Here is a 57,671-nt window from a genome sequence, read left to right on the forward strand (position 1 = left end):
ACGTCAGCGAACAGTTGCACGTCGAGGTCAAGTGGACAGTCCGCAAGAACGTGCGTTCCAAGTGGGCGTGCCGGCACTGCGAGCGGCACGCCGAACATACCCCGGTCGTGCTTGCGCCGATGCCGGTTCAGCCGATCCCGGGCAGCCATGCAGACGCATCGGTGATCGCGACGGTCGCGACCGCGAAGTACGTCGACGGCATGCCGCTGTACCGGATGCAGGAGGCACTCGCGCGCTGGCAGATCCCGGTGAGTCGCGGCACGCTCGCCCACTGGATCATTCGCCCCAGCGAACTGCACTACAGCCGCCTGTACGATGCACTGCATAAAACGTTGCTGTTGCAGCCGCTGATCCACGGCGATGAAACGACGGTTCAGGTACTCAAGGAACCCGGCAGATCCGCGCAGAGCAAGAGTTACATGTGGTGCTACCGCAGCGCCCAGGACTGCGCCGAGCCCGTGGTGCTGTTCGAGTACCAGCCGGGGCGTGGCCAGGAGCATCCGAAGAAGTTCCTCGGCGACTACAGCGGCATGCTGATGAGCGACGGCTACAGCGCCTGGCGCACCTTGAAAAAGGCAAAGCACTTCGGCTGCATGGCTCACGCCCGCAGGCTGTTCGTCAAGGCGGACAAGGCCGCCGCGAAAAAGACGGACTCCGGCAAGCAGAAGATCCCGAACGCTCGCGTGGCGAAGGCGCTTGAGTACTTCCAGGCCCTGTACCGTGTCGAGGCGCTGGCCAAAGGCGATCTGCCTGCTGGCCTGACGCGAGCCGACTACACGTACGACCTGCGGCAAAAGCACAGTGTGCCGCTGCTTGAGTCCTTCAAGGCATGGCTCGATGAACTGGCGCCGAAGGTCGCGCCCCAGAGCCTGCTCGGCAAGGCGATTGCCTACACGCGCAACCAATGGGAATATCTCAGCCGCTACGTCACTGACGGTTGCGCCGCAATCGATAACAACGTGATCGAGCGCGATATCAGGCCGTTTGCCACTTCGAGAAAATCGTGGCTGTTCAGCGACACGGTTGATGGCGCAAAGGCCAGCGCCACGATCTACAGCCTGGTCCTCACATGCCGGGCCTGCGACGTCGAGCCGTACGACTATCTGCTGCATGTACTCACGGAGCTGCCGCAGCGTGCGCCGGATGCCGACGTGACCGACCTGCTGCCGTTCAACTATGCGCGGCAACAACAGGCCAAGGCACAGACCGGCTGACGCACCGAACGCGCGCCGGTCATCATGACTGCGCGCGCTCCCATCACCCCGATGCAGACATCGCCGGTTGATCTTAACCGCCGCGGTGCGGCTACGCTCGGCCGTCACTTGCAAATGATTCTCGATTCGGCGTGCTAAATTCACCGCTTACGGTCATTCAGCAGATCAGTCTGGGCTTTGGAATCAGCCTTGCGGGGTTCACGCTATATCTGTCTGCGGGTGAAACGGGTCGGTTGACGGTGAGCGATTTTACGTTGTCATTCGTCGCGCTGGGTATCGTGACCTTGTTGTCGATACCCGTTTACCTGGCGCTGGATCGGAACGCGGGCGCAAATATGAGAGATCGCGGTGGCTCGTTAGCGAGGTGAGCTACTTGCAACTACTCGCAGTGGATTCGCCCGGTGCGGCCGTACTTGCCGGTTGATGCGATATATGAATTTTGATAGGCACCAGCTGGATGCTACGGGAGGGCTGTGGAGATAAACCAGGCGGAGTAAAACAGGATTTGCAGACTCGCTTTCTCCGAAGGAGCACGCAAAATGAATGCGCCTGACACAGCCCTCTCATAGCATCTGGAAACATTTCTCGTAGTCGTCGAAACACGACATTTCGGCCGAGCGGCTCATGCCTTGAACGTCACTGACATGCTCAGCCGAGCCGTAAAAGACATCTCGATTATTTGACACCGTTCCGGACCTAGGTACGTTAAAGTCAGTCGAACATGGTTCCCAAAGCCGGCGGTAGCCAATCCTGCCATCGGCGCGCCGCTTCGCTATCATGAGCGGCATGGATGCGACGACTTCTCCCAATTGCCGCCGGCTGCCCAGACCTACATCCGCGCGCTCGAAGCGCGGGCCGCCGACGCCGCCCAGCGTATCGCCGTATCGCCGAGCTCAGCGAGCGAATCAAGCTGCTCGAGGGGTTGACCAACGTCGGTGCAGTTAAAGGTGAGCGATGGGATCCGGAAGGACGCACGTTTAGCTGAGGCCAGGCGGGCGCGGCGGCCGCACCGCGGCGTAACAGTGGCGTCGGTAATGTGTGTAAGCTTGCTACGGGAACGTGCTGGACCAGTAGGAAACACTCCGGCAGGCGTGGGGCGAGGGCGATTTTTTCAGTGCATCTGTGGTGACGGTATACCTGACGGTATCCGGTCTACCACCATCAAGAAAAGCCTTTAAATTCAATGATATTCCGATGCAAAAGATAATAGAGTGGGAGTAGGCGTGCTAAAAATCATATTTAAAATCAATGACATACGTTTCGTATCAGATTATTCGCGGAAGCTCTAAATTCGCGAGAATAGGGCGCTAACTGATTGAAAAATATGAGGGTTTTTGTCATTTCAATCTGTACCCTTCCGGTTGCAGCGGGCCCAGTTTGACGGTATTTCTGACGGTATACGCGGGCAGCCTGTGCAGAGGTCTGCTTGATACCGTCAGAGGCGTTGACGGTATACGTGACGGTATCTGGAATCGTGTGACAGGGGGCCTGATTGCTGTGACGCCGATATGTCAGTAGTTCGATTTCACGGGTGTTCCGGCTCCTGATCACACTCCTGATTGTCGTTGGATAACAAATTAGGATGACATAGTTTATTGAGAGTTGACTTGCTCGCGCCTCGATCTTCGCGAGCCGGACCCCATGTCAGATCGAGCGTCCGTCAATAGACATCGGGAGGGGAGCGGCCACGAGGCGCGTACCATCGGTTTGACGTTCAGACGTCGGGTCAGCATCTGCAAGCGGCCATTGGACCGCAAAAGACGAACGTTACTTGATCGGCCTGAGCCGACATTCAGGTAACGACGCCCGTAATGCGGCTACCAGTCGCTTTCCTGACGTTCACCCGCTGTCAGCCGTGAATGTCAGGTCTCACTGTCTGCGGATGAGTGCTCTCGACCCGTTATAGATAGTCCGTCCCGCTTTCATCGATACTGGTGGGACTGGCAGCGAGCTGCCAGTCGAGGCGGGACATGCACCCGTGGACTACGAATATCTCGACCCAAACGCCTGGACGATTGCCGCTTTAGCTTCGAGTCCACGGGTGCGCCTGCGTCCGATAACGAATACTCAGGGTTCGCCGTGGCACCGGCTCACTATATTGCCTTCGCTGGACGCAAGCATGCATGTCCCTACCGGGTAATCTATCACTTGCGGAGGTTCACATGGCACCTCTATCGAACCAGCAATTCAAGGCTTTCGTCGGCCTCGACTGGGCCGATACCAAACATGACATCTGCCTGCAGCAGGCTGGTGACGACAGGCGCGAGTTCGACTGCATCCTTCACCAGGTTACACGCATTGATGAATGGGCAAAGGCTTTACATCAGCGCTTTGGTGGCCCGATCGCGGTCGCGCTTGAGCTGGCCACAGGGCCGATCGTCTCTGTTTTGCAGAAACATGTGTTCGTCACTCTATTCCCGATCAACCCTGCAATGCTCGCGAAGTACCGTGAGGCATTCAAGCCGAGCCGGGCCAAGGACGATCCCACCGATGCCGAACTGGCACTCGACCTGCTGCTGCGCCATCCTGAGCGGTTCAGCCAGCTCAGGCCGCAGAGCGCCGGCATGCGTTCCTTGCTGAGCCTGATCGAACAGCGTCGTGAACTGGTCGGCGACAAGACCCGGTTCACCAATCGGCTAACCAACGCACTCAAGCAGTATTATCCTCAAGCCCTGGAATGGTTCGACGACATCGACACGGTGCTGTTTTGTGATTTCCTGACCCGCTGGCCAACTCTGCCAGCAGTCAGGCGCGCGGCCAGGAAGACCCTTGAAACGTTCTTCCATGCGCACAATTGTCGCCGGGCCCAACTGATTGAGGGACGTCTGGAGTCGATCCGCTGCGCTGTGTCGCTCACTGATGATCCCGGGATCGTTGCACCTCACCGGTTGCTCGCGCTAATGCTGGTGGCGCAACTGCGCACAGCGCTGGCTGCGATCGACGTGTTCGACAAGGAAATCGCGTCAGTCGCACGCACGCTGCCCGACTTCGACCTGTTTGACAGCCTGCCCGGAGCAGGTCCGCATCTGACGCCGCGCCTGCTGGCTGCATTCGGCGAGCAACGTGAGCGCTTCAAGGGCGCTGATGAACTGCAGAAGTACTCCGGCATCGCGCCGGTCACCGAGCGCAGCGGCAAGAAGTGCTGGGTGCACTGGCGCTGGCAATGCCCGAAATTCCTGCGCCAGACCTTCGTCGAATGGGCGGGCCAGACCATCAACAAATCGTTCTGGGCGGGCGCCTACTACCGGCAACAGCGGGCGAAGGGCAGCTCGTATCAGGCCGCCGTGCGGGCATTGGCGTTCAAGTGGATACGGATCCTCTACCGCTGCTGGCAGACAGGCACGCGGTACGACGAGAGCATCTACCTCAACGCCCTGAGGAAGCGTGGTTCCCCACTCCTCAGGAACCTCGAATTTCCGGGGTAGCCCGTTCCGGTCGGCGGTTACGCAGCTGCTTCCGGGTCCGTGGGTTGCCTCCGCTTGACGTCATGTCGCGAGTTGTCCACGGCCGGCCGGCGGGTCGCCCGTTATGACCATGACGCTGGCCGGCGGTGGGCAACTCGCCAGACGAGCGCACGACGTTTCTTCCACACCCGCCGTTTCATGAATGAGCGACGCCCGAAGCTACAAGGTCAGGGATGTGGGCTGTGCATGCCCTCGGAAAAACCTTGACTGACCGCCTCAGGGCGTGATGCGGACATCCAGTTTCGGCAATGGTGCGGCGGCTGTGGGTTACTTTGCGGACATTCACACCGCGACGGCCACGAGACGATGTAGGACACCATGTTGGCGACGCAGCCCCGGCTGCCTCGCGCGCATGCCGAGCCCCGAACGCCCGATCGGGAAAACTGCGAATGCTCAGCGCCCGGCGTCCTTGCGCTTCGCCCACGCCGCCGTGGTCCGCTTTCCCCCCGGCTTCGCACGCGGACCCGGCCCTGACGCTTTGAACTGACTCGGACTACATCCGAAACGCGATCTGAACCACCGCGTGAACGTGCTCGGCTCCGAGAATCCGAGCAAGCCCGAGATTTCCGAAAATGGCCGCTCGCGCCGCTCCAGGTAGCGCAGCGCCAGTTCGCCGCGCACCGCATCCAGTATCAACGAGAAAGTCGTGTCCTCTTCGGCGAGATGCCGGTGCATTGTGCGACGGCTCATACCCATCTGCCGCGAAACCGTGTCAATCGAACTTCGACCTGAAGGCAGAAGCAGAAAAACCAGCTTGCGCACTTCGTCGGCGAGCGGGACATCGGCCACTTCATCGACGCTGCCCAGATAGCGGTGCACATATCGGCCCATGACGGGATCCGCCGAAGGCAGCGGCAGCTTGAGGTCGTTGACGTCGCAAACGATGCCCGTGAACGTATGGCCGAACTCGACGTTGGGCCCGAATACCCGCGAATGGACCGTGCGATCTGCGGGCGGCCCGTGCGTGAAGCAGACCGCTTTCGGACGCCATTCGTCGCCGAGGAAAAAACGCAGCAAGCGGAACATGACCGCGAGCGCAAGCTCGGCGCCCTGGCGCACCGGCACGCCCTGGGCCGCCAGCAGCTCCTCGCGAATGATCGCCACATTCGCCTCTTCCTCGACGCTGATGAACAGCGCCTCATTCTGCAAGTGGCTGTAACGCGCTGCGGCGTTCAGCGCGTGGCGCAGCGTCGGCTCGTCACGCACCGCCAGCGCAAGCGGACCGAGATTCGACGCCCGGCGCGTCTCGGCCATGCGCAATCCGAATGTCTCGACTCCGCTCCTCTGCGCCGACAGTTCGAGCAGCAGCGCAACCCTTTCGGCCGGAATCCTGAGGTCGGCCTCGCTCAGGCTGTCGGCCGGCAGCCCGATTTCCGCAAGCATGCGATAGGGGTCGAGCCCCGACGCGCGCGCAATGTCGGCGTAATGGGTCAGGCTCGCGCTGCGAACGAGTTTCGGCATCAGGGTCTTCCCGCGTTGTCCCCATATGTTAAAAAATTGGCCCGTAAAGTCAAGCGTCAACGAAGGCCCATACCTAGAATCGATCCATCCCCTGCTCGAATGCCGCACAAAGCGCGTTGCAGGTCTCCCCATTGAACGCGAAGGAAGTCTTCTAATGAACACGAACGGCGCCACGGCCACCCCGATCTGCGATCAACTGCGCGCCACCGGAAACTGGAATCCCGCCTGGGACGCCCTTGCCGAACTCGATCCGGTCTGGGCGGAGAAATTCATGGCGATGGGCATGCACACCGTGATGTCGGGCGTGCTGGAGCCGAAGGTCATGGAATTTCTGGCGATCGCGGTCGATGCGTCCTGCACGCACATGTATGCGCCGGGCACACGCCGGCACATTCGCAAGGCGCTCGAGTTGGGCGCCACCAGGGAAGAAATTGCGGCGGTCCTGCAGGCGGTGAGCGTTCTAGGTATCCATTCCAGCAGCCTCGGCGCGCCGATCCTGCTGGAAGAACTGGCGGCCATCGAGCAGGCAAAAATCCCCGCCGCCCACGCTGTCGATTGACTGGTCCAACCCGGCACTACCTACCCACCACAACGGAAGACAAACATGCATTTCCTCGACGATTCCCTGCTGCCTGAAAATCAGGAAAAACTCGTAATTCAGGTCGCGCCCTATGGTCCGCAATGGATCCCCGGCGATTCGCCCGATATCCCGGTCACGATTGACGAACAGGTCCAGAAAGCGGTCGACTGCTACAACGCAGGCGCGACCGTCCTGCACGTGCATGTCCGCGAAGCAGACGGCAAGGGCAGCAAGCGTCTGTCGAAGTTCAACGAGATGCTGGGCCGTCTGCGTGAAGCCGCGCCGAAGATGATCCTACAGGTCGGCGGTTCGATCTCGTTCGCGCCAGAGGATGACGGTCAGGCCGCCAGGTGGCTCAACGACGACACGCGCCATATGCTCGCCGAACTGGATCCGCGTCCGGACCAGGTGACCGTCGCGATCAACACCAGCCAGATGAACGTGATGGAGGTGATGACCGAGGCTGACATCGCCGGGACCTCGCTGATGAATCCAGCGCTACAGGCCGCCTACCGCGACATGATCGTGCCGTCCAATCCGTCCTGGCACGTCGAGCACATCCGGCGCCTCGTCGCGAACGGCATCCAGCCGCAGTTCATGTTGGGACATGTGGGGCAACTGGAAACGGTCGAGCGCCTGATTCGCCGCGGCGACTACACGGGCCCGCTGAACCTGAACTACGTGGCGCTGGGTGGCGGCGGTGTCTGGGCGCACCCGGCCGACATGCTCGAGTTCGTCCGCCGCACCCCTGACGGCGCCGTGCTCACACTCGAAACGATGAACCGCAACGTGGTGCCGATGACCACGATGGCCATCGCGCTGGGCCTGCATGTGCGTGTCGGCATCGAGGACACGCTGTTCGGCCCGGACGGCGAACGCGCAACCTCGGTGCAGCAGATCGAGAAGATGGTTCGCATTGCGCGCGAGCTCAACCGCGACATCGCCAGCGGCGAGGATGCACACCGCATTTATCAGATCGGCACCCAATGGGGTTCCGTCGACGAGACGCTGAAGCACCTTGGCATGGTGCCTAACCGGACGCCGGTGCAGGGGGGCGGATCCGCACGCAAGGCTGCCTGACCGAGAGTCACGAGGCGCGATGCGGCAGCGTACTGCATTGCGCCCCGTTGGCAAACCAGGCCCCTCAGGCATGGAGACAGACGATGTTCTGGAAAAAAAGCCCCCCTGCCGTTTTGGCATCCCTGCTGGTGATCCACCTGCTGGCACATATTGACCGCAACATGCTGCTCGGTTTCTCGCCGCAGATCATCAAGGATCTGGCGCTCAGCAACGCGCAATATGGCTTTCTGGTCGGCGCAGTGTGGGTACTGAGCTTCGGCGTGATGGCCGTGTTCATGGGAACCCTGGCGGACCGCTTCAGCCGTACCCGCGTCATCGCCGCCGGCGTGCTGATCTGGAGTCTGTGCACCTGGGCCTCCGGTCACGCGCAGAGCTTCGAGCAGATGGTCGTCGCGCGCTTTTTCGTTGCCAGCGGCGAGGCGGCCATGGTACCTGCTGCGGTGGCCCTGCTGGCTGAACTCTTCTCCGAAAAGAGGCGAGGCGCAGCAATGGGGCTGTTCTTCATGGGAATCCCCCTGGGAATCGGCTGCAGCTTCCTGCTCGCCGGCAGCTTTGGCGCCACGCACGGATGGCGGACTACGTTCTATGTACTGGGCATTGTCGGTGTCGCCGTCGCCTTGCTGCTTGCGCTGCTCAAGGAAGACCGCAGCCAGCTCGCACCGCAGGAACGCGGCGCCTCCTTCCTGCCGCAGGTGCTGGCGGTCTTGCGCGTCGTCCGGGGCAACCGTGCGCTCAGCTTCACGATCGTGGGCTTCGTGCTGGTCCATCTGGTGTTTGCCAGCTTCTCGTTCACGCAGTTGTGGCTCGTCAACGAGCGCGGCATGAACGCGGCCGGCATTGCCACCAGGATAGGCGCGCTGCAACTGGTGTTCGGTACGCTTGGCGCGGTAGCGGGCGGTGCAATGAGCGATCGCGTCGCGAGAAAGTTGCGGGGTGGACACGCGAGCTTCATGGCACTCCTCGTCGTGATCTGCGCGCCCTTGATGCTGGCCTACCGTTTCGCACCGGCCGGGTCACCACTGTTCTACATCGGCATGTGTGCTGGATTCTTCCTGCCCCTGGCGGTGTACGGCCCGGGCATGACGGCCCTTGCGAACATGACGCCACAGAACATGCGCTCAACGGTCACAGGCTTCACGATGCTGTCGATCAATGTATTTGCTCTGGCCGTCGGCACCGTGGCCGTCGGTATGGCCGCCGACCACTTCATCAAGGCTGGCGTGACCGCTCCGTTGACGGGCGTTCTGATCGCCACCGACGTGCTGGCGATCAGCTCAGCGCTGTTTTTCGCACTCGCGGCGTGCGCCTCACGCAGGCAGCGCGCGGTCGCGATAGAAAACGTACTACCTGTGAGGTCATGAAAATGCAAAAGCAACGTCAGAATCTGGAAGGGCGTGTTGCTCTCGTCACCGGTGCCGGTCGCGGCATGGGCGGTGCGATCGCCCTCGACCTCGCCAGAGCCGGCGCACGTGTCGCGATTTGCGATATCGACATGCCGGCGCTGGAAGATACGCGTGAGGCCGTGGAAGCGGCCGGCGCACCGTGTCTCGCGCTGCGCTGCGACGTCTCGTCCAGCAGCGAAGTCGCCAATCTGTTTTCCACCATCGTGGAGCGCTTCGGCACGCTGCACATCCTTGTCAACAATGCCGCCCTCGTGCCAGGCAGGCCGGAGGATACGGAGCGCCGTAACAGGCACTACGCCTATCTCACCACGGCGTTGCCGCGGCAGTCGCTGGGTTTCACCAGCAACATGAGCGACGAGGAGTGGCATCGCTACTGGGATGTCAACGTGCACGGGTTGTTCTATTGCACACGTGAAGCACTCAGGCTGATGGAGCCGCAGCGCGACGGCAGGATCATCAACATCGCGTCGATCGCCGGCATCTCGGCGATGAGCGCGCATAGCCCGCACTACAGCGCGACCAAAGGTGCGGTGGTTGCCTTCACCAGGTCGGTCGCGGCCGAAGTGGCGGGCGCCAACATCTTTGTCAACGCGATGGCGCCAGGCGGCGTGCTGACACCCGACTTCGAGCAGTATCTCCATGCAGCAGGCGAAGAAAAGCGCAACCAGTTCTGGCAGGTCATCCCGGCCGGACGTCTGGGCACGATGGAGGAATACGCATCGACGGTGACCTATCTGGCCGGCGACCACTACCTGGTCGGCCAGATCATCAGCCCGAATGGTGGCGCGGTGATATGACGGGAGCAGTGCGATGAACCCAGGCGAACCCGTCGGCAATCCCTGTATCAATATTTGCAGAATGGATCAGAACGTTAAGTTCTGCCAGGGGTGCTGGAGAACGCTCGCGGAGATAGGTCGCTGGGGACCAGATGACTGACCTGGAAAAGGCAGACCTCGCCGCATTGCTCGAACGCCGCCGCCGCGAAAGGTGTGACTTCCGGCAGCGACCCGTGACCCCGTAACAGAGAATGGATGACCGTATGAACGGCTTGATGCTACAGAAACAGTTGCTGATTTCCTCGCTTATCGTGCATGCGGATCGCCATCATGGCGATACGGAAATTGTGTCACGCCGGGTAGAGAATGATGTCCATCGTTACACCTTCCGCGATTGTCACCGTCGTGCACGTCAGATGGCCAATGCGCTCGTCAGCCTGGGCGTCAGGGCGTCCGATCGTATCGGCACGCTGGCGTGGAACGGCTATCGCCACATGGAGCTGTACTACGGCATTTCCGGCATTGGCGCGGTGATGCATACGATCAATCCGCGCCTGCACGTTGATCAGATCGCCTACATTACCGACCATGCGCAGGACCAGTACCTGTTCTTCGACCTGACCTTCCTGCCGTTGGTGAAGGCCATTGCCAGGCGCTGCAGGTCGATCAAGGCGTTTATCGTAATGAGCGACCGCGCGCACGTGCCACCCGATTCAGGCATTGCCAACCTGCTGTGCTACGAAGACCTGATCGAAGGGCATTCCGCCGACTTCGCGTGGCCGGATTTCGACGAGGATACCGCCTCCACGCTGTGCTACACGTCGGGTACGACCGGCAACCCGAAGGGCGTGCTGTACTCCCATCGCTCGTCGCTGCTGCATACCTTTGCGGCCGCGCTTCCAGACGCGCTGAACTGCTCGGCACGCGATGTGATCCTGCCGGTGGTGCCGATGTTCCATGTCAATGCGTGGGGTCTCCCGTACGTCGCGTGCATGGTCGGGGCCAAGCTGGTTTTCCCCGGTCCCGCGCTGGACGGCAAATCGCTGTACGAGCTCTTCGAAGCTGAACAGGTCACATTCTCGGCAGGTGTGCCGGCCGTATGGCAGGCCCTGCTGACCTGGCTCGAACAAGGCAGTCTGAAATTCTCGAGCATGAAGCGCACCGTCATTGGCGGTGCGGCCTGTTCGCCCGCGATGCTGCGCAAGTTCCAGGACGAGTACGGCGTGGAAGTATTGCACGCATGGGGCATGACCGAACTGAGTCCGCTTGGGACTGTCGGCGCGTTGAAGGCCAGACACCTGGCCATGCGTCCGGAAGACCGCTACGCCGTGCAGGCCAGGCAGGGCCGCGCAGTGTTTGGCGTCGATATGAAGATCGTCGGCGCGGACGGTCAGGACCTGGCCTGGGACGGGGTGACGTCAGGGGAACTGCTCGTACGCGGACCCTGGGTGGTGCGCAAGTACTTCCGCAACGAAGGGGGAAACCCCTTGCGGATCGATGCCGATGCACATGGCTGGTTTCCGACCGGCGATGTTGCGACCATCGACGCCGACGGCTTCATGCAGATCACCGATCGCAGCAAGGACGTGATCAAGTCCGGCGGCGAGTGGATCAGCTCGATCGAAATCGAGCACATCGCAAGCTCGCATCCCGCCATAGCGACTGCGGCCTGCATTGCGGCAAAGCATCCGAAGTGGGATGAGCGCCCGCTGCTCCTTGCCGTGAAGCAGCCCGATGCGCATGTGACCGCTGAGGAATTGCTGGCCTTCTTCGAAGGAAAAATCGCGAAGTGGTGGACCCCCGACGCCGTGGTGTTCGTCGATGCGGTGCCGCTCGGCGCTACCGGCAAGGTGCTGAAGAACCAGCTGCGCAAAAAGTTTCAGGACTACCTGTTGGCGTGATAAGCCAGCTCGCGATCTTTTGGGTTGTACAGCGACGTATGTCGTTACGGGTTGTTTAAAGCACAAAAACTGGAGACGCAATGAAATTGAAATACATCGCGGCGGCCGCATTGGTTGCTACGGGAAGCGCGGCACACGCGCAATCGTCGGTGACGCTGTACGGCGTCATCGATTCGGGGTTCCTCTATCAGAGCGCGAACGCCGCGAACTTCCAGTCCAAAGTCAATCTCGGGCATGTCTACGAGCTCAAGGACGGCGGCATCTATTCGAGCATCTGGGGCCTGAAGGGTACCGAAGACATCGGCGGCGGCTACAAGGTCAACTTCAAGCTGCAGGGGGCGTTCAACAGCAGCAACGGGAAGACTGGCCTGGCCGACACGCCGGGCGCTACCGCGATGTTCAACCAGCAGACGACCGTTGGCGTGTCGGGGCCGTTCGGCACCTTCGATGCGGGCCGGCAGATTGTGCCGATGATCTATGCGATGGCCGACACCGACGTCCGTAACGCCCAGTACTTCGGCTCGATCCTGACCGGGTGGCTCGGCCTGAACCAGGCCGCGGGCTGGCAGGGCACCAGCACGAACGGCCCGATCGGCGCGCTGTATGACGACAACGCGATCGTCTACCGGTCTCCGAAATTCTATGGCGCATCGCTTGCGCTCGAGTATGCGCCGGGCGGCGTCGCGGGCCAGTTCCAGGGGGGCACGCGCGAGTCGGCCGTGCTGCAGTACTCGAACTACGGCCTGAACCTCGCGGCCGTGTACTACAACGGACATGACACCAACCCGTTCACGACGACGTCCACCGGCACCATCGTCACCGCACCGTCGACCGGCCTGAACAACAACCAGTTCTACTATGTGGGCGCGCAGTACACGTTCCACGGCTTCTCCGTATCGTCGTCATACAGCCGCGCCAGGAATCCCGCGAATCCCAGCGGGCCTAAAGGGTTCACCCTCGAGATGTTTTCCGGCGGGCTCGGCTACAAGTTCAGCCCGGTCTTCAAGGTCACGTCGGGCTTCTATTACCTGCACGACCGGAACGTCGGGGCCAATCACTCGGCTGAATACGCGCTGGGCGCCGAATACAACCTGTCCAGGGCCACCCAGGCCTACGCGCAGGTCGGGTACGTCGACAACCACGGCAACATGAGCCAGACGATCACCTACGGCGCGCCCGTTCCCGAAGGCAGGTCGGCCACCGCGGCGATGATCGGCATCCGCCACAGCTTCTGATTCCACCCACACAACAACTCGAGCATTCCATGACGACAAAGAGGACCCTCAGGATCGCCGGCGCCGTACTGTTCGCGCTCGCATCCGTTCATGCCTGGGCGCAGCCGGGCGCAAGCGAAGTGAGCGCCGCTTCGAACGCAACCGCCGTCGCCGCCTCGGGCGGCAAGACAGCCAAAGACACCCGCGCGGCCAATCGTGCGCTGCGCAGGAAGGTCTACGCCGCAATCGTCAGGCACAAGGAGATCGCCGCAGGCGACATCAGTGTCGTTGCCAAGGGCGGCGCGGTGACGCTCAACGGCACGGTCGTGGACGCGTCGCAGATCGACAAGGTCGCCGAGATCGCCCAAGGCGTTCCCGGCGTGACCTCCGTGACCAACAGGCTGACCGTCAAGAAACCGTTCGGTGGCCAGTAAGCGAGGGCTCGGGCAACCGGTGCGGCAGCATCCTCCGGATTCCGGATGCGGCCGCCGCGCTGCATAGACTCAACTCCCAAGCTTCAACCGCTCAAGGTCTGCAGTGCAATCAACAGCGGCCGTTTACAGATGGTGTGCGACAGACCGCTGCTGGCCGACTGTACGCGTTGAGCCCCTTCGCCGTCAGCCGCCGGTCGAAAACATTCGCCTTGGGCAGCGGCAGCTTTTTGCGTCATATCTCAGCGCGTACAACCGGCCATCTCCAGCCGTTCGCCCACGCTCTTTCACGGACGTTCAAGGGTCGGCTCAGCACCAGACAGCGGACGGTCGCACGCCGACGGTCACGGGCAGGTCGTCGGCCGTTATAGAAGGTAGTCCGCGGCACCCCGCTGACGGTCAGTCGTGAAAGGTTTTTTTCTGCCACGACTTTCGCTTGCGTGTCCGCGGGCGCCCGCAATCTGCCTCCGTGCAAGTGGGCACGGCCCGATCCGGTTACCCGGTCCGCTAGCAGCCCCCCTGCGTCGGGCTTTACCGGCGACGCTCACCCCCTTCGATGCACCCGAAGGCTCGCGAGCCCGCGGTAGACCGGATTCCCGGTCCACCGTGGCTCCGCATCGACGAGTTCCAGCTCCGGCCAGCGTGCGAGCAGTGCGCGGAAGGCAATCTCAGCCTCCAGCAAGGTCAGCGCGGCACCGATGCACACATGCGGTCCGTGCCCGAACGACAGATGCGATCCCTCTCGCCGGGTGATATCCAGGCGGTCCGGGTCCCGATAGCGGGCCGGATCCCGATTGGCGGCCCCAATCAGGGGGACCACCAGTTCTCCACGCCTGAGCCTGCATCCATGCAGGACCAGATCCTTTGTGACGCGTCGCCCCGTGTACTGCACCGGGCTCTCGTATCGAAGCAACTCGCGCAAAGCGTTCGGCAGCAGATCCGGGGTCTGCCGCAACTGGCGCCACTGCTCCGGGTGGCTCAACAGGGCCTGCAGGCCATTGCCAAGCAGGTTGCGCGTGGTTTCGTGGCCCGCGAACAGCAACATGGCACACTGCGCCAGCATTTCTGCTCCCGATTCGACCTTGCCGCTGGCCTCGGCGTGAAGCAGGTGCGCGATCAGGTCGTCCCCCGCAGAATCTGGCAGATCCGCAGCTTGCGCGCGGCGCCGCGCCAGCAACTCCTCGAACGCGGCACACATCTTGAGCAAGCTGCTCTGGGCTCGCCGTTTCAGCCCTGAATCGGGGTCCGGTGCGCCGATGAAGGCAGCCAGATCCTCGGACCAGGCGAGAAAATCCTGCTGCTCAACGCCGTCCATGGCGAGCAGCCTTTCAATCACCCTCGCTGGCAGGGGCCTCGCCAACTCCTCCATGAAATCGAACTCTGCCACCCCGTCAAGCTTGTCCATCAAACCGGCCACCATCCGCTCGATGGCTGCGGTCGAGGCTCGCAGGGTTGCCGGGCGGAAGCCCGCGTTGAGCACCTGCCGCAGTCGCGTGTGGTCTGGCGCATCGAGAAACAGCATCGCCCGGCTGAACAGGCGCTGGAAGGGACAGAGCTCCTGACGCGCCACTTCGCTGCCCCGCATGACCCAACCTCCCGTGCGACGCGCGGAGTAGAGGGGATCGCGCAGCACGCTCTCTACATCCTCGTGCCTCGTGAGCAACCAGGCGCCGCCGAAAAATTCCTCGCTCCAGTGAATCGGGCCAGCTTCCCGCAGTTCACGATATGCGGGGTAGGGATCGCTCAGGAAAGCGGCGTCGACAATGGGGCGGCAGGCAGCCGGCAGATCGGTCCGGGTGGCAACTACCGCGGCGCTCATGCGGCCTGTCCCGAGATGCGCATCCCCAACCTGGCGAACAGGGCCTGGTCCCGTTGTGACTGCGGATTGGCCGTGGTCAGCAGCTTGTCCCCATAGAAGACGGAGTTTGCGCCCGCGAGGAAGCACAGCGCCTGCATGGATTCGTCCATTGCCTCCCTGCCTGCGGATAGCCGCACCATGGTCTGCGGCATCGTGATACGGGCGACGGCGATGGTCCGCACAAACTCGAACGGGTCGATGGGCGCGGTGCCGGCCAGCGGTGTGCCGTCCACCTGAACCAGGTTGTTGATCGGTACCGATTCGGGATAGGGATCGAGATTGGCGAGTTGCGCGATCAGCCCGGCGCGCTGCTCGCGCGATTCGCCCAGCCCAACGATGCCGCCACAACACACATGAATACCGGCGTCGCGCACGTGCGTCAAAGTGTCGAGGCGGTCCTGGTAAGTGCGCGTGCTGATGATGCGCTCATAGAACTCCGGCGCGGTATCGAGATTGTGGTTGTAGTAGTCCAGCCCTGCGTCTTTCAACCCATTCGCCTGGTCCGCGTTGAGCATGCCGAGCGTCACGCAGGTCTCCATGCCCAACGCCTTCACCTCGCGGATCATGGCGGAAACGCGCTCCATGTCACGCTCCCTGGGACTGCGCCAGGCCGCCCCCATGCAGAAGCGCGTTGCACCCTGGGCCTTGGCCGCGTGGGCGGTGGCAACGACCTCTTCAAGCGGCATCAGCTTGCTGGCCTCTACGCCCGTTTCGAAATGAGCCGATTGAGGGCAATAGCCGCAGTCTTCCGCACACCCCCCGGTCTTGATCGAAAGTAGCGTCGACAACTGCACCTCATTGGAGTCGAAATGCTGCCGATGCACCTCCTGGGCACGAAACATCAGGTCCATGAAGGGCAGGCCGTAGAGCGCCAGGATGGCCTCCACGCTCCACCGCGCAACGGTACCTGACTCGCGTGCTTGCGCGGCGGCAGTGGCGGCGGTTACTGCGGCGGCCTCGGCGCGTAGCGAGGCAAGGGGAACGATGGCAATGGGTTTCATAATTCTTCCGTTCTACGTAGCTTTTTCAGGCGCTCGGCGCCTGACCGGCGATGGTGACGCGCTGCCCATAGCGATTGAGCGGGTAGTAGTCCCAGACCGCGTGGTGTTGTGTGCATCGGTTGTCCCAGAGCACCATCGAGTTCTGCGTCCAGGGGATCCGGCAGACGAGTGACGGGGTTATCTCGATCATTCGGTAGAGCATCGCGAGCACGCACCTGCTCTCGTAGCCGGTGAGTTGAACGATATGCGAAGTAAAGCCCGGGTTGACGAACAGCAGCTTGCGGCCGGTTTCGGGATGCCGCACCACGATCGGGTGTTCGGCGGTCGGGAAACCGCCTTCGGGCACTTTGTGTCGATAGCGGCCAGCGTAAGGAATGGCGCCGTCGTGAATGGCGGTCATGTCCTCGAGCAAACTCTTGAGTCGATCCGACAGCATGTCGTAGGCGAGGTACATGTTGGCGAACATGGTGTCGCCGCCGATGCCTCCCTCTGGCATCTGCGTGACGTAAAGCATTGAGCCCATTGGCGGTTCGGCATCGCACGACACATCCGTGTGCCAGCCTTCGCCCGCCACTGACTTCGTGTGCTTGTCAGCCTTGACCTCGAAGATCTCCGGGTCCTTGCCGGGTTTTACGGCGTTGAGCGGATGCACGTGCAACGCGCCGAAGCGACGGCCGAGGCGCTTGTGCTGCTCGGGCGTCATCTGCTGGTCGCGGAAGATGACGACCAGATTCTCCAGCCACGCATGACGGATCTCGTCGAACTGTTGATCCGACAGATCGGTGGACAGATCCACGCCGCTGATTTCCGCGCCGATCGTGTGCGTCAGCGGCTTGACGCTGATGGTTTCGTAGTGCCGCCGAGGACGGCTGTTCCACGCCTCGATGGCGCTCAATCCATAGTCATTCATTGTTTGCTTCCTTTCGTGATCCCAGGTAGGTGTCTCGTAGGGTGTTCTTCGTGACCTTGCCCGCGCCGTTGCGCGGCAGCGCGTCGACAAACTCCACCAGGCGCGGCTTCTTATAGCTGGCGATGCGCGCTGCGCAGTGGCGCTGCAGCTCTTCGGCCGTGGTCGTCGTGCCGGTTCGCGTGACGACGAAGGCCGCGACTGTCTCACCCCACTCGGAGTCGGGCAGCCCCAGCACCGCGGCTTCCGACACGGCGCCATGGCTGACGAGCGCATCTTCGACTTCGCGCGCGTAGACGTTGAAACCGCCGGAGATGATCATGTCCTTGTTGCGGCCGACGATGTACAGGAAGCCGGCCTTGTCGAAGTAGCCAAGATCGCCCGTGTAGTACCAGCCGTCACGGACCGATTCGGCAAGCAGTTCGGGCCGGCGCCAGAATTGCACCTCACCGATGCCGCGATATTCGATCGTGATTTCACCGATCTCGTCCGGCGGCAGCGCGGCGCCGCCGGTGTCGCGGATCACGATGTGTACGTTGGCCGTCGGCCGTCCGCAAGACAGCAAGCGGTGCTCCTGCACCCCGTCACCGGCCACATGATCGTCTGGGTACAGCACGGTCAGCGGTTGCGCCGCCTCTGTCATGCCGTACTGCTGGCGCAGGATCGGCCCGAACGCGGCGATCGCACGCTTGATGAGCGCGGGCGGCGTCGGTGCCGTACCGTAGTGGATGCGCCGCAACGATGACAGGTCCGCCTTTGCGCCGCCTTCCACCGCGTCGACCAGGCGGGTCAGCATCGTGGGCACGAGCATGATCTGGCTGATCCGGTACTGCTCGATCAGTGCGAGCACCGCCTCCACGTCGAACCTGTCTTCGATCACGTTGCGCGCCCCGCACAGGTAGCAGGGCAGCAAATGGACTCCGGCTGCGTGCGTCAACGGGCCGACGTGCAACATCGCGTCGTCCGGACCGAGCCGATACTCCATCGCGTCGAAATGATTGGTGAGGCGGGCCTGCCAGCGCGCCAGCGAGTAGGCCACCCCCTTGGGCTTGCCGGTCGTGCCCGAGGTATAGGCGAGGCGTAGCAGATGGTCGGGGCCTACCTCGATTGCCGGCGCTGTCTCGCTCGCGGTGCGGACAAGTGTCTCGTAGTCGATCGTTCCCGGTGCCGACCATCCGAGCGCGACGACGTGCCTGAGCGACGGCACCCGGGCTGACGGCAAGCGGGCTAAGCGGGCTGCGAGCCGCGCGCCGACGTCGCGGAACTCCGGGCCGACGATCACGATGGCAGCTTCGCAGTCGTTGAGGATATCCACCTGCTCATGCAGTGTGTGGCGGGCATTCAGCGGCACGTAGGTCAGCGCGGCCTTCTCCGCCCCGAAGAAGCTGTCTACGGTCTCTTCCGAATTGGCAAGCAGTGCCGCGAGGCGCTCGCCGGGCTTCAGCCCGAGCGAAATCAGGGCGTTGGCCAGCCGGTTGCTGCGTCGTTCGACCTCATCGAACGTGATGTTGCGGCCCTGAAAGACGAGGGCGGTTCGGCTCGCGTGCTGGGCCGATGCCCAGGAGATCATGCGGCCCGCAATCTGAGTGCTCATATAATATTGTCCAATTGTCTACAATAGTGAGCGGCAAAGCACCGGAAAACCGGTGCGCTATGTCAGCCTTGTTGAAGATGCTTCACGGCTGCGACGCGCGACGCCTCGACGAGGCCCTCGAGAGCCGCTGCGGCGAGGTCGGCGTTGCCGGCCTCAAGGGCGATCACGAAGCTGCGCCAACTGGCGGCCGACTGTGTGCGGCGCTGCGGTTCGCGCAATCCGAGCCGTGTATACCGCGCCGTCTGGTTGACGAGCGACTCCAGCATCTCCACCAGCCGATGGTTGTCGCAAGCGGCGAGTAGCAGCCGACTGAGCAGCATGCTGATTTTCGCGTGTTCTTCTGTCGCGCTCTCCTGACCGCCGAGCGCTTCCAAAGTACGAACTTGCTGATCCACCGCCTTGATCAGCGCCGGCGGCGCAGGGCATATCTTGCGAGCAAGCAGGCCGATGAGGGAGCGCCGAACCTCGAAGAGGTCGTTGACTTCCTTCGCGCTGAGCTGCGTGATGTGCGCGCCGCGTTGTGGCAGGATGCGCACGACGCCGCTCTTTTCGAGGATCCGCAGCGCTTCCCGGATCGGGCCGCGGCTGACCTGGAACTGCGACGCCAGCTCCTGCTCGCGCACGCGATCGCCTGGCTGGTAGTCGCCTCGTAGCACCGCGTCGGTGATGCTCTCAGCGATCTGTTCCGGCATGGTCAGGGGCCGCAGGCTGCCGCGTCCGCCGCGCGGACCATTGCGGACCGCAACATCGGCAATGTTGTCGTCAGTGGTCGACATGATTCCGTTTGGCCTATGTAGGGTTGTAGTACTGCAGCAGCAGTCTATCATAACGTATTTGTGTTGACAATAATACAACATGCTGTGGAAGTCAAGCCGACCACTGCCCGAGGTGCTGGCGTCAATCAGGGCGCGAACCCGAGACTCGTGACCACGAAAATCATGGAAGCGCGGCCTCGCCGGCACCCTGGGGCGCCGGGGCCTTGCTGCACAGGCGCATTGCCGCCATCAGGAAGAACAGCGCCGACGCGATGGCCACGATATCCGCCCCCAGCAGCACCTTCGTGAGCGGCGCGCTCACCCCGGCGCGCGCCAGCGCGTCGCTCACCGAGCCAATGGCAAAGCTGCCGATGGCGAAGGCGACGACGTTGATCAGCAGCATGCTGCAACCGGTAATGGTCGAACGCATCTGCGGCGGGGTCAGGCTCTGGATCACCGTGATGGCCGGCCCATACAGCGCCAGCGGCAGGAAGAAACCGGCGCACATCCCGGCATAGAACATCGGGGAGCCGGCTGGCGCAAGGCGGTAAGCGATCATCAGCGGCGCTGCCAGCAGCACCAGTATCAGCATGAACGTAGCGAGCCCGCCGGGGAGGCGGCGCGCATAGCGGTCGCCCAGCGCACCGCCGGCGACGGAACCCAGCGTGCCGAACACGATCATCAGCACGCCGATCGTCCTGGCGATGCCGGCGCCATCGAAGCCGCGCTCGCGCACCAACCATAGTTGCGCGAATGAAAACCCGGCCGCGACCATGTGGACCAGCACGAAACCAATGATCGTCAGCACGATAGTCTGGTTTCCTCGCAGCAGGGCAACGACGGCGCCCACCTGCGCGACGAAAGGCTCGCCGCGGGCGTCTTGCGGCTGCCCGCCGCGGTGCTCGCGCAGCATCGATAGCGGCACCGCGATGGCCATCCCGATCGCGCCCAGCGCAAAAAAAGTCGTGCGCCAGCCATGTTCGGCACCGAACGTGCCGGCGAGCAGGAAGCTACAGCCGATGCCGAGCGGAATGCCCATGAAGAAGAGGCCGATCGCCGCGCTTCGCCGCTGGGGGGCGAAGACTTCATACAGCAGCGCCACCGCGGCCGGGATCAATGCGGCCTCGCCGCTGGCGACGAGAAAGCGTGCTGCGACCATCTGCCCGAACGTGTGTGCCGTGCCGGAGGCCACGGTGCATACGCTCCAGATGAGGAGGCCGACGGCGATCAGGCGGGGGCGGCTGAAGCGGTCGGCGAGCGTTCCCATGAGCACTGACATCACGCCGTAGCTCAACACCCACACCGCACCGCCCAGCAAGCCGTACTGCGCATTGCTGAGCGCCAGGTCCCGCGTGATCTGCGGCGAGAAGCCAAGCAGCATGTTGCGGTCGATCTGCCCCAGAAGTTGAATCGTCAACAGCGTGGCGAGCACGGCGCCCGGCCTGTTCTTCCAGTTCATGCGTGTCTCCTTTTCGGCTACATGGGCCGAATGTGTAGGAATGTCGACATATCGGGCCCCAAAATGCTTTAGCGGAGCCCGTGCGTCCTCAGTCGTGTTCGATCACCGCGAGGTCCTGGCCCTCACGCACCGCTTCGCCTTCCTTGACGAGTACGGAGATCAGGCGGCAGGTCTCGGGCGCTATCACTGGAATTTCCATCTTCATCGATTCCAGTGTCAGAACAACCTGATCTTCATCCATGTTGTCGCCGGGTTGCGCGTCGATCTTCCAGACCGTGCCGGTGATTTCCGATTTGAGTGCTCGTTGGGTCATATTCGTTCTCGGTAAAAGTCAGAAGTAGGTCGGCCACGCGCGCATTTCATGCAGTCCCACACCGGCGCTTCTCGAGCGGCGATGAGTGCGGAAGGCCTCAATCAGGAACGAGCGTGTCTGCTCGGGGTTGATGACGGTCTGCACGCCGAACGCGCCGGCCAGCGCATAGGCCGAAGTGTCTCGCACCAGTTCAGCCTTCAAGGCCTCGAACCGCTGCGCGTCTTCGTTGCGACTGACACCATGCAGCACACCGACTGCGACCTCGGGATCCATGAAGCTCACATCGGCGCCAGGCCACGCGGCCACCTCGTCGCTGTTGCGACCGCCGCCCATGTTGATGTAGGCCTGCCCGAAACTCTTTCGCAGGATGACCGAAACCTTGGGTACGGAACACAGTTGAACCGCGTGAATCATGTTCATGATGTGCGCCGGTGCGGCCTTACGCTCGCCCTCCAGGCCGACCAGGAACCCCGGCGTGTCGACGAGGAACAGCACCGGAATATTGAATGAATCGCAGAGCACCAGAAACGAGGTGACCTTGCGGCACGCGTCGGGGTCCATCGCGCCGGCCTTGAACATCGGGTTCGAGGCCACGATGCCGACGCTCTCACCGTTCAGGCGCGCGAGGCCGGTGACCGCGGCGCGCCCGAACCGGTCCTTCAGCGGGAAGAAGCTGTCGCGGTCGACGATGGCGGGGATAACCTTGCGCATGCCGTAGGTTTTTGCGCGCGCGGCAGGCACCAGTTCGGTGAGCGGCACGCTCAGGGGCTCGACGTCGGCGCCAGCGGTGTGGCTGGGTGCGGCCTCGCCCGCATGCGAAGGCAGGTACGACAGGAAGCGGCGGATTGCGTCCAGCGCCTCCTCATCGGTTGCCACCACCATGTCCACCAGACCGGTTTGTTCCGCATGCAGCCGCCAGCCGCCGAGTTCTTCCGGATCGATCGCTTCGCCGATGGCCGCGGACGTCACGCGCGCGCTCGACACGGCGAGAAACGCGCCCTTGCGCATCACGACGAAGTCTGACAAGCAGGTGTACCACGTCGACGACCCGAGGCACGGGCCGAGCACGGCGCTGACCCAGGGGATCTCGCGGCGGCGGCAATATTGCTGAGGGTCGAGGCCGGCCTGCGCCATCGCTTGCGCGCCGAGCGAATCCGGCACACGCGATCCCGACGACTCGCCGAGGAAGATCAGCGGTACGCCATTGCGCGTCGCAGTCTCCTTGATCCACGCGATCTTGCGCGTGTTGGTGCTCGACGAGGACGCCCCCTTCACGGTCATGTCATTCGAGACCACGGCGACGCGACGCTGCTCGATCCGGCCGAGGCCGGTGATCTTGCCGTCAGCCGGCGTCGACTCGCGATCCGCGGCGACTGCCGACGTGGCAAGCATGCCGATTTCCTTGAACGAACCTTCGTCGAGCAAACGTTCGACGCGTTCCCGGGCGTTCAGCGCGCCGGTCGCGCGCCGCTGCTCGAGCTTGGCGCTGCCCCCCATCGCCAGGGCATGGCGCAGACGAGCTTCGAATTGTTCAGACTGTTCTGAATAGGTAGCAGTGGTCACAGGGGAGGCTCCGAAAGAGGTGTCGCGATGATGGCTACAATAACAGCAAGTCTTATTGTTGACAATGACACAAGTTGTAAATATCATTGAGTCAAAGGGGCAGCCACGGACACGACACTGAAATGAATATTGAGACGAACACCGAAATGAAACGCGTTCTGGTCACGGGTGCGGCCGGCTTCATCGGTCATGCGCTGGTGCAACGCTTGCTCGGCGAGGGACTCGGCGGGCGTGCGGTCGATGAGGTGATCGCGGTGGATCTGAAGTTCGAGGGGCCGAGTGCGGACCCGCGCGTGGTGCAGATTGAGGGCAGCATTTCGGACGCCGCTGTGCGAAAGCGGGCTCTCGCCGCACCGCCAGATACGGTGTTTCACCTGGCCGCCCTGATGGGCAGTGCGGCCGAGCGCGACTACGAACTCGGGCGCCGCGTCAATCTCGATGCCACCCTCGGCCTGATCGAAGATCTGCGCGGCAGCGCCGTGCCGCCCCGCTTCGTATTCGCGAGCAGCGTCGGGGTGTACGGACGTTTGCCGAAACACGCTGACGAGAATGTCTTGCCGGCTCCGGCAGTCACCTACGGCGCGCACAAGCTTGTCGGCGAGATCCTTCTTGCGGATGCGTCGCGCCGGGGTTGGGTTCAGGGCTGTGCGCTGCGTCTGCCAGGCGTCGTGGCCCGTCCATCTGAAGGCCCAGGCATGTTTACCGCGTTCATGAGCCATCTTTTCTGGCGCCTGGCTGCCGGGCAGCCCATCACGTTGCCCGTGAGTCCGTCCGGCAAGGTCTGGTGGATTTCCGTCGGCGCCTGTGTGGACAACCTGCTGCACGCCGCATGCGTCGAACCCGGGCGCCTGAACGGAAGGCGCGCGTACCAGATGCCCGCGTTGTGGCTCTCCATGTCAGAAGTCATCGACGCACTGGCTGACCGATACGGGTCTTCGACGCGAAACATGGTGACCTACGCGCCGGACCCGGCGATCGCCCCTCTGTTTGGCGACAGTGATTCCAGCTTTACGACCACCGAGTCCGAGGCGCTTGGCTTCGTTCACGACGGGACCCCTGCGCGACTGGTTGTTCGCGCGATGGAGAATTGAGAGATGTCACTGACACATTCAGACGTTACCCGGATCCTCGAACTGCTCGATCGAGCCGCCGAACTGGATTCGCTGGAGGTAAGGCTGGGCGACTTCGTCGTTCAGGCAAGTAAGTCTGGCGCGGTCGCCCAGGACAGCGCGGCGGTGTTTCGGCCCGCTGCGCCGGCAGCCATGCAGGCTACGCCGAATGCTGCGCCCGCCGCAGCGTCGCCCGCAGAAGCCGCCGTGCAGATCCCGGAAGGCATGGTCGCGATCCGTGCCCCGATGGTGGGTACCTTCTATAGCAGCCCGCGCCCGGGCGAGCCACTGTTCGTCGAAGAGGGCGGGGTGGTCGAGGCTGACACGACCGTTTGCCTGGTCGAGGTCATGAAAATGTTCAATTCGGTGGAGAGCACCACGCGCGGCATCGTTCACAAGATCCTGGTCCGCAACGGCGAACTGGTGCAGCACAACCAGGTGCTCATGCTGATTGCGCCGCTTCCCGCCTGACCGAAACGAGGAGAGTCACTCATGGTTCCAGTCGTCAAGCACGACATCCGGCGCGTCTTCGTCGCCAATCGCGGCGAGATCGCCGTGCGTATCATTCGCGCCTGCCGCAGCCTCGGCATCGAGACGGTAGCTGGCCTCTCAGAGGCGGACGTCGAAAGCCAGGCCGCGCGCCTCGCCGACCAGCACGTCGTACTCGGCCCGCCCCCGGCTTCGGAGAGCTATCTCAAGATCGCCAATCTGGTACGCGCTGCGAAAGAATCGGGCTGCGATGCGGTGCACCCCGGTTACGGCTTCCTTTCCGAACGCCCGGCGTTTGCTCGCGCCTGCGCTGAAGCGGGGCTCATCTTCATCGGCCCGTCGCCCGAAGCGATCGACGCGATGGGCGACAAGATTACCGCCGTGGGCCTCGCCGCCAAGGCCGGCGTGCCGCGCGTGCCGGGCTCCGGCGCGTTGGCCGACCCTGAAGCCGCGCGCCGGATCGCCGCGGACATCGGTTATCCGGTGCTGATGAAGGCGACCGCGGGCGGCGGCGGACGCGGCATGCGCGTCGTGCGCTCCGACGACGAGGTCGAAGCCGCGTTCAAGTCGGCATCGTCGGAAGCACAATCGGCCTTTGGCGATGCGACGCTCTACGTTGAGAAGTTCATCGAGAAGGCGCGGCACATCGAGATCCAGGTGATGGGCGACCAGCACGGCAACGTCGTGCATCTCGGCGAGCGCGAATGCTCGACCCAGCGCAGGCACCAGAAGCTTATTGAAGAGGCACCGTCGCCGTTCCTGTCGAATGACATGCGCATGCAGATGGGCGAGGCAGCGGTGGGCCTCGCGCGTAACGTCGGGTACTTCGGGGCCGGCACCATCGAGTTCGTGGTCGACGACAGGGACGGCAAGTTCTATTTCCTTGAGATGAACACCCGCATCCAGGTCGAGCACCCGGTCACCGAAGAGGTGACGGGGCGCGACCTGGTGGCCGAGCAGATTCGCGTCGCCTGTGGGCTGCCGCTGTCGTTCAGTCAGCAGGACATCGTGCTCGACGGTCACGCGATCGAATGCCGCATCAATGCCGAGGACCCGGATAAAAATTTCCTGCCGCGGCCTGGACGTATTGATCGGTGGCAGCCACCGTCGGGCGAGGGCGTGCGGCTCGACACGCATTGCCACGAGGGCTACGCGGTGCCGCCGTACTACGACTCGCTGATCGCCAAGCTGATCGTCCATGCGCCGACGCGCGCCGAGGCGATCGCACGAATGAGCCGGGCGCTGGCCGACTTCCACATCGAAGGCCCGGCTACGACGATCGCGTTCCATGAAGCAGTCCTCGAGCACGACGATTTTGCGAAGGGCCAGGTCACGACCCGCTGGGTCGAAGACACTTTTATTCCGGCCCGCAAGGCGGCGCTGAAGGCGGCCAAGGCCGTGGAGGTGCAATCATGATCGCGCGCGTTCAGTTCTCCGATGTGAGTTTGACCGACGGACAGACCGTCACCTGGTCGGGCGCGCTGACCACGGCGATGGCGCAGCTTCCGCTTGCGCGAATGGCGGGAACCGGCCTCGCTGAGGTCGAGGTCATCAGCACCACTACATTTCGTGAGTGCCTTGCCCGCGACGAGGATCCCTGGCAACGCGTCACGGCACTGCGGGGAAGCGCCGGGCCGCTGGTACTGCGCGCACGCCTCGACCTCCTGACCGAACACGGAGGCCGCGGTGCCGACGTGCTGTCGCCCGATGTCGGCGCGGCCTGGATCGCCGAGCTCGCCGCGCGTGGCATCGCACAGGTGGTCATCGTCGATCCACTTTTGCAGCGCGACCGGTTGCGCCCGATGTTCCTCGCGGCGCGCCGGGCCGGTGTCAGCGCCATCGGTGTGCTGCCGTACGACGCCGCCGAGCGGCGCACGGACGCGTGGTACTGCACGCAGGCCGCGCATCTTGTGGCCGACGGCGCCGAGCGCGTGATGTTGCGCGACGAGGCTGGCGTGCTGACGGTGGACCGCATCGCGACCTTGATCCCCTTGCTGCTTGAGACGCTGCGGGCAACGCCGTTGCAATTGCATACGCGTTGCCAGACGGCGCTCGCACCGCAGGTCGTCATCGAAGCGGTGCGCCTAGGCGTGGCGGGCATCGACACGGCACTGCCGTACGTGGCCAACGGCGCATCGGTGCCGTCGATGACGAGACTGGTGCGCTCGCTCGCACTGCTCGGCGTCGACGCCGAGGTTCCGGACATGGCCGGTGTTGCCGAAGCCGACGCGGAGCTGGCGCGGATTGCCGACGCTGAGGGCTTGCCGGCGGGTGCACCCTGGGTGTTCGACGTGGGGCCCTATGTCCACCAGTTGCCGGGAGAAATCGCGGCGCAGGCGATGGACGCGTTGGCCCAGTCCGGTCAACTTGCCGGGCTGCACGCGTTCGCCGAGGAATGCGCTCGCGTGCGCGCCGAGGTCGGGAACCCGCCGATGGTCGCGCCGTTCGCCGGGCCCATCGCGGCCCAGGCGTGGCAGCACTTCAGCGGCATGGCGCGCTATGCCGAGCTTCAGCCCGGCCTGCGCCGCATCCTGCTCGGCGCCTACGGGCCGCTCGATGACGCAGTCGATCGCGGACTGCAGCAACGCGTCGGAGCGCTGGAGAAGATTGAATGCAAGAGCCTCGAGGACATCCGCCGCTCGATGCCTCTGCTTGATGATGCCTTGCGCCTGCTGGCGCATGCTTTCGCGGCAAACCCGTCGTCACTGCCCCGTGCGTCGAGCGCCGCCGAACTGACTTATCGGCCGGCCTCACCCTGGGACCGCCTGGCGCTTGGGCTGGTCCAGCGCTCGCAGCGTTACGCATTCCTGAGCGTGACGGGCCCGGGCGTCGATATCCGCCTTCACCAGTGCAAGGAGTAGCCTCAATGTTCGAACACCTGAAGAGTCTCGTCGCGGCTCAGACCGCGCGCACTGGCAAGCGCCGCACCATCCACCTGACAGACGACACGTTGCGCGATGCCCAGCAATGCCTGTGGGCCACCCGCATGCGCACTGAGCACATGCTGCCTATCGCCGAACGCATGGACCAGGCCGGCTTCGTCTCGATGCAGACGATCGCGCTGGTCCAGTTCGATGCGAGCGTGCTGTTCCTGAACCAGGACCCGTTCGAGCGCATCCGCCTGCTGCGTGAGCGGATCACTTGCACGCCGATGCGTGGCGCCGTTCGTAGCAACCTGATGCGCGGTTTCTTTCCGGTGGCCGACGACATCACCGACCTCTTTGTCGAACGGCAGATCGCCAACGGCATCCGCGAAATTGCAGTATTCGATGCCTTGCTGTGTTCGGACAATCTCGCCTCGAGTATCGGCACGGCGCATCGGCTCGGCGCCAATGTGACGCTCGGCCTCGGCTACAACATCGCGCCCGGCTATGATGACGCGCTGTATGCGAGGAAAGCGCGCGAAGGCGTCGAGCGTTTCGGCGTACAGGTTGTCGCGCTCGGCGATGCGGCCGGCATTCTCACGATCGACCGGGTCCGCACGCTCGTGCCGGCGTTGAAGCAGGCGATCGGCGACAAACGGCTGGAATTCAACACCCACTGCCTGACCGGGCTCGGGCCATGGCTCGCGATCGAGGCCGCCGTGCACGGCGCGGACAGCATCCTGACGGCAGTCGATCCGCTGGCTAACGGCAACTCGCTGCCGGCCAGCCAGATGATTGCGCGCAATCTGCGCGAGATTGGCTTTGATGTCGTGGTCAACGACGGCTTGCTCGACGAGGTCGGGGACTACCTCGGCGCAGTGGCGCAACGGGAGCAGCAACCGGTCGGGGTGCCTGCCGAGTACGAACCCAGTCACTACGTCACCCAGTACGCGGGCGGCGCGATGAGCAATCTGGAATCGCAACTCAGGCAAGCCGGGATCGCCGACAAGCTGCCTGCGGTGCTCGAAGAGATTGGCCGCGTGCGCGTCGAACTCGGCTCGCCGATCATGGTCACGCCCTATCCGGCGATCGTGGCCGCCCAGGCGGTGATGAACGTCCTCAACAACGAGCGCTATAAGGTGGTGCCTGACGAAGTGAAGAAGTATGTCTGCGGCTATTTCGGCGAGTTGCCCTTGCCCGTGGATCCCGACGTCAAGGACCGCATCCTCCAGAACGGCTCCCGCGATGTCGCGCTCACACCGCCGCCGCTCGAGCCGGTGGTGCCGGGCCTTCGCAAGCGCTACCCGAAGCTGGACGACGACGGCATGCTGCTGCGCTATATGTACGGCGACGAGAAGATCGACGGCCTGGCACCCACGGGTAACGGCGACGAGTTCAGCGTGCGCAATCCGCTCGCCGATCTGGTCGCAGGCCTCGCACGGATTCGACGACGCGTCCAGGTCACTGGCGCGACCTTTGGAGCCCGCACATGAGCCGGCCGCTGCCCCAACCGACCACGGAGACCGCGCCGTTCTGGGATGCAGCCAGGGCGGGCAGGCTCGCGATACAGCGCTGCACCGCCTGTGCACGGCATCAGTTCTACCCCCGACCGTTCTGCACCGCCTGCCTGTGCGACGACATGGAATGGATTGACGCCTGTGGCCGGGGACGAATCTACACCTACACGATCTGCCGCATTGCCGCGAACCCGGCGATGGCCGACAAGGTGCCTTACGCGATCGCGATGATCGACCTGGAAGAGGGGGTTCGCATGCTCACTCAGATCGTCGATTCCGACCTGGATCAGCTCGGCGTCGGCGCGCCGGTCGAAGTGGTGTTCGAGTCGGTCAGCGACGACATCACGCTTCCTCAATTCAAACTTTCGGTGGCTTCATGATTACAGACTCGTTCGATGCCGGCGCGGTGAAGTTTCCCGACCGCGTCTGCCTCCAGGATTCGAACACCCGGCTCACCTACCGGGAGGTGGAGAGCGATTCGCATGCGGTCGCCTTCGCTCTCGGCGAACTCGGCCTCGGCGACGCCCATGTCGGTATCCTGACGCCGAATAATCTGATCGGCTTCGTCGCGATGCTCGGTATCCTTCGCTCCGGCGCCACTTATGTGCCGCTGAACGGGCGCGACGCCATCGACGACCTGATCTGGTTCATGCATTTCACCGAGGTGAGGGCGCTCGTGTGCCACGCGCAGTTCGCACCGCACCTGGCGCGCATTCGCGAAGGCGTACCGACGCTGAAGGTCGTGATCGGCCTCGACGAGCCAGTTGAGGAAGGCGGGCCGTGCATCGCCGGCTGGAACCGCGCCCACGCGGGCCGCCGCGTCGCGGTGCGCAAGCCGCTCGACGCTGTCGCGCAGATCAAGTCGTCCGGCGGCACCACCGGACGGCCCAAGGCCATCATGCAGACCCATCGCTCGCTGCTGACGGCATACCGCATCCAGAACCAGTTTTCCGTGCCCGGGAAGGACCCCGTGCATCTTGTGGTGGCGCCGCTTACGCACGCCGCGGGCGCGACGACGATGGCGATGGCGATCTTCGGCGCACGCAACGTGCTCACGCCGACGCCTGACGCCGGCGGCATCCTCGAGGCGATTGAGCGCGAGAAGGTCACGCACCTGTTCCTCACGCCGACCATGATCTACCGGTTGCTCGCGCATCCGGACGCCAGCCGTCGCGATGCTTCGTCGCTCGAATGCGTGATGTACGGCGCCGCGCCGATGTCGGTCGAGAAGCTGCGCGAGGCGCTGGCCTTGTGGGGGCCGGTGTTCTTCCAGGCCTACGGACAGGCAGAAGTACCGGGCGTTATCACCTGCCTGTCGCGCTCTGACCATGCCGTCGGCGACGATCCGAGGCACCTTAAGCGCCTAAGCTCGGCGGGGCGGCCAACGGGCGCCTGCGAAGTGGCGCTGATGGATGACGACGGGCGCATCGTCGGCGTGGGCGAGCGCGGCGAGATCGTGGCCAAGGGCGAATTGGTGTCGCCGGGGTACTTCAACAACCCGCAGGCCAATGCCGATGCGCACCAGTTCGGTTGGCATCACACCGGCGATATCGGAGAGTTCGACGCTGACGGTTACCTGTACATCGTCGACCGCAAGAAGGACATGATCATCTCCGGCGGGTTCAACATCTATCCCGGCGAGATCGAACAGGTGATCTGGGGGCATCCAGCAGTGCAAGACTGTGCCGTGGTCGGCATCCCCGACGAAGACTGGGGTGAGCGCGTCACCGCGGTGGTCGAACTCAAGCCCGGCCAGTCGGTCAGCGCCGACGACCTGATTGCGATGTGCAGGCAGCGCCTGGGCAGCACCAAGGCCCCCAAGGATGTGGTGTTCTGGGAAACGCTGCCGCGCAGTACGGTCGGCAAGGTGCTCAAGAAGGACATCCGCTCGCAGTTCGGCGCGAAGAGGTAGGCGGCGATGAAGAAGCATGCACTCGCTCACCAATATGCGATCGTCGGCATCGACGAGGCTGGACTCGGCAAGGCCGGCCCCGGAGACACGGCGCTCAGCCTGCAATGCCGCTCCGCGCGCGGCGCGATGCTCGATGCCGGCCTCGCGCCGCACGACATCGATGGCGTGTTCGCCTACTGGGACGACCGCGCGGCCGGGCTGCTGGTTACCGAATACCTCGGCCTGAAGCCACGCTACGTTGACAGCACCCTGGTGGGCGGCCAGTCGAACATCACGAACCTCGTGCACGCGATCGGCGCCATCGAGGCCGGCCTGTGCAACGTGGCGCTGATCACCTACGGCAGCACGCAGCGGCTGGACCGCAGCCGGCGGGCGGGAGGCCAGGCTACCGACCCACGCTCGCCCAACGGACAGTTCATCCAGCCCTATGGAATGCTGAGTCCGATCGGTTTCTACGCGATGCAGGCCCAACTGCACATGCATCGTTACGGCACGAAGCCGGAGGACTTTGGCGAAGTCGCGCTGGCTGCCCGCAAATGGGCACAGATGAATCCGAACGCGGCAGCGCGTGAGGACCTGACGATGGAGGCGTACCTCGCTGCGCCGATGGTGTCCGACCCGCTGCGCAAGTACGACATCTGTCAGGTGACCGACGGCGCCGGAGCGATGATCGTGACGCGCGCAGACCGCGCCCGCGACCTGAAGCACCGTCCAGTCGTCGTGCGCGGCTTTGACGACGCCTACCTGCACCATACGACGCCGCTACGCAGCAACGACTGGCTCGACGACGGTGTGCTCGCGACGTGCGGTGCCAACGCACTTGCGATGGCGCAGACGAGCCGCAGCGACCTTGACGTCGTGCAGATCTACGATGCGTTCACGATCAACGTCTTGCACGGCCTGGAGGCGTTGGGCTTCTGCGCGCCGGGCGAGGCGGGCGCGTTTGTGCGCGACGGCCGGATCGCGCCGGGCGGCGCATTCCCACTCAATACGTCGGGGGGCGGGCTGTCGTTCAACCACTCCGGACAATTCGGCATGCAGCTGATGATCGAGGCGGTCCGGCAGATGCGCGGCGAGGCCGGGGAGCGCCAGGTGAAGGATGCGCGATCGTGTCTGGTTCAGGCCGGCGGTCTCGTCATGTCGGCGTACATGGTGATGGTGTTGGGCGTCGACTGAACATGCTGTTAGCGGTACCGATGGCGCACACCAAACGCCGTCGTGTCTGCCGATGCGGTGTTTCGTCGTGCTACTGGCAAGGTGTTGAAAAACTGCCTGCGTGGGCGGTTTGAGCACTATCCGTCGCCGTCATTTGATGGCAGCGACGGATTACGTTGTGAAGGTGGATCTGGCAGTTACGGGTTGAGCACATAAATTAATTAGGATACAGAATGAAGTTGAAAGGAATCGCTGTGGCCGCGTTGGCCGCAATCGGAACATCCGCGTACGCGCAGTCGTCCGTGACGCTGTATGGCGTCATTGATTCGGGGCTGCTGTATCAGAGCACCTCGGCGGCCTCCTTCAGCCCGACGGCGAAGAACCTCGGGAAGGTCTATCGCTACAAGGACGGCGGCATCTATTCGAGTCTCTGGGGCATGAAGGGCACCGAGGACATTGGCGGCGGCTACTTCGTCAACTTCAAGCTGCAGGGTGTGTTCGACAGCGGCACTGGCAAGTTCGGCCTCTCTGATACGCCGGGCGTTGCGGCGCAGTTCAATCAGGTGGCGACCGTCGGCCTTTCCGGCCCATTCGGTTCGGTCAACCTGGGCCGCCAGATCGTGCCGATGGCCTACGCGATGGCGGAGACCGACGTTCGCGCGGGCCAGTACTTCGGCAGTATTCTGACCGCGTGGCTGGGCATGAACACGGCGGCGGGCTGGCCCGGCACCAGTACCAACGGACCGATCGGCGCGCTGTATGACAGCAATGCGATCGTCTACCAGTCGCCGAGCTTCGGCGGCGTGAGTGGCGCGCTCGAATACGCGCCGGGTGGCGTCGCGGGAAGCTTCCAGGGTGGTACGCGCGAGTCGGCGGTGCTGAAGTATTCGAACTACGGGCTGAAGCTGTCGGCGGTGTACTACAACGGTCATGACACCAACCCCGGTCCGACGACGGTCCCAACCGGGTTGGATAACAATCGCTTGTGGTATCTGGGGGCGCTTTACACCATTAAGAGCTTCTCGGTCTCGGCGTCGTACACTAACGGCAAGAATCCCGCGCACTCGAACCTGGTCGACCTGGACCTGTATTCGGTCGGGCTCGGCTATCGCTTTACGCCAGCATTCCAAATCACGAGCGGGCTGTACTACATGAAGGACAAGAATAACTCGGCCAACAAGTCGACTGAGATCGCCGCGGGAGCCGAATACAGCCTTTCCAAAGCCACGCTGGTTTATGCGCAGGTCGGCTACGTGAACAACAAAGGCAATGCGACCACCACCATCACCTATGGCGCGCCCGTGGCGCCTGGCATGGGCACCACCGCGGTCAATATCGGTCTGCGTCACTCTTTCTGATCGATCCAGAGACCGGCTTGCGCATCGCTGCATCCGAACAAAGGACCGGGTCCAATGAGTTCCAAAAGAATTGCTAGGTATGCCCTGTCCTGGGCCGCAGCACAGTTTCGTGATCGGCCCGCAGTCGTGTTTCGCGACCGCAGTTTCAGCGTTGTGCAGATTGAACGGCGCAGCGACCTTGCGCCAAGCCGATCGCCGCCTACAAGAAGCCGCGCGTGATCGAATTTGTCGATGCGCTGCCGCGTAACCACGCAGGCAAGGTGACCACGAATGACTTGCGCGACGCCTAGCTGGCGCGCCATCCCGACGGAGCAATTTCCCAATGAATTCGACACAGACACCCCTGCCGGTTGCAGGCGAATGGGCCGACGACTTCCATGAGTTGGCGCAGCGCCGCGCGATTGCGCGAGAGCTGGGCGGGGAGGAGCAGGTCGCGCGCCATCACGCGCAAGGCAAGCTCATGGCGCGCGAACGCATCGATCACCTGCTCGACCCCGGCAGCTTCGCCGAGATCGGCATGCTGGCCGGTACCGTCAAGTACGGTGCGGATCGCAAGCAGGAGCACTTCACGCCCAGCAATGCTGTCGCCGGTATCGGCAAGATCGACGCGCGGCGAACGGTTGTGGCGGCCGACGACTTCACGATCCGCGGGGGCTCGTCAGAGGGCTCCGTGTCGGAGAAATGGACCTATGCTGATCGCTACGCGTGGGAATACAAGCTGCCGATCGTGCGCATGGTCGACAGCGCCGGCGGCGGCGTCAAGCTGCTCGACAAGCTCGGCCACACCAAGATCCCCGGCTATGCCATGCTGCCGATGACACAACTGCTCGGCGCCGTGCCGGTAGTCGGCATCGCGCTGGGCGCCTGCGCAGGCCTGGGTGCGGTGCGGGTTGGTTCTGCCCACCTTTCCATCATGATTCGCGGCAAGAGCCAGGTCTTCGCCGGCGGTCCACCGGTGGTGAAGCAGGCGCTGGGCATGGACATCGACAAGGATGCGCTCGGCGGCTACGACACGATGCACCGCTTCAGCGGCGCGGTGAGTCTCGCCGTCGATACCGAAGAAGAAGCACTGCAGGCCGCGCGACGCTTTCTGTCGTATCTGCCCGGCAATGTGTGGGAACAGCCGCCGCGCGTGGCGTGCGAGGATCCGGTCGATCGCTGCGACGAATGGCTGAACCGGGCCATCCCGGCCGACAGGCGCAAGATCTTCCAGCCGCGCAAGATCCTGAAGGCGATCTTCGATGAGAGATCGCTCTTCGAGATATCGCCCGACTTCGGCGGCTCGACCATCACCTGCCTCGCACGCCTGAACGGCCATGCGGTGGGCGTAATGACGAACAATCCCATGGTGATGGGCGGTGCCCTGACGCGAGCCGCAGCCTTGAAGATGGCGCGCTTCGTCGACCTGTGCGACACCTTCCACCTGCCGATCGTCAACCTGGCCGACCAGCCGGGCGTGATGACCGGCCCCGACGCCGAACGTGAAGGTACGCTGTCAGCCGCATTGCAGGCCATGCATGCGATCGAACAGTCTGGTGTGCCGTGGCTTGCCATCGTGCTGCGCCGTTGTGTGGGGCTCGCCGGTGCCATGCTGAGCCCGTGGGAGCCCTCGGGCACTGCGCTGCCGAACCGCTATGCGTGGCCTTCGGCGCGCTGGGGTTCGATTCCGGTGGAGGGCGGCGTCGCCGCGGCATACAAGCAGGACATCGCCGCCGCCGCTGATCCGGTCGCGCATCGCCTGGAGCTCGAGGCTCACTACCATGCAATCTCGTCGCCACTGCGCACGGCCGAACGCTTCGGTATGCTCGACATCATCGAACCTGCGACGACGCGGCCGTTGCTGTGCGCCTGGATCGAAGACGCGTACCAGGCGAACGAGCCGTCGTCTTGGCCCGGGAGGCCGAACGATGCGCTGAAGGAGCATTGCCACAATTCGTACCAACTCAAGAAGTATTGCCATGAAAGCCTATCAACTGTTCAACTGGCAAACCCAGCCACGCCTCGTGGATGTTCCTCAGCCGACAGCCGGTCCGAATCAGGTTCTGGTCAAGGTGGGCGGCAACGGCTTGTGTCATTCCGATTTGCATGCGGTCGATGATCTGACCTGCTCTCCGCCGCACGTGGATATTCAACTGCCGATGACGCTGGGCCACGAGGTGGCGGGCTGGATCGAAGCGCTGGGGCCGGGCGTGCGCGGTCTCGACGTCGGTCAGCCGTGCGCGCTCACGATCGCTGGTTGCGGGCAATGCATTCTGTGCGCCCAGGGCTGGAACAACTATTGCCGCAGCCGCGGCAAACAGGTTGGCATGGGGCTGGACGGTGGCATGGCCGAGTACGTTGTCGCGCCTGTCGGCGCCATCGTGCCGCTGCGTTCGCTCGCGCCGTGGCAGGCGGCGCCGCTGACGGACGCCGGCTTGAGTTCGTATCACGCGGTCAAGCGCGTCCTTCCGTTGCTCACACCGGGCAGCAGCGTGGTGGTGATCGGCGTCGGTGGCCTCGGTCATCTGGCAGTCGCAGCTTTGAAGGCAACTTGCGCTGCGCGGGTGGTCGCCGTCGACCAGAGGCCGCAGGCGCTGGAACTCGCCACCAGCATGGGTGCCGACATCGGCACGCTGGCGGACGACACGACGGCGTGGCAGATTCTCGACGCCACCTCTGGAGCCGGCGTCCAGGCCGTGCTCGATTTCGTCGGCGTGAATCCGAGCATCCAGCTAGCACGTCAGGTGATTCGCCCGCTGGGCCATATCGTCGTGGTCGGCCGCGGCGGTGGCTCAATTGACTTCAGCCCGCACGGGCTACCGTACGGTGCTTGCATCAGTTCGACGTTCGGCGGCAGCAAGCTCGAACTGATGGAACTACTTGCCTTGGCGGAGGGCGGCAGGATTGCTTGCCACGTTGAGCGTCACCCTTTGAGTCAGGTGGACGCGGTCTTCGACAAGCTGCGCCGTGACGAAATTATCGGCCGAGCCGTGATCGTGCCGGATGGTCATTGACCAGGCCAGGCAGCGATCGTTTGCATGAGACGCTGGAGCCAAAAAGGCCATCTGCGTGAACTCCACACGCATACCGGCAAGCCCGGCGACCAACGCCGCGGATTTCGGCCTGTCCACCTACGAAGAACAACGCGCCCAGCTCGACGAGCGTGTCCGCGTTGCGCTCTCGCGGGCACGCTCGAGGTACGCCGCGCGAGCGGCAACCTGAACGCGCGCGAACGCATCGAGCAACTGCTGGAGCTGGCTTGTTCAGCGAGACGGGCATCCCGGCGGTTTCGGCGCGGTGGCCGCAACAGCGACGCGGTGGCGGGCTGGACCAGCGCCGATGTCAGCATCCCGGACCCGCAGATCGGCGTCAGCGTCCGATACGGCGTCAAGCGGGAGGACGCCCCCGGACGCTTTGATCGGCAAAAAGCCGAACTGGCGCGCGACACCTCGGCTTACGCACTGGCCGGCGCCTTCGGTGTTCAGTCGGTCACTGCACCGAACCAGACGCCCGCAAGGTCCGCTTCATGCCTGAAAGCTGCCATCGACTTGGTGTCCGCTCGAGGGGCCGGTTCGGGTCGATAGCGCCTGTTCGATTTCTCTGAAAGCGGTCGTTCAAAAAGAGTGAAATAGATGGGTGCTCGAACGGCCGGACTGGCCGAGCACCCGTCGGCCGACGTGTCTAGGCGAATGGCCGGTGTGACCTGATAACTGCCATCGAAGTGTCGCTGGGACGGTTACGAGTCGCCATGAGTGAGAGGAAAGCAGGTTGACCCACGTCGGTGCAGTTAAAGGTGAGCGATGGGATCCGGACGGACGCACGTTCAGGTGAGGGGAGGCGGGCGCGGCGGCTGCACTGCGGCATAACAGTGGCGTCGATAATGTGTGCAAGCTTGCTGCGGGAACGTGCTGGACCAACAGGAAACACTCCGGCAGGCCGGGGGCGAGGGCGATTTTTTCAGTGCATTTCCGGTGACGGTATACTTGACGGTATCAGACCCAGTGCATTAAAGAAAAGCCTTTAAATTCAATGACATTCCGATGCAAAAGATAATAGAGTGGGAGTAGGCGTGCTAAAAATCATATTTAAAATCAATGACATACGTTTCGTATCAGATTATTCGCGGAAGCTCTAAATTCGCGAGAATAGGGCGCTAACTGATTGATAAATATGAGGGTTTTTGTCATTTCAATCTGTACCCTTCCGGTTGCAGCGGGCCCAGTTTGACGGTATTTCTGACGGTATACGCGGGCAGCCTGTGCAGAGGTCTGCTTGATACCGTCAGAGGCGTTGCCGGTATACGTGACGGTATCTGGAACCGAGTGACAGGGGGCCTGATTGCTGTGACGCCGATATGTCAGTAGTTCGATTTCACGGGTGTTCCGGCTCCTGATCACACTCCTGATTGTCGCTGGATAACAAATTAGGATGACATAGTCTATTGAGAGTTGACTTGCTCGCGCCTCGATCTTCGCAACCTGGACTCCATGTCAGATCGAGCCTATGTCAATAGACATCGGGAAGAGAGCGGCCACGAGGCGTTATTCGCGCATACCATCGGTTTGACGTTCAGACGTCGGGTCAGCATCTGCAAACGGTCACTGGACTGCAAAAGACGAACGTTCCTTGATCGGCCATTCCCGTCGTTCGCGACCGTTCAATATTGTCGGTCGCGAATGGCCGCTGTCGAGAAAATCGAATCCTCCTTGCCGACCCTCTCCGGCCGTCGGAGCTACCTCGACGTCAACGGCGGCTTCCGAGGTCCAACGGTCATCCGTTAGTCCGCAGCCGCCGGCACATTCTCAGCCATTGCGTACTCGTGATCCGCCCGCAGCCACCATCCCCCGGCGTCAGAATAGATATCGTCTCTGAATTTTTTCAATTTGAAGCGATCAGCGGTGCAGGTTGAAGACGACCTGTAACGGGTCACCTAGGGGTTTGAGACTTTCCCTGAGCCTTGCGAATACGATCGCTTTGCAGCGGACGCCGGATAGACGGTCGCGTTGCAGTGGGGGGCCGCATGCGATAGGGAGCTCGTGTTCCCTGACAGGCGGAGGGAACGGCCCCGCGTGTCAGCGGTGCCTGTTCACCACACTCAGGCCGTCTCGCCACGGTCAGGTATTCCGCGTCCGCCCTTGAAAGCGACTGCTTTACCCAACACCCTTCGCCGCTAATAACCACTTCCTGAATGCCGCGCGTCAGGGCATCCAGATTCCGCATCCTACCTGGCCCGAACCGGCGCACTTGGGCTGCCGCTTGCAACCCGAGGATCAGCGGGCAAATCCCACCCACCACCGAGCGCGCGAAATGCGCTCACGGCTGCGCGCGCCGCATCTGCCCGAGTACTGTCCAGATCGTCACGCGCCACGAGCAGTTGACGATCCGCGTCCAGTACGTCGGTGAGCGTGATGGCGCCTGCCTTGTAGGCGCGCTCCGACAGATCGCGTGCGCGCGTCAGTGAGCCAACTTCATCCTGCAGTTCCTGACGGCGCGCTTCCGTTTGCGCAAGCGCCATGAATGCGTTCTCGACGTCTTCGGCGGCTTTCAGGACCGTCTGGCGATACAGGGCAAGCGCCTCGGCGTTGGCGCCGCGCGCCTGAGCGACCTCGGCGTCGACCTTGCCGAAATCGAACAGGCGCCACCGCAGCGCTCCTGTCCCGACGGACTGGAACGCCCTCGCGGTAAAGAGGTGGTTAGCGCTATTGCTGTCGAAGCCAAGCGCACCAGAAAGTGAGATCTTCGGGTAGTAATCCGAGATCGCGGCACCGATTCGCTCGTTGGAGGCCGCAAGCCGCCGCTCGGCTGCCTCGATGTCTGGGCGGCGTCGCAGGACATCCAGCGGCTGATCGTTATCTCCGATCGCGGGAATGGCGGGAATTGCGCCTGGTCCGGCCAGCTCCTGCGCGTAGGTTCCCGGCTGGGCGCCCATCAGCACGTCGAGACGGTTCAATTGCGCTTCCAGCGCCGTGCGCAACGTGGGAACAGTCGACCTGGCCTGCTTGAGAAGCGCCTCTGCCTGAGCAATCTGCCTGTCGTCCGCGGCGCCCGCACGACGCCGGACTTGAACCAGCTCCAGTAGGCGAGCATCCGTATCGATCTGGTCCTGTGCGACCGCAAGCCGGGCCTGAAATCCCCGGATCTGCAGGTATGCATCCGCAGCGTCTGCAGCAACAGTGATGCGCGTACCGAGTTGCTCTGCCTGAGCCGCTAGCGCTTCGTCGGTTGCCGCAGCGGCACTGCGGCGCAGCCCACCGGCGAGGTCGATTTCCCAGCTTGCCGCGGCACCCACGTTGTACTCCCGTTGATCGCGGCTGTAGCCGGGGAAAGTGCTTGCGAGCGCCCCGAGCGGGCTGAGAAGGCTTTGATGCAGGGCCGAGCCCGTCGCATCGAGATCGATCGTCGGCAGAAGTTGCGCGCCTGCCGCGGACGCCGACGCCCTGGCCTGCTGGACACGGGCAAACGCGGCGGCAAGATCGAGGTTCTGGGCCAGAGCGCGCTCGACGACCGCGACGAGCATCGGGTCGTTAAAGCCCGTCCACCACGTGTCGAGGTGGGGGGCGGGTATCGTCGCATGCTGGGCGTTGGCCTCAACGCGATTGTGGAACGGTGCGAGATTTGTGGTGGGCGCCACATAGTCCGGCCCCACGGCACAGGCGGTTATGCCGACGCTGAGGACCAGACTGGCTGCCATGGCCCCCACCACATTTCGCGGCTTTCTGTGTTGCGACGGCCCGAGCGTCTCCAGCGCGAGATATTGTCGCGTTTCATTAACCGCTTTGGTGGTGCCAGTCGCATGGCACACACCGGCGTGTTCCTGGCGCTGAAGGACGCTTGTTGAACAAAGCGACGTAAATGCGCCAGGCAGCCGGCATGCGGAGCCAATGGTAGCGGTCATGCGCGCTCCTCGCGGCTGAACTTGCGAATGAGGATATAGAAGGCAGGCGTGAAGAGAAGCCCGAAGCAGGTCACGCCAAGCATGCCGAACAGCACGGCTGTTCCGAGCGACTGCCGCATTTCGGCGCCAGCCCCTGTTGCAACTGCGAGCGGGGCAACCCCCAGGATGAAGGAGAAGGACGTCATCAGGATGGGGCGCAGGCGCGTGCGCGCGGCATGTACGGCGGCATCAACCGGAGAAGCGCCGTCGTCCTCCTTCTGGCGGGCAAATTCGACAATCAGGATCGCGTTCTTGGCGGCCAGGCCTACGAGAACAACGAAGCCGATCTGCGCCAGGATATCGATTGGCATGCCACGCACAAGCAATCCGGTGACGGAGGCCAGGATGCACATCGGCACGATCAGGACGATCGCCATGGGCAGTCTCCAGCTCTCGTATTGCGCAACCAGAACGAGGAATACGAAGAGCGCAGCTGCACCGAAGACCAGAAGCGTCGGGGTACCACGTTGCTGCTGCTGGTAAGCCAGCTCGGTCCATTCGAAGCCGATACCCTGCGGAAGGACTTGATGGGCAAGCCCCTCCATGCGGTGTAGTGCCGTACCGGTGGCGACGCCCGGCGCAGCGACGCCCTGGACCTCGGCAGCGGGGTAAAGGTTGTAGCGCGGCACGCGATAGGGAATCGTATGATTCTGCATCTGCGCCACCGTGCCGATCGGTACCATCTCACCGGACTGGTTGCGGGCCTTCAGACGGGTAATGTCCTGCGGGATACGCCTGAACTGCCCGTCAGCCTGAACGATGACCTGGTATGTTCTGCCGAGATAGTTGAAGTCATTCACGTACTGCGAGCCGAGATAGACCTGCAGCGTGGAAAACACGTCGGTCGGCGTAAGGCCTACTTTTTCGGCCTTCACACGATCGATATCCGCGAACACCGAGGGCGAACCCGCGTTGAACAGGGTGAACACGCCGGCGAAGCTCGGATCCTTGTTGGCCGCGGCAACGAGGGCATTCGCGGCATGCACGAGCGCTGCCGAGCCAAGCCCGGCACGATCCTCCAGCATCATCTTGAACCCGCCCGAGTTGCCGAGACCTTGCACCGGAGGCGGCGGGATGGTCAGCACATAGGCGTCTTTGATCATGGACAGGCGCTTGTGCAGGTCGGCTAATACCGTGTTCGCCGTCACGCCGGGCATGGAGTGGTGATAGAGCGACGGCAGGCTGGAGAAGATCGTTCCGGAGTTCGAAGCCACGGTCAACGTCGTGGCGTCAAGCCCTACGAACGGGGCAACGTGCTCAACACCGTGCGTCGTCAGGATGATGTCGATTGCCTTGCGGACCACTTTCTCGGTTCTGTCCAGCGAGGCGCCGGGCGGAAGCTGAACGACGGTGATCAGGTAGCCCTGATCCTGCTCAGGAATGAAACCGGTCGGCGTGCGCGAAAACTCCAGGCCGGCGATACCGACGAGTGCGACGTAGCTGACGAGAACAACAGTCAGTCCGCGAACGAGACGACGGGTCAGATTCCCATACCCGACCGACAACCTGGCAAAGCCACGGTTAAAGCGATCGAAACCCGCATGAAGCAGACGCTGTGCGGGGCGGGCGCGCGAGGCATCATGCGGCTCCTGCGTCTTGAAGAGCGCTGCGCAAAGGGCAGGGCTGAGGGTCAACGACACGAAGCAGGAAATGACCGTCGACGCGGCGATCGTAACCGCGAACTGACGAAAGAACAGACCGGAGATACCACTCAGGAAAGCAGACGGGACGAAGACGGCGCACAACGCCAGCGCAATCGAGAGCAGGGCCCCGCCCACTTCGTCCATGGTCCTGTGGGCGGCTTCCGTCGGGGACATGCCGGAGCGCATGTTACGTTCGACGTTTTCGACCACAACGATCGCATCATCGACCACAATGCCGACCGCCAGCACGAGGCCAAATAGAGACAGGTTGTTGACCGATATCCCGAACGCCGCGAGAACGATGAATGACGCGAGCAGAGAGACCGGGATCGCAACGACCGGGATAATCGTTGCTCGCCAGTTCTGGAGGAACAGAAAGACGACGCCGACAACCAACAGGATCGCGACGAAGATGGTAACGACCACCTCGTCGACCGATTGGCCGATGAAGGTGGTGGGATCGTAGATGATCTTGTAATCCACCCCCTGGGGGAAGTCCTGCTTCAGAACCTGCATGGCGGACAGGACTTCATGCTCGACCGCAAGCGAGTTCGCGCCAGGCTCGGCGTAGATCAGCAGGGGCGTGGAGTCGCTGCGATCCATAAAGGACGTAGAACCATAGTCGGCTGCGCCAACCTCGACGCGGCCAATGTCGCGTATGCGCGTCACGCGTCCCTGGTTGTCGGATTTCACGACGACATCGGCAAATTGCTGGGGCGTGGAGAGCCGACCCAGTGCCTCGACGTTGATCTGAAACGCTTGGCTCCCGGGCGCCGGTGGCTGATTCAGGATACCGGCCGAGACCTGCAGGTTCTGGGCACGCAATGCCGCCAGTACCTCGCTGGCGGTGAGATAGTTTGCGGCCACCTTGTCAGGGTCGAGCCAGATGCGCATGGCGTACTCGCGTGCGCCAAGGAACTGTACGTCGCCAACGCCTTGCAGCCGCGCGAGCGTGTCCTTCACGTGCAAGGTTGCGTAGTTCGAGAGGTACAGCGTGTCGTGCGTCTTGTCTGGCGAGTACAGGTGAACGGCCAGAAGTATGCTGGGTGTCGCCTTTCTCACCTGCACGCCCAGACGCTGGACATCCTCAGGCAGTCGCGGCAATGCGTCCTGCACGCGGTTCTGCGTGAGCATCTGTGCGACGTTCAGGTCGGTACCGATCCGGAATGTCACAGTGACCGTAAGCTTTCCGTCGCCGGTCGACTGGCTGCTCATGTAGAGCATGTTCTCGACGCCATTGATCTGCTGCTCGAGCGGCGTCGCTACGGTGCGTGCAATGGTTTCCGCGGAGGCACCTGGATAGGACGTCGTGATCTGCACGGTCGGCGGGACAATTTCCGGATACTGCGCGACCGGAAGAACGAACATCGCACCGAGTCCCATCAGCGTCAGAAAACTGCTTACAACAGTGGCGAAGCGTGGGCGGTCAATGAAGAAATGAGCAATGCGCATGGTTTGGGCTCGATCCTAGTCCTGACTGGCGGCATAACGGATCGTGTCGTCCCGCGTCGTGACCTTTGCTCCGGGCGCTGCGTATGGCAGCCCATCCACGATCACGCGGTCATTCGTTGTGAGGCCGGACCGGATGACCCGCAGACCACCACGAATGTCGCCAATCTCGACCTGCCTGGGCGCGACGGTGCCGTCGGAGGAGACGGTCATGACAACGTGTTGGGATTGATCCGGCACCACCGCGGCGTCCGGTATGAGCAACGTCGGCACAGGATGAGCAACAACCAGCCTTACGCGGGCAAACTCCCCCGGGGTCAGGAGAAGGTCGGGATTCGGCACCGTAGCCCGGGCATGAATCGTCCCACTCGACCGGTCGAGTACGTTGTTTATGAAGTCGAGGTCGCCTTGCCGCGTGAATCCTTTTTCGCTGCCGAGCGCAAGCTCGACTTTCTCAACCGGCGTACCCTTGAGATGCGTCTGATATCGGGAAAAAGTCTGGAAATCGGACTCGCTCATATCGAAATCCAGATGGATGGGATCAAGCGAGACAAGCGTGGCAAGCAACGTCGTTGGGCTGGTCGCCGCGCGGCTGCCAGCAATCAGGTTACCCACCGAAACAAGATGCGCGCCGATGCGGCCGGTGAATGGCGCCGTGATATGGCAATGGTCGAGATCGAACCGGGCATCGCGGATCTGAGCCCTCGCATCGTCCAGTGCAGCCTGGGCGGCCTGCCGGTCGGACGTGCGCTGTTCGACGTCCTGCGCCGTTCCTGCGTCGTTACGTTCAAGTTCCTGCGCCCGGCGCAGTTCCTGGTCAGCGAGCACGAGCCGGGCTGTCGCCGTTTCAAGCTGGGCGTTCGCCTGAGCAAGCCTGATCTCATAGGGGACCGGGTCAATGGTGAAAAGCAAATCGCCCTTGTGGACGATGTCCCCATCCTTGAAGTATATGCCCGTAAGCGTACCGCCGACCTGAGCGCGCAGTTCGACCTGGTCGACTGCAGAGAACTGTCCAAGGAAGCCGAGCCGCGTATCGAGTTCGTGCATGAGAGGCTTGCTCACCGCGACTTGCGGAAGCTGCGCAGAGCGCGTATCCGCAGGGGAACCGCTTCCGCCACGCGAGTGCGCGAACCATGTAGATCCCATGACTACTATCGCTATCCCGGCAGTCATCCACAACCTGGCCGAGGACCGTTTGCGACCATGCAGGGCATCGCCTTCTTGCACCTGGCCGCGCTCTGGTTTCGTTTCCGTATCCATTCGCTTGCACCCTCGAAAATCTGATCCCCGTTCCACTCGTCGAGCTCATCGCCGATCCGGTCGGCCAGGATGCGGTTTCCCAGTGCCAACTTACCCATAAACCGCCTCGTGGATCAGGGTGCCGAACGTTCGGGCGCCTGGAGCTAAAAGTGCTTCACAATGGTGATCACCATCGATTTGATAATGATATGACGCGGTCCGCCAATGTCAATGGCATTCGCCATCGTTTTATGGAAAAATGGTAAAAAGTAACGCGCAGGCGAGGAGGACAGTTCATGGGTGTCTCAAGACAGCAAGCCAATGAAAATCGGCAGTCGATCATTGCCGCTGCGGAAAAGCTCTTCCGCGAGCGCGGCGTAGATGCGGTGGGACTGACCGAGCTGACCAAGGCCGCAGGCTTCACCCAGGGCGGCTTCTACAACCATTTCGAGTCGAAGGATGCGTTGGTGGCAGCGGTGATGAACAAAGCCATGGAGGACGGCACAAATCGACTAGTCGCAGCCATCGAACAGTCCAGCGCGATGGGGGTGGATCCCATCAAGCGTCAGATCGATTTGTACCTCTCCCCCGATCATCGGAGCGACATTGATTCCGGCTGCCCGGTATCGACCTTCGCCGGCGACGTCCGGCGACTGAGCGCGGGGGCACGCAAGTCCTACGCTGATGGGGTTGCGTCGAATCTTGATTGCCTCGCCGACGCGCTTAACGGCACAAATAAAAGAGAGCGCAGAAGGAAGGCTATTTCGATCTTAAGTCGATTGGTCGGGACTTTGATGCTGTCGCGTGCAGTGGTTGACGCTGATCCAGACTTGGCTGACGAAATATTGAAAGACGGTCGTCGACAGTTGTTGCTTGATTTGGCCGACTAGAAGACTCGCGGACGTCCGCTTCCCCCGCCGATACGGGCCAATCGTCGGTGACGCTTTGACTCGCCGCTCGCCGGCCATTGCGCGCGGAAAACCAGGCGGCGCGTTTCGGCACGATGGAAAGGAGCGGCAGCTCTGGCGTCTTTAAACGAGATGTGTTGATTGGCCAGCCAATCAGCACTCAATGGTTTATGCACTCTCTGCTTGCGAACTCCGACGCTTACGTGCTGGGACATTTGCTTGTGGCGAACACTGCAATAGAACGCGAACGACGTTTTTGCGTATTCAGCAGGATCGTCTCCTCCGTGCCTGGATCAGGGGCGAGTCGGGACAGCGTCACTGCACCCACCAACGTCGAAACAATCGCATTGGCGACGTCTGCATGCCCCGCAATACCTAGCTGCTGCGTTTGCTCGGCGACAAGTCGAACCAGGCGCTCGTAGCAGTCTACGGTCGTCGCCTTGACCTGTTCGTCGGCGTGCCGAAGTTCACTGCCCAGATTTGCCAAAGGACACAAGTACGCCGGGTCTTTGCCCTGAAGTTGGTGAAGATAGAGAGAAACGATGGTATCGAGCGCTTCCCTTGGCGGCTTGCCGACGATGGCACGCTCGAACATCTCCATCAGTTGCCCGAACGCTGCGACGTTGGCTTCGGCAACCAGTTGCCCCTTCGACCGGAAATGCCGAAAGAAGCCGCCTTGCGTCAGGCCGGCAGCAACCATGACGTCGGCGATGCCTGTTGCGCCGAGACCCTGGTTATAAATACCCTGGAAGCTGTTGCGACGATGCGCTTCCTTGTTTCGGCCGTTTCAATTCTCGACTTTCTCATGTTGCTGACCCTGGTTTCAGAAAAACGACTTGCGATTTTTAGAGCGAGTACACGACGCCCGATCCGAATGCCTGGTGTCGTCGTGGTGTCGATCCGCAGGCACCGATTCCGTTTTTCCTGACGCAGCCAGTTGCGCTGCGTCTAGCCAGCGTAGCCGATCCTGGCGGCAATCGACGTGATCACCACATTGCAGTCGTGTCCACTCTCCGGGGCAGTCGCCGATGCCTTTCTCATGCGACGTTCAAGTCGTCGCTATCGACGGGGGGAGGCATGTCGAGGACTATCCGACCACGCCGCGGGTATTCACCGATATGCGCTAATGGGACTATATTACCATAATAAGACGTGAGGTCCAGAATGCGTTTTTCCTCATCATGTCCGCTTTCAATTGTCTGTACTTTTGGGTCGTTTTGCGTTGCCAGTCTGGCGGTCATGGCCGTGAATCGCTGTCGAGCGGTGCGGCCGTACAACGGTTGGGTCGATCGTGCCCCCGCATCACGACACCGATCGATGTCACAGCTTTCCTGGTCCTGTCAATTGCATGAGTGGCGGGATGCCCGTTACGATTTTGAGATAAAACAAAATAATCAGTAGTACATGGTATGGAGATACTTGTGAGGCAATACTTATCTGGATTGTTGATTGCTCTGCTTCTAACTTCTACTCAGGTTCGGGCACAAAGTAACCTTACTCTCTATGGAATCCTCGATACCAGCTTGGAAGTCACAAATGCTGGAAGTGGCGCGACGGTAAGAATGGATTCTGGGGGATTGAACGGGTCTAGATTTGGCTTGATAGGTACGGAAGACATCGGGGCTGGTTACAAAATAAAATTTACCCTTGAGCAGGGGATTTCATCTACCACTGGCGCCGCATCTAATCCTGCGCTCGCGTTTAGCCGTCAGGCTTGGGTTGGAGTGGCTGCTCCCTGGGGTGAGGTACGAGTCGGACTACAGAACTCGCCCGTGTACATACCGGTGACTGGTGTGCTTGATGCATTCACCGTCAACACGTTGGCATCCGGCATGGACAGTTTTTTAAGTATCTCGGCAAGACAAAATAACGCAATTACGTATCTGAGCCCGAACTTCCATGGACTTACCGGCCAGGTCATGGTAAGTCTGCGTGACGCAAATACGAAACCGGATAACGGTATTGCCGCCTATAACCTCGCCGTTGAATACAGTCGCGGGTCGTTAAATTCTGCAATAGGCTATCAACGGGTTACCAACTTCAAAGGTAGTTCCACGCTCAACGCGCTGTTCGCCGGGGCCAACTACGCATTCGGGCCGCTTCGAGTTTTTGCTGCATATCACAACGCAAAAATCACAGGTCTAGTTGATAAGGACGTTTTTGCGCTATCAGCCAGCTATCAATTCAGCGTTTCATCAATGCTTTCCTTCGGTGGCGCTCACGCCCACGACAGGTCTGGCATGGGCAATGGAGGTGACCAGGTTGGGCTGATGTACTGGTATTTCGTCTCAAAGCGTACCACCCTGTACGCAAGCGCAGCATTTTTGGACAATCACAATCACGCAACTTTCACGCTTAACAGTGCTCCGACGGGGGGGATTCCGGTTGCGTACCCCGGTGCCGACCCTAGAGGCATACAACTAGGTATCCAGCATCGGTTCTAGAGATCGGCTGGCGCTCCATGCACTTAGACCTTTGACAACATGAACGAAGGTGCTGTTTGAACCGCCCTGGGTGTCGCGGTAAGCCCAACGCGTTTGGGCGGCTCAGTATTCACGGCACGGTCAAAGTGCTACCAGGCATCGATTCCATGCAGACTGGAGCGTCACAACTACGCGCGTATTGGGCGTGAACGCCATCGGTGATCCCTCTGTCAACCGCGAGACCGTAGGCAACGACACGCACAGCACCGGAATTGATGATGGCGTGCGCATCAGTGAACGTCCGCTCCACAACTTCTATCGCATTGCACACGAATGCGCATGCAGGATCAAGGAAGGGGCGCTGTTGCAACCCACGGCTGCCTTCGATCACGCGTCCGTGATGCAGCCTGAATACGAACGTATTGCCGGCAGCAGACGACTGGCGGGGGCGGTCCGTCGCAGTCACATAGCCTCAGTATTGTCCCGGTCGTGGGTGAGCTGTCTTCCGTTCAGACTTGAAGCACAGCGCTGCCGAGGCACTTATTAAGAGGCTAGTTCAAAAAGACCCCATGGGCGCCGTTTACTTTCCCGGAGAGCTGTTAACCTTTGGCATCCCAAGGATGCAAGCGCCAATCATTGACGATGAATTGTGGACACTGATCGAACCTTTGCTGCCGTCACCGAAGCCACGGCGCAACAAGTATCCAGGCCGCCTTCCCGTATCGGATCGGGCTGCGCTCAACGGCATCCTGTTTGTGTTCAGGACAGGGCTTCGCTGGAACCACCTGCCGACCAACCTTGGCTTTGGGTCGGGCGCGACCTGCTGGCGACGGCTTCGCGACTGGCACGAGGCTGGCGTATGGGACCGGCTGCACGAATTGTTACTCGCGAACTTGCGCGAGGCCGACCAGCTGATTTTTCCCGCGCTGCTGTGGACTCGTCGTCGGTGCGAGCTGTTGGGGCGGGCGAAAACTGGTCCGAACCCCGTGGATCGTGCGCGACCCGGTTCGAAATACCACATCCTCGTAGATGCCAACGGCGCTCCAGTTAGCGTGATCCTGAGGGGCGCCAACCGCAACGACGTCGCCCCGTTGCTGCCGCGTGTCGACGCGATTCCACCGATTCGCGGCGCACGCGGGTGGCCACTGCGGAAGCCCGAAATCATCTACGCCGATCGCGGCTTTGATTCCGAGCCTATCGACAGGCGCTTCGCGACTTCGGCATCAAGCCCGTGATCGCGAAGCGCCGGACCGGACACGGCAGTGGGCTTGGCAAATTTCGATGGTTGGTGGAACGGACTCACTCGTGGCGATGCCACCCGGGACATATTGGATGCGACTCTTATCTCGACATTCAGGCGTCCGTTATCTGCCATAGACCAATCCAACAATGATCTAGCAACGCGAGTATTCGACGAACGCCAGTGTCGTAACGTTATGATTTCGTCCCTAATGCCGCGACGCCAGGCACCGCGATGTCTACCGACTCCACTTCATCAATTGCATCGTCGGCAACCCTAATCAACTTCGCATACCGACGCCATGCAAGGCCGAGAATGATTGCGCCAGTCAACGCGGCGGTGGGAGTCACGATAGCCATCGCAATCCCGACTTTGGCGCGGTCATGAAACAGATGCTGTGTCATCATCGCGACGATCAGCGGACCGAGGCCGGCCCCGATCATATTAGTGCAGAAAAGATACAGACCGGACAAACGCCCCCTCAAAGCAGGCGGCGTAAGCAATTGAAGTGAGGTGGCGCCCATGTTGAGTCCGACCGCTGCCGCAAAATACACCACGAATATTCCCACAAGAAAAATCCATGGACTGGGTGAGAGAAAGGCGACGGCGCCGAATGGGGAAGAGACGGCTAGAGCTGACGCTGCGATCATGTAATGGCTGCCCTTTATGCCGCGTGCCCACATGCGATCCGCCAGGTATCCACAGCCAAGAGTGGCGATAGCGCCACTTAGGCCGAGAGCAAGCGCCAGCGCTGGACCGATCTCGCCCGGTCTCCAGCCGTAGCTCCGGCCCATGAATGCTGGTGCCCACGCCATCAGGGTGTAGCCCATCAATGCATTCATGGAGAATCCCGCGAACTGGGCGGCCATGATGCCTCGACGCCGACGAAGCACGGTGAGTAGCGAAGTGGCAGCGGGCGGATGCCCGAAGGCCCGTTTTTTCCGAGTGGGCTCAGGCAATGTCAGCGCGAGCAGGCCGAAGACAAGTGGAGGACACCCCGATATAACAAACGCCGCTTGCCACGGGTCAAGGTGGCCCAAGGGCGTTTCTATCCCACGAGAGTGAGTAAACAGCGCCAGTAGATAACCACCGAGACCGAGAGACATTGCGATACCAAACGTGGCGCCAAACGAAAAAATTCCCAGTGCAGTGGCTAGCCGCCGCCGTGGGAATGTGTCGCTCAGGAGAGCATATGCCGCCGGCATCAACGTTGCTTCTCCGATGCCAACACCCATGCGAGCGACGAAGAGCCATCCGAACGACGTGGTAAGGCCACAGCCGATGCAACTCAAGGCCCAGACAATTGTGCCGACGAAGATAATCAGCTTTCGTGGAAAGGTGTCGACCAGCCATCCAAACGCTATTCCGCCAATGGCGTAAACCAGCGTGAACGAGAAGCCAATCAGGAGTCCGATCTGGACCTCGGTTAAACCCAAGCCCTTCTCGAGGGGCTCCACCAAAAGCGAAATGATTTGTCGACCAAAAAAAGACAGGATGTATAGACATAGCAGCAGGCCGACGGCATACCACGCACGTGCGCCAGCACGTGGCTCAGCGGATTGCTGTGTGTCGTTCAAAGAAGGATGATGGGCCAAGATAATGGACCTCTGTCAGTTTGCAGTTTTGTGTTCTCATCTCGCGGCGCCGAGATCGGCTCGTCGAGACTGTCTCCTATCCCACGTTGCGTTCGGAGCACGACAAGGAAATAGAGTTCCGAAATGGGATTTAAGTACGATAAGCGTCGTTTTCGACGTCGTCAAGGTAAAAGCGAAAGTTCCGCACTTCGCTCCCTGGAGGCCGTCGATTGAGATCGGCGAGACGCGTGAACGACCATGCAGCGCTAAAAAGTGGCGGATTCCCACTGAATGAAATCAATACTTAGCGACTAAAACCGAGAGGCGCTGAGCAAATAATCGTCAGACGTAAGTGTGCCCCGTGCGAACAACATGGGCGAATCTCTGCCCGAACCGACGAGGCATTACGGGCAGTTCAGAGAAGGACGGCCTGCAGATGAATCGGACGTCTTCTTTTCATCCAACGTACATACCCGACACGGTCCTCGCCGCACGGCACCTGTACATAGTCCTGCTCGCAATCGCATTGAGTGATCTCATTTTGTATGGTACTGTAGTACCACAACGGGTTTCTATACCCGAAATGGGGATCGAATTGAGGGATGCAATCAGCACCGCCTGAGGTCGCCCTTGATGTTGTGACATGAGGAGATGAGCATGGAGATAGCTGGACTCGCCGTGATTGTCACGGGCGGGGCTTCTGGTCTGGGTGGGGCAACAGCACGTCACTTGGCCGCGCTGGGGGCCAAGGTAACGATCTTCGACTTGAACGAAGAAGCTGGCCGTGCACAGGCCCAAGCGATCGGAGGGCGGTTCGTAAAGGTAGATATTTCTCGAGAGGACAACGTTATAGCCGCTCTCGACGAGGCGGAGCGCTTTCACGGCGTTGCACGCGTATTCGTTGGCTGTGCCGGCGTGGCGCTTGGCGCAAAAACGGTAGGTCGCGATGCAGCGCCGCACAGTTTGCGTCAGTTCCGAGACACCATAGAGGTGAACCTGATCGGTAACTTCATTGTGAGTTCCCGATTCGCGGCACGGCTGAGCGAGATCGAGCCGCTTGCAGAAGAGCGCGGCGTGATCATCAATACAGCGAGTGTCGCTGCTTACGAAGGGCAGATCGGACAGGTCGCATACGCAGCGTCAAAAGGCGGCGTGGTCGCCATGACACTTCCGATGGCTCGAGACCTGGCGTCACTATCAATCCGGGTTGTGACGATTGCGCCGGGATGGTTCTGGACGCCGATGTTGGCTGCTTTGCCTCAAGAAGCTCAAGATTCACTCGGGAGTCAGGTTCCGTTTCCCGCGCGCTTGGGCAAACCACAGGAGTATGCGCACCTAGTAGAAAGTATCGTGCGCAATCCAATGCTTAACGGCGAAACGATTCGACTTGATGGCGCGATCAGGATGGCACCGCGATGAACGATTTTTCTACTACTCCAAATCTTGACCGAGGCCGTCGGCTAGCTGAGCGCGTCGAGATGTTCGTCCGCAAACATGTCGTGCCTTTTGAGCGTGATCCTCGCCAGGGCCTGCACGGTCCGGGTGACGAACTCGTGCAGCAAATTAGGGACATGGCGCGCGCCGAAGGGCTGCTGACGCCCAATGTACTTCCCGATGGCAGTCATCTGACCCATGGAGAAACCGCTTTGGTTTTGCGTGCGGCGGGTTTATCACCCCTTGGACCGCTCGCGCTCAATGTCGCCGCACCCGACGAAGGGAACATGTACCTCTTGGGAAGAGTGGCGTCGCCCGCGCAAAAAGATCGATTTTTAACGCCGCTCATCGAAGGTCGGGTTCGCTCCGCCTTTTTCATGACCGAACCGGCCGAAGACAACGGTGCTGGCTCCGATCCGTCAATGATGCTGACTACCGCTCGACGGGATGGCGATTTTTGGGTGATCGACGGTCGCAAAGCATTTATCACGGGAGCTGACGGCGCCGGCATGGGCATCGTTATGGCTCGCTCCGAGCAGGGCGCGACGATGTTCCTGGTTGCATTGCCGGATCCAGCGATTCGCATCGAGCGTGTTCTCGACACGCTTGACGATTCGATGCCTGGAGGTCACGCCATCGTGCGGATTGATGGTCTTCGTGTCCCCGAGAGCCAGATACTCGGAGTGAGTGGAGAAGGCTTCAAGTATGCCCAGATTTGTCTGGCACCTGCTCGACTCACACACTGCATGCGTTGGCTTGGTGCGTGCATCCGGGCTCAAGAGATTGCAACCGCGTACGCAGTAAAGCGTCGTGCGTTTGGTCAACTACTCATTGAGCACGAGGGCGTAGGCTTCATGCTCGCGGAGAATCAAATTGACCTGAAGCAGGCCGAGTTGATGATCGACTGGTGCGCAGGGGTGCTGGACAGCGGCGCGAAGGGTATTGGCGAATCTTCCATGACTAAGGTTGCTGTATCCGAAGCACTATTCCGTGTCGCAGACCGTTGCGTTCAGGTAATGGGCGGGACAGGCTTGACGGGCGACACGATAGTCGAAAAAGTTTTCCGGGAGATACGCGCATTTCGAGTGTACGACGGGCCCACAGAAGTGCACAAATGGTCGCTCGCCAACAGGATCAGAAAGGATGCCATGGGGAGGATGGCTCAATGAAAGAGGCTATTTCATTCAATGGGACATCGGAGGTCCGCAGTGAACACCGCTTTGACATCGCCAGCCTGACGCAATGGATGACTGAGAACGTGAGAGGATTTCGAGGTCCAGTAACGGTCGAACAATTCAAGGGCGGACAGTCGAATCCCACCTACAAGGTGAACACCCCCGACAAAGCGTACGTAATCCGGCGCAAGCCGCCGGGCGATATTTTGCGAGGCGCGCACGCTGTGGAGCGCGAGGCACGGGTGTTGCAAGCGCTTGAAAGCGTAGACTTCCCTGTCCCTCATCTGCACGGCATGTGCATGGACGATGCGGTGATTGGCACGTGGTTTTACGTGATGGACTTCGTACAGGGGCGAGTCCTCTGGGACGCGACGTTCCCGGATGTTATCCGTGACGAGCGACCGCGCTACTTCTACGCGATCAACGAAACGCTCGCGAAGTTGCACAGCATCGACTACCGGTCGGTGGGCTTGACCGATTTCGGGCGCCCCGGTAACTACTTCGAGCGGCAGATTGCGCGTTGGTCCAAACAATACACAGGTGACGTTGAGGCCGGTCGGGATCCGCATTTCGAGAAGTTGATGGAATGGCTACCCGCACACATTCCGGCTGACGATGAAACTACCATCGTGCATGGTGACTTCCGCGTCGACAACATGATATTCCATCCTACGGAGCCCCGCGTTCTGGCCGTCCTGGACTGGGAATTGTCGACGTTAGGCCATCCACTTGCCGACTTTGCGTACAACGTGATGATGTACCGTATGCCACCGCTGATCATCGCGGGCCTTGAAGGCGAAAATCTAAGTGAGCTGAACATCCCAAGCGAAGATGAATACGTGGCTGCCTACTGTGCTCATACGGGACGTGACGGTATCGCGAACCTGAACTTCTACGTCGCCTTCAATATGTTTCGAGTCGCAGCGATCTTTCATGGCATCAAAGCACGTTGGAAGCGTGGCTCGGCGGCTTCGCCCCATGCGAAGGAGTTGGTCGCCGCGCTGCCGTTTGTGGCACAGCGAGCCTGGGAACAGTCGCAAGGAGCACACTCATGAACTCGTCAGCTACTTTGCTCTTTGAGCGCGATGGGTCCGTTGCGAAGTTGACACTGAACCGGCCCGCCGTAGGCAATGCAATCGACCTCTCATTGGCGAAGGCGTTGATGAAGGCCGCTATCGATTGCGACGAAGATGATTCGATAGGCTGCGTCGTGCTCACGGGTGCAGGACGGTTCTTTTGTACAGGAGGCGATGTAGGGGAATTTGTGTCTGCCGGCGATGCGGTGCCTTCTTTGTTGAAAGAACTGACTGCGTACTTGCATATGGCCATAGCGCGGCTCGCAAGGATGCAGAAGCCGTTGATAACCGCTATAAACGGTCCGGCGGCTGGCGCTGGGCTCAGCTTGGCGGTTCTCGGAGACATCGCTCTGTCCGCTCGTTCGGCGCACTTTACTCCGGCCTATACGGGCATTGGCCTTTCCCCGGATGGTGGTTCAACGTGGCTCCTTCCTCGTCTTGTCGGCCTGCGCCGGGCTCAAGAAATTGTCTTGACGAACAAGCGGCTAGGTGCAGACGATGCGGCCGAGTTAGGTCTGGTTACACGCGCGGTGGATGACGAACTTCTGGCTGATGAGACTAGGGCGATAGTTGCACAACTCGGGAGATCGACCACCGCCGCAATCGGAAGAACACGGAATCTGCTGCTTTCAAGTCTGGAGTCGAGTTTCGAGACACAGATGGAAGACGAAGCGAGGGCGATCGCTGAACTCAGCCGAACGTCGCAAACTCGTGACCGTATCCAGGCATTCGTTTCTAAGCGCAACGCCAGTCTAAGTCATCGGGAAAGCGCGGTATGAACGCATACATTGTCGAGGCGGTCCGGACTGCCGGTGGTCGCCGCGCCGGCAAACTCGCCGATTGGCATCCGGCTGATATGGCAGGAGAAGTGCTGAATGCGCTGGTCGATCGTTGTGGAATTGATCCCGGCGCCATAGAAGACGTCATCTTTGGCTGCGTGAGCCAGGTTGGTGAGCAGAGCTTCCATATTGGGCGTAACGCCGTCTTGGCATCCAGGCTACCAGATTGCGTTCCGGCCGTTTCAATCGACCGGCAGTGCGGCTCATCCCAGCAGGCTCTCCATTTCGCAGCGCAGGCGGTCATGTCGGGCACGCAAGACGTCGTGATTGCGGCTGGCGTCGAGAGCATGAGTCGCGTTCCAATGGGTACGCCGACAAGCCTCGCATTGAAAGCAGGATTAGGTGGCCCCTGGAGTGAACAAATCCGCAGACGCTATGGAGTGGATGGTTTTAGCCAGTTCACCGGAGCCCAACTAATTGCTGAGAAATACGGGTTTAGTCGGGAACAGCTCGACCAGTACGCCTTGAAGAGCCATCAGCGGGCCGCAGCAGCCACCAATGCAGGGGCCTTTCGAGCCGAGATTGTGCCACTTGAGGTGAATGGGGAGTCACACGTTGTCGACGAAGGTATCCGGTTCGGTGCGACAGCAGAGTCGATTGGATCGGTAAAGCTATTGCGGGACGGCAGCGTATTAAGTGCAGCAAACGCAAGTCAGATCTGCGACGGTTCCGCCGGCGTTCTGGTGGCCAATGAGCATGGATTGAAGGCGCATGGACTGACGCCCCTTGCCAGGATTCTCAATCTTACGGTTACTGCAGGGGACCCGATTGTCATGCTCGAAGAGCCAATTCCGGCCACGCGAAGAGCACTGAAGCGAGCAGGCCTATCAATCGATCAAATCGACCTCTACGAAGTCAATGAAGCGTTTGCACCGATACCGCTCGCCTGGCTACAGGCCGTTGATGCGGATCCAGATCGCCTCAATGTGAATGGAGGAGGGATTGCCTTGGGGCATCCGCTCGGTGCCTCCGGGGCCAAGCTTGCTGCAACGCTAGTGCATGCTCTGCGCGCGCGTGGAAAGCGGTATGGCTTGCAGACAATGTGCGAAGGCGGTGGCATTGCGAACGTCACCATCATCGAAGCCCTCTGATGCACACTCAAAGCTTGCACCTCATCGCTAGTTGATCTATTATGGGATTTACATCCCATAACGAAACACGGTTACTATATCAAGGCCGTATGTTGAAGTAGGCAACCAGGCGATCCCGAGCACTCTACGGGCGCATTTCGTTAAGGCGTAGTTGAGCCGCAGGCTGAGGCGGCCGGTTCGCTGCAGCCTGGAAGGAGACGTCGATGAAAAGCGCAGAAATCTGTTTGCGGTCAGTTGTTGAGAAATGGTTTGCAACTGCACCTATCCGAGTAACCCGATTCAAATGGAGCGGCATGGGTTACAGTCGCTCCGTTCGAGTTGAGGCTCGCTCCTCAAGTAAGGCCCTTTCCATCGTATTTTTCAAACACGAGGATGGTGCATGGCGAGTCTTTCCACCAGACGGGCGGCGTCCTGCCATGCGTTTCTATATGAATGTTGAATTACCAAAATCATAACCTGCTGCCTCGAATCTTTGACGGGATCGAACCATGACAGACGATAGCAGTAGATTGCCCCTTGCGGTCATCACCGGCGGTGCCGGTCATATTGGACTCTCCTGCGCGCGGCGGTTTCGCGACCACCGAATTCTAATTTCGGATCTTCGGCCGGATGCGGTCAATTCGACAGTTAGTACGCTCCACGCCGAAGGACTGAATGCTGTTGCGATGCCCGCGGACATCACGCGTCAGGCGGATGCAAGTGCCCTGGCGGAGGCCGCAAACGGCATGGGCGGATTTGCGGTACTGATTCATGCCGCTGGCGTCGCGCCACCTACACCCCCCGAGATCATTTATGCAGTGAATCTATATGGAACTATCAATATACTGGACGCCTTCGAACCCCTGGTAAAACCCGGAGTGGTGGGGGTTTGTGTGGCCTCAATGGCAGGACATAGAACGCTTGGGCATCGGTTCGACTCCTTATTGTTGGAGCCCACACAGGGGCCGGCGGACTTGGCACGAGTCGTCGAAGCCGAGGCTCCCACAACGCCGAAACATCGCTTGGCCTATGCAACTTCCAAGCGTGGAACAATTCTGCAGGTGCAGCGTCGAGCTTATGCTTGGGGCCAGCGGCAGGGGCGATTGCTTTCAGTGTCTCCGGGTGTACTCGGTGACACAACGATGGGGGCGCAAAGACAGGCCGGTCTTGATCATCGCGGGAACGATTCACCACTTGGAAGGCTCGGATCGGCGTCAGAGATTGCCGAGGTTATTCGATTCGTAACTTCTCCGGCCGCTAGTTTGATGACGGGTGTCGATCTATTGGTGGACGGCGGTTACCTTGCAACT

The 57,671-nt window shown here is 61.5% G+C and carries 47 protein-coding genes (1 of these 47 running past the window's edge); 33 read left to right on the top strand and 14 right to left on the bottom strand.

Going from position 1 to position 57,671, the window contains the following annotated elements; translation table 11 throughout:
* From tnpC to P3T23_RS37715, 3 genes are all read left to right on the top strand, one after another.
* A partial coding sequence (gene tnpC, locus P3T23_RS37705; protein ID WP_429321147.1) for an IS66 family transposase occupies positions 1-1,214 on the top strand: 1,214 nt, incomplete at its 5' end.
* Between the two features lie 572 nt (positions 1,215-1,786).
* Positions 1,787-1,897 (top strand): hypothetical protein, encoded by a 111-nt coding sequence (locus tag P3T23_RS37710; protein ID WP_429321215.1) that lies wholly within the window; start codon positions 1,787-1,789, stop codon positions 1,895-1,897.
* 1,479 nt (positions 1,898-3,376) lie between these two features.
* Positions 3,377-4,639: an IS110 family transposase gene (locus tag P3T23_RS37715; protein WP_429321216.1), complete on the top strand. Its 1,263-nt coding sequence runs from the start codon at positions 3,377-3,379 to the stop codon at positions 4,637-4,639.
* Positions 4,640-5,071: 432 nt separating this feature from the next.
* On the opposite strand, the gene P3T23_RS37720 is transcribed toward P3T23_RS37715, so the two are convergent.
* Positions 5,072-6,139, bottom strand: a complete 1,068-nt coding sequence (locus tag P3T23_RS37720; RefSeq protein ID WP_429321148.1) for an AraC family transcriptional regulator — start codon at positions 6,137-6,139, stop codon at positions 5,072-5,074.
* A gap of 154 nt (positions 6,140-6,293) precedes the next feature.
* Between P3T23_RS37720 and P3T23_RS37725 the strand changes: the two genes are divergently transcribed.
* The 8 genes from P3T23_RS37725 to P3T23_RS37760 all read left to right on the top strand — a co-directional run bounded on the left by P3T23_RS37725 (position 6,294) and on the right by P3T23_RS37760 (position 13,527).
* A complete protein-coding gene (locus tag P3T23_RS37725; RefSeq protein ID WP_429321149.1) occupies positions 6,294-6,698 on the top strand; it encodes a carboxymuconolactone decarboxylase family protein in 405 nt (134 codons plus the stop codon).
* Between the two features lie 45 nt (positions 6,699-6,743).
* Complete coding sequence (locus tag P3T23_RS37730) at positions 6,744-7,799, top strand: 3-keto-5-aminohexanoate cleavage protein (RefSeq protein ID WP_429321150.1); 1,056 nt, start codon at positions 6,744-6,746, stop codon at positions 7,797-7,799.
* A gap of 83 nt (positions 7,800-7,882) precedes the next feature.
* Entirely contained in the window at positions 7,883-9,160 is a 1,278-nt protein-coding gene (locus P3T23_RS37735; RefSeq protein WP_429321151.1) for an MFS transporter, read from the top strand.
* Between the two features lie 2 nt (positions 9,161-9,162).
* Complete coding sequence (locus P3T23_RS37740) at positions 9,163-9,999, top strand: SDR family NAD(P)-dependent oxidoreductase (RefSeq protein ID WP_429321152.1); 837 nt, start codon at positions 9,163-9,165, stop codon at positions 9,997-9,999.
* 61 nt (positions 10,000-10,060) lie between these two features.
* The gene (locus P3T23_RS37745) at positions 10,061-10,138 is read left to right on the top strand and encodes a hypothetical protein (RefSeq protein ID WP_429321217.1); all 78 of its coding nucleotides are present in this window, start codon (positions 10,061-10,063) and stop codon (positions 10,136-10,138) included.
* A 103-nt stretch (positions 10,139-10,241) separates the two neighbouring features.
* Entirely contained in the window at positions 10,242-11,879 is a 1,638-nt protein-coding gene (locus P3T23_RS37750) for a 3-(methylthio)propionyl-CoA ligase (RefSeq protein WP_429321153.1), read from the top strand.
* Positions 11,880-11,959: 80 nt separating this feature from the next.
* Positions 11,960-13,114 carry a porin gene (locus P3T23_RS37755; RefSeq protein WP_429321154.1) on the top strand — a complete coding sequence of 385 codons (1,155 nt, stop codon included), beginning with the start codon at positions 11,960-11,962 and terminating at the stop codon, positions 13,112-13,114.
* Between the two features lie 29 nt (positions 13,115-13,143).
* Positions 13,144-13,527, top strand: coding sequence for a BON domain-containing protein (locus P3T23_RS37760; protein ID WP_429321155.1), 384 nt, complete (start codon positions 13,144-13,146; stop codon positions 13,525-13,527).
* 541 nt (positions 13,528-14,068) lie between these two features.
* Here the strand turns inward: P3T23_RS37760 and P3T23_RS37765 are convergent.
* From P3T23_RS37765 to P3T23_RS37800, 8 genes are all read right to left on the bottom strand, one after another.
* Positions 14,069-15,343, bottom strand: coding sequence for a cytochrome P450 (locus P3T23_RS37765; protein WP_429321156.1), 1,275 nt, complete (start codon positions 15,341-15,343; stop codon positions 14,069-14,071).
* On the bottom strand, positions 15,340-16,383 hold the full coding sequence (gene bioB, locus P3T23_RS37770) for a biotin synthase BioB (RefSeq protein ID WP_429321157.1): 1,044 nt from the start codon (positions 16,381-16,383) through the stop codon (positions 15,340-15,342). The genes P3T23_RS37765 and bioB overlap by 4 nt, the downstream gene beginning before the upstream one ends.
* 25 nt (positions 16,384-16,408) lie before the next feature.
* Entirely contained in the window at positions 16,409-17,293 is an 885-nt protein-coding gene (locus tag P3T23_RS37775) for a TauD/TfdA dioxygenase family protein (RefSeq protein WP_429321158.1), read from the bottom strand.
* Positions 17,286-18,884 (bottom strand): class I adenylate-forming enzyme family protein, encoded by a 1,599-nt coding sequence (locus P3T23_RS37780; RefSeq protein ID WP_429321159.1) that lies wholly within the window; start codon positions 18,882-18,884, stop codon positions 17,286-17,288. Before P3T23_RS37780 ends, P3T23_RS37775 begins: the two co-directional genes overlap by 8 nt.
* Positions 18,885-18,946: 62 nt before the next feature.
* Positions 18,947-19,576, bottom strand: coding sequence for a GntR family transcriptional regulator (locus tag P3T23_RS37785; protein ID WP_429321160.1), 630 nt, complete (start codon positions 19,574-19,576; stop codon positions 18,947-18,949).
* Between the two features lie 244 nt (positions 19,577-19,820).
* A complete protein-coding gene (locus P3T23_RS37790) occupies positions 19,821-21,098 on the bottom strand; it encodes an MFS transporter (RefSeq protein WP_429321161.1) in 1,278 nt (425 codons plus the stop codon).
* Positions 21,099-21,186: 88 nt separating this feature from the next.
* Positions 21,187-21,411: an acetyl-CoA carboxylase biotin carboxyl carrier protein subunit gene (locus P3T23_RS37795; protein WP_074290527.1), complete on the bottom strand. Its 225-nt coding sequence runs from the start codon at positions 21,409-21,411 to the stop codon at positions 21,187-21,189.
* 18 nt (positions 21,412-21,429) lie between these two features.
* Complete coding sequence (locus P3T23_RS37800) at positions 21,430-22,974, bottom strand: acyl-CoA carboxylase subunit beta (protein ID WP_429321162.1); 1,545 nt, start codon at positions 22,972-22,974, stop codon at positions 21,430-21,432.
* A 146-nt stretch (positions 22,975-23,120) separates the two neighbouring features.
* Here P3T23_RS37800 and P3T23_RS37805 point away from each other — a divergent pair, with 146 nt between their 5' ends.
* From P3T23_RS37805 to P3T23_RS37860, 12 genes are all read left to right on the top strand, one after another.
* The gene (locus tag P3T23_RS37805) at positions 23,121-24,065 is read left to right on the top strand and encodes an NAD-dependent epimerase/dehydratase family protein (RefSeq protein ID WP_429321163.1); all 945 of its coding nucleotides are present in this window, start codon (positions 23,121-23,123) and stop codon (positions 24,063-24,065) included.
* 3 nt (positions 24,066-24,068) lie between these two features.
* Positions 24,069-24,554, top strand: a complete 486-nt coding sequence (locus P3T23_RS37810) for an acetyl-CoA carboxylase biotin carboxyl carrier protein (RefSeq protein ID WP_429321164.1) — start codon at positions 24,069-24,071, stop codon at positions 24,552-24,554.
* Between the two features lie 21 nt (positions 24,555-24,575).
* The gene (accC, locus tag P3T23_RS37815; protein WP_429321165.1) at positions 24,576-25,988 is read left to right on the top strand and encodes an acetyl-CoA carboxylase biotin carboxylase subunit; all 1,413 of its coding nucleotides are present in this window, start codon (positions 24,576-24,578) and stop codon (positions 25,986-25,988) included.
* Positions 25,985-27,433: a hypothetical protein gene (locus tag P3T23_RS37820; RefSeq protein WP_429321166.1), complete on the top strand. Its 1,449-nt coding sequence runs from the start codon at positions 25,985-25,987 to the stop codon at positions 27,431-27,433. The genes accC and P3T23_RS37820 overlap by 4 nt, the downstream gene beginning before the upstream one ends.
* A gap of 5 nt (positions 27,434-27,438) precedes the next feature.
* Positions 27,439-28,929: a carboxylase gene (locus tag P3T23_RS37825; RefSeq protein WP_429321167.1), complete on the top strand. Its 1,491-nt coding sequence runs from the start codon at positions 27,439-27,441 to the stop codon at positions 28,927-28,929.
* Positions 28,926-29,333, top strand: coding sequence for a Zn-ribbon domain-containing OB-fold protein (locus P3T23_RS37830; protein ID WP_429321168.1), 408 nt, complete (start codon positions 28,926-28,928; stop codon positions 29,331-29,333). The genes P3T23_RS37825 and P3T23_RS37830 overlap by 4 nt, the downstream gene beginning before the upstream one ends.
* A 26-nt stretch (positions 29,334-29,359) precedes the next feature.
* Complete coding sequence (locus P3T23_RS37835; RefSeq protein ID WP_429321169.1) at positions 29,360-30,865, top strand: class I adenylate-forming enzyme family protein; 1,506 nt, start codon at positions 29,360-29,362, stop codon at positions 30,863-30,865.
* Between the two features lie 6 nt (positions 30,866-30,871).
* Positions 30,872-32,041 carry a thiolase C-terminal domain-containing protein gene (locus P3T23_RS37840; protein ID WP_429321170.1) on the top strand — a complete coding sequence of 390 codons (1,170 nt, stop codon included), beginning with the start codon at positions 30,872-30,874 and terminating at the stop codon, positions 32,039-32,041.
* A 212-nt stretch (positions 32,042-32,253) separates the two neighbouring features.
* A complete protein-coding gene (locus P3T23_RS37845) occupies positions 32,254-33,378 on the top strand; it encodes a porin (RefSeq protein ID WP_429321171.1) in 1,125 nt (374 codons plus the stop codon).
* A gap of 322 nt (positions 33,379-33,700) precedes the next feature.
* The gene (locus tag P3T23_RS37850) at positions 33,701-35,476 is read left to right on the top strand and encodes an acyl-CoA carboxylase subunit beta (RefSeq protein WP_429321172.1); all 1,776 of its coding nucleotides are present in this window, start codon (positions 33,701-33,703) and stop codon (positions 35,474-35,476) included.
* Positions 35,430-36,371 carry an alcohol dehydrogenase catalytic domain-containing protein gene (locus P3T23_RS37855; RefSeq protein ID WP_429321218.1) on the top strand — a complete coding sequence of 314 codons (942 nt, stop codon included), beginning with the start codon at positions 35,430-35,432 and terminating at the stop codon, positions 36,369-36,371. Before P3T23_RS37850 ends, P3T23_RS37855 begins: the two co-directional genes overlap by 47 nt.
* Positions 36,372-36,426: 55 nt before the next feature.
* Positions 36,427-36,579 (top strand): hypothetical protein, encoded by a 153-nt coding sequence (locus P3T23_RS37860; protein ID WP_429321173.1) that lies wholly within the window; start codon positions 36,427-36,429, stop codon positions 36,577-36,579.
* Positions 36,580-38,578: 1,999 nt separating this feature from the next.
* On the opposite strand, the gene P3T23_RS37865 is transcribed toward P3T23_RS37860, so the two are convergent.
* The 3 genes from P3T23_RS37865 to P3T23_RS37875 form a co-directional block, all read right to left on the bottom strand.
* Positions 38,579-40,048 (bottom strand): efflux transporter outer membrane subunit, encoded by a 1,470-nt coding sequence (locus tag P3T23_RS37865; protein ID WP_429321174.1) that lies wholly within the window; start codon positions 40,046-40,048, stop codon positions 38,579-38,581.
* Positions 40,049-40,248: 200 nt separating this feature from the next.
* A complete protein-coding gene (locus P3T23_RS37870) occupies positions 40,249-43,386 on the bottom strand; it encodes an efflux RND transporter permease subunit (protein WP_429321175.1) in 3,138 nt (1,045 codons plus the stop codon).
* A gap of 15 nt (positions 43,387-43,401) precedes the next feature.
* The gene (locus P3T23_RS37875; protein ID WP_429321176.1) at positions 43,402-44,445 is read right to left on the bottom strand and encodes an efflux RND transporter periplasmic adaptor subunit; all 1,044 of its coding nucleotides are present in this window, start codon (positions 44,443-44,445) and stop codon (positions 43,402-43,404) included.
* Positions 44,446-44,918: 473 nt separating this feature from the next.
* On the opposite strand from P3T23_RS37875, the gene P3T23_RS37880 reads away from it, so the two are divergent.
* Positions 44,919-45,512, top strand: coding sequence for a TetR/AcrR family transcriptional regulator (locus tag P3T23_RS37880; RefSeq protein ID WP_429321177.1), 594 nt, complete (start codon positions 44,919-44,921; stop codon positions 45,510-45,512).
* A 217-nt stretch (positions 45,513-45,729) separates the two neighbouring features.
* Here the strand turns inward: P3T23_RS37880 and P3T23_RS37885 are convergent, their stop codons facing one another.
* A complete protein-coding gene (locus tag P3T23_RS37885; protein ID WP_429321178.1) occupies positions 45,730-46,230 on the bottom strand; it encodes a TetR/AcrR family transcriptional regulator in 501 nt (166 codons plus the stop codon).
* Between the two features lie 721 nt (positions 46,231-46,951).
* Here P3T23_RS37885 and P3T23_RS37890 point away from each other — a divergent pair.
* On the top strand, positions 46,952-47,974 hold the full coding sequence (locus P3T23_RS37890; RefSeq protein ID WP_429321179.1) for a porin: 1,023 nt from the start codon (positions 46,952-46,954) through the stop codon (positions 47,972-47,974).
* 494 nt (positions 47,975-48,468) lie between these two features.
* Positions 48,469-49,188 (top strand): IS5 family transposase, encoded by a 720-nt coding sequence (locus tag P3T23_RS37895; RefSeq protein ID WP_429321180.1) that lies wholly within the window; start codon positions 48,469-48,471, stop codon positions 49,186-49,188.
* A 199-nt stretch (positions 49,189-49,387) separates the two neighbouring features.
* On the opposite strand, the gene P3T23_RS37900 is transcribed toward P3T23_RS37895, so the two are convergent.
* Positions 49,388-50,788: an MFS transporter gene (locus tag P3T23_RS37900; protein ID WP_429321181.1), complete on the bottom strand. Its 1,401-nt coding sequence runs from the start codon at positions 50,786-50,788 to the stop codon at positions 49,388-49,390.
* Between the two features lie 636 nt (positions 50,789-51,424).
* Between P3T23_RS37900 and P3T23_RS37905 the strand changes: the two genes are divergently transcribed.
* From P3T23_RS37905 to P3T23_RS37935, 7 genes are all read left to right on the top strand, one after another.
* Entirely contained in the window at positions 51,425-52,186 is a 762-nt protein-coding gene (locus P3T23_RS37905; protein WP_429321182.1) for an SDR family NAD(P)-dependent oxidoreductase, read from the top strand.
* The gene (locus P3T23_RS37910; protein ID WP_429321183.1) at positions 52,183-53,370 is read left to right on the top strand and encodes an acyl-CoA dehydrogenase family protein; all 1,188 of its coding nucleotides are present in this window, start codon (positions 52,183-52,185) and stop codon (positions 53,368-53,370) included. Before P3T23_RS37905 ends, P3T23_RS37910 begins: the two co-directional genes overlap by 4 nt.
* Positions 53,367-54,431, top strand: a complete 1,065-nt coding sequence (locus tag P3T23_RS37915; protein ID WP_429321184.1) for a phosphotransferase — start codon at positions 53,367-53,369, stop codon at positions 54,429-54,431. The genes P3T23_RS37910 and P3T23_RS37915 overlap by 4 nt, the downstream gene beginning before the upstream one ends.
* Positions 54,428-55,231, top strand: a complete 804-nt coding sequence (locus P3T23_RS37920) for an enoyl-CoA hydratase/isomerase family protein (protein WP_429321185.1) — start codon at positions 54,428-54,430, stop codon at positions 55,229-55,231. The genes P3T23_RS37915 and P3T23_RS37920 overlap by 4 nt, the downstream gene beginning before the upstream one ends.
* Positions 55,228-56,382, top strand: a complete 1,155-nt coding sequence (locus tag P3T23_RS37925; RefSeq protein WP_429321186.1) for an acetyl-CoA C-acetyltransferase — start codon at positions 55,228-55,230, stop codon at positions 56,380-56,382. The genes P3T23_RS37920 and P3T23_RS37925 overlap by 4 nt, the downstream gene beginning before the upstream one ends.
* Positions 56,383-56,585: 203 nt before the next feature.
* Positions 56,586-56,837, top strand: a complete 252-nt coding sequence (locus P3T23_RS37930; RefSeq protein ID WP_429321187.1) for a hypothetical protein — start codon at positions 56,586-56,588, stop codon at positions 56,835-56,837.
* A 33-nt stretch (positions 56,838-56,870) separates the two neighbouring features.
* Positions 56,871-57,671, top strand: partial view of an SDR family oxidoreductase gene (locus P3T23_RS37935; RefSeq protein ID WP_429321188.1) — the 5' portion only. Its footprint extends 57 nt past the window's final position; the window shows 801 of its 858 coding nt (coding positions 1-801); its start codon is at positions 56,871-56,873; its stop codon lies off the right edge, out of view.

The organism is Paraburkholderia sp. GAS448, from assembly GCF_050435685.1.
GTDB lineage: Bacteria > Pseudomonadota > Gammaproteobacteria > Burkholderiales > Burkholderiaceae > Paraburkholderia.

Excerpts from the sequence above, each read along its gene's own strand:
- P3T23_RS37745 (WP_429321217.1), top strand. The coding sequence starts at position 10,061 with ATGGATCAGAACGTTAAGTTCTGCCAGGGGTGCTGGAGAACGCTCGCG.
- P3T23_RS37795 (WP_074290527.1), bottom strand. The coding sequence starts at position 21,411 with ATGACCCAACGAGCACTCAAATCGGAAATCACCGGCACGGTCTGGAAG.
- P3T23_RS37840 (WP_429321170.1), top strand. The coding sequence starts at position 30,872 with ATGAAGAAGCATGCACTCGCTCACCAATATGCGATCGTCGGCATCGAC.
- P3T23_RS37720 (WP_429321148.1), bottom strand. The coding sequence starts at position 6,139 with ATGCCGAAACTCGTTCGCAGCGCGAGCCTGACCCATTACGCCGACATT.
- P3T23_RS37780 (WP_429321159.1), bottom strand. The coding sequence starts at position 18,884 with ATGAGCACTCAGATTGCGGGCCGCATGATCTCCTGGGCATCGGCCCAG.
- P3T23_RS37820 (WP_429321166.1), top strand. The coding sequence starts at position 25,985 with ATGATCGCGCGCGTTCAGTTCTCCGATGTGAGTTTGACCGACGGACAG.
- P3T23_RS37805 (WP_429321163.1), top strand. The coding sequence starts at position 23,121 with ATGAAACGCGTTCTGGTCACGGGTGCGGCCGGCTTCATCGGTCATGCG.
- P3T23_RS37850 (WP_429321172.1), top strand. The coding sequence starts at position 33,701 with ATGAATTCGACACAGACACCCCTGCCGGTTGCAGGCGAATGGGCCGAC.
- P3T23_RS37730 (WP_429321150.1), top strand. The coding sequence starts at position 6,744 with ATGCATTTCCTCGACGATTCCCTGCTGCCTGAAAATCAGGAAAAACTC.
- accC (WP_429321165.1), top strand. The coding sequence starts at position 24,576 with ATGGTTCCAGTCGTCAAGCACGACATCCGGCGCGTCTTCGTCGCCAAT.
- P3T23_RS37915 (WP_429321184.1), top strand. The coding sequence starts at position 53,367 with ATGAAAGAGGCTATTTCATTCAATGGGACATCGGAGGTCCGCAGTGAA.
- P3T23_RS37785 (WP_429321160.1), bottom strand. The coding sequence starts at position 19,576 with ATGCCGGAACAGATCGCTGAGAGCATCACCGACGCGGTGCTACGAGGC.
- bioB (WP_429321157.1), bottom strand. The coding sequence starts at position 16,383 with ATGAAACCCATTGCCATCGTTCCCCTTGCCTCGCTACGCGCCGAGGCC.
- P3T23_RS37870 (WP_429321175.1), bottom strand. The coding sequence starts at position 43,386 with ATGCGCATTGCTCATTTCTTCATTGACCGCCCACGCTTCGCCACTGTT.
- P3T23_RS37735 (WP_429321151.1), top strand. The coding sequence starts at position 7,883 with ATGTTCTGGAAAAAAAGCCCCCCTGCCGTTTTGGCATCCCTGCTGGTG.
- P3T23_RS37755 (WP_429321154.1), top strand. The coding sequence starts at position 11,960 with ATGAAATTGAAATACATCGCGGCGGCCGCATTGGTTGCTACGGGAAGC.
- P3T23_RS37765 (WP_429321156.1), bottom strand. The coding sequence starts at position 15,343 with ATGAGCGCCGCGGTAGTTGCCACCCGGACCGATCTGCCGGCTGCCTGC.
- P3T23_RS37775 (WP_429321158.1), bottom strand. The coding sequence starts at position 17,293 with ATGAATGACTATGGATTGAGCGCCATCGAGGCGTGGAACAGCCGTCCT.
- P3T23_RS37810 (WP_429321164.1), top strand. The coding sequence starts at position 24,069 with ATGTCACTGACACATTCAGACGTTACCCGGATCCTCGAACTGCTCGAT.
- P3T23_RS37790 (WP_429321161.1), bottom strand. The coding sequence starts at position 21,098 with ATGAACTGGAAGAACAGGCCGGGCGCCGTGCTCGCCACGCTGTTGACG.
- P3T23_RS37930 (WP_429321187.1), top strand. The coding sequence starts at position 56,586 with ATGAAAAGCGCAGAAATCTGTTTGCGGTCAGTTGTTGAGAAATGGTTT.
- P3T23_RS37880 (WP_429321177.1), top strand. The coding sequence starts at position 44,919 with ATGGGTGTCTCAAGACAGCAAGCCAATGAAAATCGGCAGTCGATCATT.
- P3T23_RS37865 (WP_429321174.1), bottom strand. The coding sequence starts at position 40,048 with ATGGCAGCCAGTCTGGTCCTCAGCGTCGGCATAACCGCCTGTGCCGTG.
- P3T23_RS37760 (WP_429321155.1), top strand. The coding sequence starts at position 13,144 with ATGACGACAAAGAGGACCCTCAGGATCGCCGGCGCCGTACTGTTCGCG.
- P3T23_RS37715 (WP_429321216.1), top strand. The coding sequence starts at position 3,377 with ATGGCACCTCTATCGAACCAGCAATTCAAGGCTTTCGTCGGCCTCGAC.
- P3T23_RS37920 (WP_429321185.1), top strand. The coding sequence starts at position 54,428 with ATGAACTCGTCAGCTACTTTGCTCTTTGAGCGCGATGGGTCCGTTGCG.
- P3T23_RS37905 (WP_429321182.1), top strand. The coding sequence starts at position 51,425 with ATGGAGATAGCTGGACTCGCCGTGATTGTCACGGGCGGGGCTTCTGGT.
- P3T23_RS37750 (WP_429321153.1), top strand. The coding sequence starts at position 10,242 with ATGAACGGCTTGATGCTACAGAAACAGTTGCTGATTTCCTCGCTTATC.
- P3T23_RS37910 (WP_429321183.1), top strand. The coding sequence starts at position 52,183 with ATGAACGATTTTTCTACTACTCCAAATCTTGACCGAGGCCGTCGGCTA.
- P3T23_RS37740 (WP_429321152.1), top strand. The coding sequence starts at position 9,163 with ATGCAAAAGCAACGTCAGAATCTGGAAGGGCGTGTTGCTCTCGTCACC.
- P3T23_RS37845 (WP_429321171.1), top strand. The coding sequence starts at position 32,254 with ATGAAGTTGAAAGGAATCGCTGTGGCCGCGTTGGCCGCAATCGGAACA.
- P3T23_RS37725 (WP_429321149.1), top strand. The coding sequence starts at position 6,294 with ATGAACACGAACGGCGCCACGGCCACCCCGATCTGCGATCAACTGCGC.
- P3T23_RS37830 (WP_429321168.1), top strand. The coding sequence starts at position 28,926 with ATGAGCCGGCCGCTGCCCCAACCGACCACGGAGACCGCGCCGTTCTGG.
- P3T23_RS37885 (WP_429321178.1), bottom strand. The coding sequence starts at position 46,230 with ATGGTTGCTGCCGGCCTGACGCAAGGCGGCTTCTTTCGGCATTTCCGG.
- P3T23_RS37925 (WP_429321186.1), top strand. The coding sequence starts at position 55,228 with ATGAACGCATACATTGTCGAGGCGGTCCGGACTGCCGGTGGTCGCCGC.
- P3T23_RS37825 (WP_429321167.1), top strand. The coding sequence starts at position 27,439 with ATGTTCGAACACCTGAAGAGTCTCGTCGCGGCTCAGACCGCGCGCACT.